Source organism: Ensifer sp. ENS06, from assembly GCF_014852205.1.
In the GTDB taxonomy this organism is placed as follows: domain Bacteria; phylum Pseudomonadota; class Alphaproteobacteria; order Rhizobiales; family Rhizobiaceae; genus Ensifer; species Ensifer adhaerens.
The window spans coordinates 1-56058 of record NZ_JACVBC010000007.1 but is presented as its reverse complement, the minus strand read 5'-3'; the positions used below and the strand labels follow the sequence as shown (position 1 = coordinate 56058).

Annotated in this window: 55 protein-coding genes (1 of these 55 only partly in view); 27 read left to right on the top strand and 28 right to left on the bottom strand. The window is 63.5% G+C overall.

Features of this window, described 5'->3' with window-relative positions; translation table 11 throughout:
• From IB279_RS22945 to IB279_RS22920, 6 genes are all read right to left on the bottom strand, one after another.
• Window positions 1–378: the start of an ATP-binding cassette domain-containing protein gene (locus tag IB279_RS22945; RefSeq protein ID WP_089043787.1), read on the bottom strand. 1353 nt of this gene lie to the left of the window's left edge; the window shows 378 of its 1731 coding nt (coding positions 1–378); it begins with the start codon at window positions 376–378; the stop codon falls past the left edge of the window.
• Complete coding sequence (gene hlyD, locus IB279_RS22940; protein WP_089043788.1) at window positions 375–1382, bottom strand: secretion protein HlyD; 1008 nt, start codon at window positions 1380–1382, stop codon at window positions 375–377. Before hlyD ends, IB279_RS22945 begins: the two co-directional genes overlap by 4 nt.
• A complete protein-coding gene (locus IB279_RS22935; RefSeq protein ID WP_089043789.1) occupies window positions 1379–2080 on the bottom strand; it encodes a CerR family C-terminal domain-containing protein in 702 nt (233 codons plus the stop codon). Before IB279_RS22935 ends, hlyD begins: the two co-directional genes overlap by 4 nt.
• 181 nt (window positions 2081–2261) lie before the next feature.
• A complete protein-coding gene (locus IB279_RS22930; RefSeq protein WP_192339839.1) occupies window positions 2262–3428 on the bottom strand; it encodes an HPP family protein in 1167 nt (388 codons plus the stop codon).
• A gap of 169 nt (window positions 3429–3597) precedes the next feature.
• On the bottom strand, window positions 3598–4956 hold the full coding sequence (locus tag IB279_RS22925) for a HAMP domain-containing sensor histidine kinase (RefSeq protein ID WP_192339837.1): 1359 nt from the start codon (window positions 4954–4956) through the stop codon (window positions 3598–3600).
• Entirely contained in the window at window positions 4953–5627 is a 675-nt protein-coding gene (locus tag IB279_RS22920) for a response regulator transcription factor (protein WP_034799630.1), read from the bottom strand. The genes IB279_RS22925 and IB279_RS22920 overlap by 4 nt, the downstream gene beginning before the upstream one ends.
• Window positions 5628–5897: 270 nt before the next feature.
• Here IB279_RS22920 and IB279_RS22915 point away from each other — a divergent pair, with 270 nt between their 5' ends.
• The 4 genes from IB279_RS22915 (at window position 5898) to IB279_RS22900 (ending at window position 9798) form a co-directional block, all read left to right on the top strand.
• Window positions 5898–7610, top strand: a complete 1713-nt coding sequence (locus IB279_RS22915; RefSeq protein WP_192339835.1) for a phosphoethanolamine transferase — start codon at window positions 5898–5900, stop codon at window positions 7608–7610.
• A 142-nt stretch (window positions 7611–7752) separates the two neighbouring features.
• Window positions 7753–8124 carry a hypothetical protein gene (locus tag IB279_RS22910; protein WP_034799632.1) on the top strand — a complete coding sequence of 124 codons (372 nt, stop codon included), beginning with the start codon at window positions 7753–7755 and terminating at the stop codon, window positions 8122–8124.
• A gap of 214 nt (window positions 8125–8338) precedes the next feature.
• Complete coding sequence (locus tag IB279_RS22905; RefSeq protein WP_034799633.1) at window positions 8339–9010, top strand: metallophosphoesterase family protein; 672 nt, start codon at window positions 8339–8341, stop codon at window positions 9008–9010.
• A gap of 113 nt (window positions 9011–9123) precedes the next feature.
• Complete coding sequence (locus tag IB279_RS22900) at window positions 9124–9798, top strand: HAD family hydrolase (protein ID WP_034799634.1); 675 nt, start codon at window positions 9124–9126, stop codon at window positions 9796–9798.
• Window positions 9799–9857: 59 nt separating this feature from the next.
• Here the strand turns inward: IB279_RS22900 and IB279_RS22895 are convergent, their stop codons facing one another.
• Together IB279_RS22895 and IB279_RS22890 are read right to left on the bottom strand one after the other, a co-directional pair.
• Entirely contained in the window at window positions 9858–11447 is a 1590-nt protein-coding gene (locus IB279_RS22895) for an ABC transporter substrate-binding protein (RefSeq protein WP_060518168.1), read from the bottom strand.
• A gap of 154 nt (window positions 11448–11601) precedes the next feature.
• Complete coding sequence (locus IB279_RS22890) at window positions 11602–12288, bottom strand: GntR family transcriptional regulator (RefSeq protein WP_034799636.1); 687 nt, start codon at window positions 12286–12288, stop codon at window positions 11602–11604.
• Between the two features lie 239 nt (window positions 12289–12527).
• Between IB279_RS22890 and IB279_RS22885 the strand changes: the two genes are divergently transcribed.
• From IB279_RS22885 to IB279_RS22870, 4 genes are all read left to right on the top strand, one after another.
• Window positions 12528–13559: an amino acid ABC transporter substrate-binding protein gene (locus IB279_RS22885; protein WP_051659497.1), complete on the top strand. Its 1032-nt coding sequence runs from the start codon at window positions 12528–12530 to the stop codon at window positions 13557–13559.
• A gap of 171 nt (window positions 13560–13730) precedes the next feature.
• Window positions 13731–14879 (top strand): amino acid ABC transporter permease, encoded by a 1149-nt coding sequence (locus tag IB279_RS22880; RefSeq protein WP_192339833.1) that lies wholly within the window; start codon window positions 13731–13733, stop codon window positions 14877–14879.
• Between the two features lie 3 nt (window positions 14880–14882).
• A complete protein-coding gene (locus tag IB279_RS22875) occupies window positions 14883–15989 on the top strand; it encodes an amino acid ABC transporter permease (protein ID WP_034799638.1) in 1107 nt (368 codons plus the stop codon).
• Complete coding sequence (locus IB279_RS22870) at window positions 15982–17421, top strand: amidohydrolase family protein (protein ID WP_034799639.1); 1440 nt, start codon at window positions 15982–15984, stop codon at window positions 17419–17421. Before IB279_RS22875 ends, IB279_RS22870 begins: the two co-directional genes overlap by 8 nt.
• Window positions 17422–17437: 16 nt before the next feature.
• Here the strand turns inward: IB279_RS22870 and IB279_RS22865 are convergent, their stop codons facing one another.
• Together IB279_RS22865 and IB279_RS22860 are read right to left on the bottom strand one after the other, a co-directional pair.
• On the bottom strand, window positions 17438–18025 hold the full coding sequence (locus tag IB279_RS22865) for a YqaA family protein (protein WP_034799640.1): 588 nt from the start codon (window positions 18023–18025) through the stop codon (window positions 17438–17440).
• Window positions 18026–18154: 129 nt separating this feature from the next.
• Complete coding sequence (locus tag IB279_RS22860; protein WP_090295827.1) at window positions 18155–19060, bottom strand: AraC family transcriptional regulator; 906 nt, start codon at window positions 19058–19060, stop codon at window positions 18155–18157.
• A gap of 97 nt (window positions 19061–19157) precedes the next feature.
• Between IB279_RS22860 and IB279_RS22855 the strand changes: the two genes are divergently transcribed.
• Window positions 19158–19901: an SDR family oxidoreductase gene (locus IB279_RS22855; RefSeq protein ID WP_034799642.1), complete on the top strand. Its 744-nt coding sequence runs from the start codon at window positions 19158–19160 to the stop codon at window positions 19899–19901.
• Between the two features lie 25 nt (window positions 19902–19926).
• Here IB279_RS22855 and IB279_RS22850 read toward each other — a convergent pair whose 3' ends face one another.
• The 3 genes from IB279_RS22850 to IB279_RS22840 all read right to left on the bottom strand — a co-directional run bounded on the left by IB279_RS22850 (window position 19927) and on the right by IB279_RS22840 (window position 23955).
• Window positions 19927–20736 (bottom strand): phosphate/phosphite/phosphonate ABC transporter substrate-binding protein, encoded by an 810-nt coding sequence (locus IB279_RS22850; protein ID WP_034799769.1) that lies wholly within the window; start codon window positions 20734–20736, stop codon window positions 19927–19929.
• A 127-nt stretch (window positions 20737–20863) separates the two neighbouring features.
• The gene (locus IB279_RS22845) at window positions 20864–23143 is read right to left on the bottom strand and encodes a methyl-accepting chemotaxis protein (RefSeq protein ID WP_089043793.1); all 2280 of its coding nucleotides are present in this window, start codon (window positions 23141–23143) and stop codon (window positions 20864–20866) included.
• A 164-nt stretch (window positions 23144–23307) separates the two neighbouring features.
• Complete coding sequence (locus IB279_RS22840) at window positions 23308–23955, bottom strand: TetR/AcrR family transcriptional regulator (RefSeq protein ID WP_034799643.1); 648 nt, start codon at window positions 23953–23955, stop codon at window positions 23308–23310.
• A gap of 133 nt (window positions 23956–24088) precedes the next feature.
• Here IB279_RS22840 and ligD point away from each other — a divergent pair, with 133 nt between their 5' ends.
• The 6 genes from ligD to IB279_RS22810 all read left to right on the top strand — a co-directional run bounded on the left by ligD (window position 24089) and on the right by IB279_RS22810 (window position 30353).
• The gene (gene ligD / locus IB279_RS22835; protein ID WP_090295824.1) at window positions 24089–26560 is read left to right on the top strand and encodes a DNA ligase D; all 2472 of its coding nucleotides are present in this window, start codon (window positions 24089–24091) and stop codon (window positions 26558–26560) included.
• 26 nt (window positions 26561–26586) lie between these two features.
• Window positions 26587–27471, top strand: coding sequence for a Ku protein (locus IB279_RS22830; protein WP_034799645.1), 885 nt, complete (start codon window positions 26587–26589; stop codon window positions 27469–27471).
• Window positions 27471–28553, top strand: a complete 1083-nt coding sequence (locus IB279_RS22825) for a tetratricopeptide repeat protein (RefSeq protein WP_060530339.1) — start codon at window positions 27471–27473, stop codon at window positions 28551–28553. The genes IB279_RS22830 and IB279_RS22825 overlap by 1 nt, the downstream gene beginning before the upstream one ends.
• Before the next feature lies 1 nt (window position 28554).
• Entirely contained in the window at window positions 28555–29196 is a 642-nt protein-coding gene (locus IB279_RS22820) for an alpha/beta family hydrolase (RefSeq protein WP_034799647.1), read from the top strand.
• A gap of 13 nt (window positions 29197–29209) precedes the next feature.
• Window positions 29210–29983: an exodeoxyribonuclease III gene (gene xth, locus IB279_RS22815; protein ID WP_034799648.1), complete on the top strand. Its 774-nt coding sequence runs from the start codon at window positions 29210–29212 to the stop codon at window positions 29981–29983.
• A 163-nt stretch (window positions 29984–30146) separates the two neighbouring features.
• Complete coding sequence (locus IB279_RS22810; protein WP_034799649.1) at window positions 30147–30353, top strand: molybdopterin-binding protein; 207 nt, start codon at window positions 30147–30149, stop codon at window positions 30351–30353.
• A gap of 58 nt (window positions 30354–30411) precedes the next feature.
• Here the strand turns inward: IB279_RS22810 and tsaA are convergent, their stop codons facing one another.
• The 4 genes from tsaA to IB279_RS22790 are packed head-to-tail and all read right to left on the bottom strand — an operon-like array spanning window position 30412 to window position 33797.
• Entirely contained in the window at window positions 30412–30933 is a 522-nt protein-coding gene (gene tsaA, locus IB279_RS22805; RefSeq protein WP_034799650.1) for a tRNA (N6-threonylcarbamoyladenosine(37)-N6)-methyltransferase TrmO, read from the bottom strand.
• Window positions 30908–31732, bottom strand: coding sequence for an ABC transporter ATP-binding protein (locus IB279_RS22800; RefSeq protein WP_051659500.1), 825 nt, complete (start codon window positions 31730–31732; stop codon window positions 30908–30910). The genes tsaA and IB279_RS22800 overlap by 26 nt, the downstream gene beginning before the upstream one ends.
• Window positions 31729–32736 (bottom strand): iron ABC transporter permease, encoded by a 1008-nt coding sequence (locus IB279_RS22795; RefSeq protein WP_034799652.1) that lies wholly within the window; start codon window positions 32734–32736, stop codon window positions 31729–31731. The genes IB279_RS22800 and IB279_RS22795 overlap by 4 nt, the downstream gene beginning before the upstream one ends.
• Before the next feature lie 23 nt (window positions 32737–32759).
• The gene (locus tag IB279_RS22790) at window positions 32760–33797 is read right to left on the bottom strand and encodes an iron ABC transporter substrate-binding protein (protein WP_192339831.1); all 1038 of its coding nucleotides are present in this window, start codon (window positions 33795–33797) and stop codon (window positions 32760–32762) included.
• A gap of 226 nt (window positions 33798–34023) precedes the next feature.
• On the opposite strand from IB279_RS22790, the gene IB279_RS22785 reads away from it, so the two are divergent.
• The 10 genes from IB279_RS22785 to IB279_RS22740 all read left to right on the top strand — a co-directional run bounded on the left by IB279_RS22785 (window position 34024) and on the right by IB279_RS22740 (window position 44529).
• Window positions 34024–35793, top strand: coding sequence for a cytochrome c biogenesis protein DipZ (locus tag IB279_RS22785; protein WP_034799654.1), 1770 nt, complete (start codon window positions 34024–34026; stop codon window positions 35791–35793).
• A 9-nt stretch (window positions 35794–35802) separates the two neighbouring features.
• On the top strand, window positions 35803–36543 hold the full coding sequence (gene msrA / locus IB279_RS22780) for a peptide-methionine (S)-S-oxide reductase MsrA (RefSeq protein ID WP_060586269.1): 741 nt from the start codon (window positions 35803–35805) through the stop codon (window positions 36541–36543).
• A gap of 182 nt (window positions 36544–36725) precedes the next feature.
• Entirely contained in the window at window positions 36726–36920 is a 195-nt protein-coding gene (locus tag IB279_RS22775; RefSeq protein WP_034799659.1) for a hypothetical protein, read from the top strand.
• A 63-nt stretch (window positions 36921–36983) separates the two neighbouring features.
• Window positions 36984–38309, top strand: a complete 1326-nt coding sequence (locus IB279_RS22770) for an acetamidase/formamidase family protein (protein WP_089043799.1) — start codon at window positions 36984–36986, stop codon at window positions 38307–38309.
• 344 nt (window positions 38310–38653) lie between these two features.
• Complete coding sequence (locus tag IB279_RS22765; protein WP_060601325.1) at window positions 38654–39451, top strand: SDR family oxidoreductase; 798 nt, start codon at window positions 38654–38656, stop codon at window positions 39449–39451.
• An 82-nt stretch (window positions 39452–39533) separates the two neighbouring features.
• Entirely contained in the window at window positions 39534–40877 is a 1344-nt protein-coding gene (locus IB279_RS22760) for an epoxide hydrolase family protein (protein ID WP_034799663.1), read from the top strand.
• Window positions 40878–40930: 53 nt separating this feature from the next.
• Window positions 40931–41569, top strand: coding sequence for a VOC family protein (locus IB279_RS22755; RefSeq protein WP_060518124.1), 639 nt, complete (start codon window positions 40931–40933; stop codon window positions 41567–41569).
• Between the two features lie 88 nt (window positions 41570–41657).
• On the top strand, window positions 41658–42599 hold the full coding sequence (locus IB279_RS22750) for a GlxA family transcriptional regulator (protein ID WP_034799667.1): 942 nt from the start codon (window positions 41658–41660) through the stop codon (window positions 42597–42599).
• 154 nt (window positions 42600–42753) lie between these two features.
• Complete coding sequence (locus tag IB279_RS22745) at window positions 42754–43806, top strand: alpha/beta fold hydrolase (RefSeq protein WP_034799669.1); 1053 nt, start codon at window positions 42754–42756, stop codon at window positions 43804–43806.
• Window positions 43807–44112: 306 nt separating this feature from the next.
• Window positions 44113–44529 carry an organic hydroperoxide resistance protein gene (locus IB279_RS22740; protein WP_090302503.1) on the top strand — a complete coding sequence of 139 codons (417 nt, stop codon included), beginning with the start codon at window positions 44113–44115 and terminating at the stop codon, window positions 44527–44529.
• Between the two features lie 188 nt (window positions 44530–44717).
• Here the strand turns inward: IB279_RS22740 and IB279_RS22735 are convergent, their stop codons facing one another.
• From IB279_RS22735 to IB279_RS22710, 6 genes are all read right to left on the bottom strand, one after another.
• Window positions 44718–46046: a HAMP domain-containing sensor histidine kinase gene (locus IB279_RS22735; RefSeq protein ID WP_060518122.1), complete on the bottom strand. Its 1329-nt coding sequence runs from the start codon at window positions 46044–46046 to the stop codon at window positions 44718–44720.
• Window positions 46043–46783: a response regulator gene (locus tag IB279_RS22730; RefSeq protein ID WP_034799675.1), complete on the bottom strand. Its 741-nt coding sequence runs from the start codon at window positions 46781–46783 to the stop codon at window positions 46043–46045. Before IB279_RS22730 ends, IB279_RS22735 begins: the two co-directional genes overlap by 4 nt.
• A gap of 238 nt (window positions 46784–47021) precedes the next feature.
• Window positions 47022–47261, bottom strand: coding sequence for a 4-oxalocrotonate tautomerase family protein (locus tag IB279_RS22725; RefSeq protein WP_034799678.1), 240 nt, complete (start codon window positions 47259–47261; stop codon window positions 47022–47024).
• Between the two features lie 64 nt (window positions 47262–47325).
• Window positions 47326–48039, bottom strand: coding sequence for an SDR family NAD(P)-dependent oxidoreductase (locus IB279_RS22720; RefSeq protein ID WP_034799680.1), 714 nt, complete (start codon window positions 48037–48039; stop codon window positions 47326–47328).
• A 143-nt stretch (window positions 48040–48182) separates the two neighbouring features.
• A complete protein-coding gene (locus IB279_RS22715) occupies window positions 48183–49115 on the bottom strand; it encodes a LysR family transcriptional regulator (RefSeq protein ID WP_060586309.1) in 933 nt (310 codons plus the stop codon).
• A gap of 107 nt (window positions 49116–49222) precedes the next feature.
• Window positions 49223–50251 carry a nitronate monooxygenase family protein gene (locus IB279_RS22710; protein WP_034799685.1) on the bottom strand — a complete coding sequence of 343 codons (1029 nt, stop codon included), beginning with the start codon at window positions 50249–50251 and terminating at the stop codon, window positions 49223–49225.
• 237 nt (window positions 50252–50488) lie between these two features.
• On the opposite strand from IB279_RS22710, the gene IB279_RS22705 reads away from it, so the two are divergent.
• Complete coding sequence (locus IB279_RS22705) at window positions 50489–50683, top strand: hypothetical protein (RefSeq protein ID WP_034799687.1); 195 nt, start codon at window positions 50489–50491, stop codon at window positions 50681–50683.
• A gap of 15 nt (window positions 50684–50698) precedes the next feature.
• Here the strand turns inward: IB279_RS22705 and chrA are convergent, their stop codons facing one another.
• The 4 genes from chrA to IB279_RS22685 form a co-directional block, all read right to left on the bottom strand.
• Window positions 50699–52105, bottom strand: a complete 1407-nt coding sequence (chrA, locus tag IB279_RS22700) for a chromate efflux transporter (RefSeq protein WP_034799690.1) — start codon at window positions 52103–52105, stop codon at window positions 50699–50701.
• A gap of 1 nt (window position 52106) precedes the next feature.
• Window positions 52107–52928: a sulfurtransferase/chromate resistance protein gene (locus IB279_RS22695; protein WP_192339829.1), complete on the bottom strand. Its 822-nt coding sequence runs from the start codon at window positions 52926–52928 to the stop codon at window positions 52107–52109.
• 286 nt (window positions 52929–53214) lie between these two features.
• Window positions 53215–53973 carry an alpha/beta hydrolase gene (locus IB279_RS22690; protein ID WP_192339827.1) on the bottom strand — a complete coding sequence of 253 codons (759 nt, stop codon included), beginning with the start codon at window positions 53971–53973 and terminating at the stop codon, window positions 53215–53217.
• A 190-nt stretch (window positions 53974–54163) separates the two neighbouring features.
• Window positions 54164–54430 carry a hypothetical protein gene (locus IB279_RS22685; RefSeq protein WP_034799696.1) on the bottom strand — a complete coding sequence of 89 codons (267 nt, stop codon included), beginning with the start codon at window positions 54428–54430 and terminating at the stop codon, window positions 54164–54166.
• Window positions 54431–54581: 151 nt separating this feature from the next.
• Here IB279_RS22685 and IB279_RS22680 point away from each other — a divergent pair, with 151 nt between their 5' ends.
• Window positions 54582–54911 carry a YciI family protein gene (locus tag IB279_RS22680; RefSeq protein ID WP_034799698.1) on the top strand — a complete coding sequence of 110 codons (330 nt, stop codon included), beginning with the start codon at window positions 54582–54584 and terminating at the stop codon, window positions 54909–54911.
• Here the strand turns inward: IB279_RS22680 and IB279_RS22675 are convergent.
• Window positions 54908–56056, bottom strand: coding sequence for a sulfate/molybdate ABC transporter ATP-binding protein (locus tag IB279_RS22675; RefSeq protein ID WP_064817028.1), 1149 nt, complete (start codon window positions 56054–56056; stop codon window positions 54908–54910). The two genes, IB279_RS22680 and IB279_RS22675, sit on opposite strands and share 4 nt — an antisense overlap.
• Between the last annotated feature and the right edge of the window lie 2 nt (window positions 56057–56058).

Here is a 56058-nt window from a genome sequence, read left to right as displayed (position 1 = left end):
AAATTCGAGCAGTTCGTCGAAGGTCGCTGCGCGCTCGCCAAGCGGCAGGCCGCGCAGATCGGCGTAGAGATTGAGGTTTTCCTGAACGGAAAGGTCCTCATAGAGGCCGAAGCGTTGCGGCATGTAGCCGATGGCCGCCTGGATATCGGCAGCATTCGCCACCGTATCGAAACCGAGAACCTCGACCTTGCCTTCGTCCGGCACCATCAGCCCGGTCATCAGACGGATCAGCGTGGTCTTTCCGGCGCCATCCGGGCCGACGAGCCCGGTGATCCGCCCGCCCAAGATTTCGCCAGCGATATGGTCGAGCGCCGGCGGGGCATCGCCGAAGCGCTTGACCACATCCGCGATGCGAACGAACGGCACCTCGTCGCTCATTGCGCGGCTCCAGCCTTTTCCGGCAGATGCACGGTCACGGGCATGCCCTGCCGGAGATCGGGGCCCGGCTTGTCGACCACGATGCGCAGGCGGTAAACGAGATCGGTGCGCAGTTCCGGCGTTTCCACCGACTTGGGCGTGAATTCGGCGACCGGTGAAATGAACCCGACCTTCGCCTTGTAGCGGTGGTCCGGGGCGCTGTCGGACGTGACCTCGACGGCCATGCCGGGATGCACCCGGCCAAGGTCCGGTTCCGCCACATAGGCGCGCACCCAGACGGGTTCGTTCAGCGAGACGACGTAGACGGTGTCGGAAGGCGCGACGATGGCACCAGCCTCGCGCACCCGCGACAGGACCGTGCCGGCGCTCGGCGCGAACAGTTGGGTATCGGCAAGCGAGGTGCGGGCGCTTTCGAGCTTGGCTTCGGCGGCAAGCACCTGCGCCTGGGCGGCTTCAATATCCTCGATCCGGCTTCCCTCTTCGATGAGCGCCAAGGCCTCGCGGGCGGAGGTGGCGCGCGCTGCCGCTGCCGCCCTGTTGGCATTCGCCTCGTCGAGATTGGCCTGGGAGATGGTGCCGTTCGGGCGCAATTGCCGGGCGCGTTCATAAGCGAGATTGGCGTTTTCGAGATCGGCCAGACGTTCCTCATGGGTCGCGCGCGCCTGGGCGATCTCGGTCGGGCGTGCCCCCGCCCTCAGTTTTGCAAGGTTGGCCCTGAGCGCACCGAGATCGGCCTGCGCCGCGGCGACCGCCTGCTCGAACGGGACGGCGTCCAGCGTCGCCAGAACGTCCCCGGGCTTGACCACGTCTCCTTCGTCGACGCCAAGGCTTGCGATGCGGCCGCTGACGCGGAAGCCGAGTGAAACCTGCCGAATGTCGACATTGCCGTAGAGCACCGAGGTCTGCTCCGTGCCGATCCAGCCGAGCCGCTGCGGCACGTCGAACCACCAGGCACTGGCCGCGGCGCCGGCAAGCAATACAAGGGCTGCTGCTGGCTTGTTCATGATCGGTCCTCCCGCTTGCTTCCAATGGCCGCGACCAGCTCGGCAGCATGTCGGCGCAAGAGGTCGAGCTCGTCAGGACCGACCGCCTGCCATTTCATCTGCCGAAGCACGGCTGCGTGGGCCATGCGGAAGACCAGGATGCTGCCGACGAAGGACAGGGTTTTCAGCCGGACATGTTCCGATTGAGGAGGCTCGCCAAGGATGGTGGCAACCAGCCTGCCGGCCATGCCGATCATCGGGCCCATGACGTTGGAATAGACGCGCTCAAAGGCTTCCGTCGGCTCCATCTGTTCGCGGATGATGAAGCGCGCCCAGCTTTCGGACTGACGGCTCACGAAGAGGGCGACCATGTGCTGCGCCAGCTGGGTGAGCATGTCGCGGGCTTCCCGGGGTTCCAACGGCTGGCCTTGGCTGTCGAGGTGGGCAAGGCGAGCAAGAACCGCGTTTCGAAGGTCTGCGACGTGGTCGATGATGATCGAGGCAAGGTGCTCCGCAGCGGCGATATGGAGGCCTTCCTTGCCGCCGAAGTAATAGGGGATTGCCTGGAGGTTCACGCCTGCCGTTTCGGCGAGCATGCGAGTGGTTGCGCCGTCAAAGCCGTAGCGGCCAAAGACGTCGATGGAACTGGTCAGCAGTTTCTCGCGGGTGACATCTCCGCGGTCCTGCTTGGTCGGACGGGGCGAGGTTTCTTTTTTCATGGCATACTGAAATTACATCATTCCATTGATTAAGTCAATCGAATGAATTTACGCGACGGATGACGACATGCCTTGGTTCGATGAGGTCGTGTTGCAGAAAGCGAGTCGCGCAAAGGCGCACAGCGGTTTTGCTGTGGCGCTCTATTTTGCGGGCGAGGAACCTCCGGTGAACCTTTTTGGCCTAAGCGACGTCTCGCTCTTCGCCCCGTTCGAGGCGGCGCTGAAAGAGGGCGGCGATGAGATCCGATTGGGTGACGACGCCGAGCAGCCGGTTATCCGGATCGACCACGGGCATATGGTGCAGCCCCATGTCGGACATCGGCGGCACGAGTTTGGCGATCATGGTTTCCGGCAGGGCGGATTGCACCTTGCGGGTCATGATGTCGGATACGAGCCGTGGTGTTTTCGGCCCGAAGCCGATAACGTTTCCGAGCCGCTGGCGGATGCCGCCCTGCGGCGTGAGCATCGCGTGTTTCATGAAATCGGTTTGCGTGACGATACCGACGAGGCCGTCCTTTTCAGTCACGACCGGTAGCGCCTTGATGTGATGCTTGATCAGGGTCTGCCAGGCCTGGCGCAAGGTCGTCTCGGGCGTGGCCGTGGCGACGTCGCGCGACATGATCTCGGCGCAGGTGATTTCGCCGGAGCGGCGGTTGAAGGCGCGGATCTGCGCCTGGTGGATCAACGCGTCGAGCTCTTCGGGACTGACGTCGACCACTTCACCATATTGGGCGAGAACGGCCTGCAGGTCTTCGGGGACGATGCCGAGCCTGTGCGTCGGCGCGGGGTCGCTCGTTCCATGCAGCGTCGGCGCCTGCGCAAGATGCGGGTAGCGGCGACCGGTCAGGTTGTTGAACGCCAGCGCGATCAAGAGGATGACGACCGAATTGATGGCGACCGGAGACAGGACGAACCAGTAGCCCGCCTCGTGGATCGCCGGGCCACCGAGCACGGCGGTCAGCGCAACCGCCCCGCTCGGCGGATGAAGGCAGCCGAGCAGCAGCATGATCGCGATGGCGAGCCCGACGGCGACTGCGGCTGCGACGACCGGATCCGGGATCAGCAACGCCGCGGTCACGCCGATCAGCGAAGAGATGGTGTTGCCGCCGACGATCGACCAGGGCTGGGCGAGCGGGCTCGCCGGGGCGGCAAAGAGAAGGACGGCCGAGGCGCCCATTGGCGCGATCAGCAGCGGCAGGCTGGCGCCCGCCCCGAGGGCATAGCTGCTGATCAAGCCGGTAAGCAGGATGCCAAGAAGAGCGCCCAAAGACGCACGCAGGCGTTCCAGATGGCTGATCGGAACGAGCGATGGGATGAAACGCTTGATGTACGCGCGGGCCTTCGACATGGAGCCTCTCGGGAGGTGAGGTACGGACTTGGGCACGCCATTAGCACATGGCGCAGCATTGGGCATGAAATCCGCATCCAAAAACCGGCGTTGGATTGAAATATATGCATCGCGCCTAAAAAATGTGCGATGCACACGCGGGCGCGTGCTGTCCCTGTCGTCGGGCTCGTCAGCCCGACAGGGCGGCGGAAAAATCGATCGAGAACCGGGTGCCACGGCCAGGCGTCGTATCGACCGCGACGGTTGCCTGGTGCAATTCGCTGATACGCCGCACGATCTTCAGGCCGAGGCCGAGCTGCCCGGAGCTTTTTACATAGCCGAGGTCTTCGTTGTGCTCCGGAAGGTCTATCAGCCCCTTGCCGTCATCCTCGACAGAGACGACCGGGCCGGGGCCACAGGTCAGGACGATCCGGGTTCCCGGCGGGTTGTGCTTGACGGCGTTCTCGATGAGGTTGCGCAGCATGTTTTGGACGAGCGCCGGAATGGCGGTTATCTGTGGCGTGCCTTCGTCTACGAATTCGAGGGACTTGTCGTGGTCGAAGACGAAAGGTGCAATCGCCTCCGCAACGGCGGCGCCGATCTGAGACAGGCTGGTGCGCTGGTAGGCGGAGGGATCGACGGCATCGGCGCGCGCGAGCGAGGTCAACTGCTCCAGAATATGGGTGAGTGCGTCCAGGTCGCGCTCCGCATTGCGCGCCCGCGGGTCGTCGATGCGGCTCAGTTCCATCTTGGCGATCGACACCGGTGTGCGGATTTCATGGGCGATCGACGACGAGAACAGCTTTTGCGACTGGATGAGATCGGCAACCCGGGTCAGCATCCGATTGACTGCGGTGACGAGACGGGCGATTTCCTGCGGCATCCGCGTCAACGGCAGGCGCGCATTGCTGTCGCGCGGGTCGAGGGCGTCGGCGGCCTGCGCGGCCATGGCGACCGGCCGCAAGGCGCTGCGCACCGACCAGATCGTCGCGCCGATCACGAGACAGAACATTAGCGTCATCGGCACGATCATCGAATCGAACATCTCGTGCAGCAAGGCGCCGTACATGAAGCCGTTCGGATCGTTGAGGATCGCGAGTTCGACCAGGACGACCAGGCCGCCCCGTTCGAAAGTCTGGCCGCCGGCAACGCTGAAAGGTTTGCCCGGCGCGATCAGGCGTTTCCAGAATTGCGGCGCGTCGACGTTGAGCGGCAGGAAGTGCTGGGCACATTCGGCCGTGCAGTTCGAATGGATCATCTCGCCGGACGCAGTGCGGATACGCAGGAAAATCGCGCCGTTGTCGTCGGACCGGTCGAGATAGCGTTCGCGCACGTCGCGATTGGGCTCGTAACGCGCCACGCCGTCACGCACCTGGACATACTCGATCAGGTTTTGGGTTTCCTGCTGCAGCATGAGCACGCTCAGCTTGTCGTCGTCGAACCAGTAGTCGGCGAAGACGACGCCGATCTGGATCGCCATGGCCAACAGCGAGAAGGCGATGATGCGGCGGGCTACGATACCGATCAGGGAAGGGTTTCGGCTCCTCATGGAGCTTGCCTGAGGAGGTAGCCGATGCCGCGCACCGTCTCGATCTGAACGCCGCTATCGAGCGGCTGCAGGCGTTTGCGCACCCTTGAAACAGCCAGTTCCAGGGCATTGGGAGTGACTTCCTGGCCATATTCCGAAAGGGCCGTTTCGAGCTTCCGCTTCGGCACGACGCGACCGACCTCGCGCATCAGGATCTCGATCAACGACCGCTCGCGCGGCGGCAAAGGCACCACCGTGCCGTCGCAGGTGAGGTCGGCGGTTGCCGGGTCGTAGCGCAATGTCCCAGCTTCCAGTACCGGCTGTACGGCCTGGGGATTGCGCCGCAGCATCGCGCGACAGCGCGACAGCAGCTCGCGATGGTGGAACGGTTTTACGAGATAGTCGTCGGCCCCGGCGTCGAGCCCGGCGATGCGCTCGTCGACAGAGCCCTTGGCCGTGATGATCAGCACCGGCAGCCCGGGATACTCCAGGCGGACGCGGCGAAGCAGCGACAGGCCGTCGCCATCGGGCAGCCCGAGGTCAAGCAGCACCAGGTCATGCTCGCGCGCCGCGATCGCCGTTTCGGCATCGGCCACGCTTGAAACCGCATCGAGGCGCCAGCCCGCATCCCGCATGGTTTCACCGACCAGTTCAACCAGTCGCGGACTGTCTTCGACCAGGAGCAGGCGCATTGATTCGTCTCGATATTACAGGGCCACCGCCGACCATATGGGCTTTCGCCGGGACTGCCAACTGCCTGCGCGACACCTACCAGCGCGCGTATCGGCGCAACAATGAGCAATCTTGACGGGGTTTGGACAGCTTGTCCGTCGTATCTCAACGGCTGAGGGGGAGGCTGCAACCTAGCAGGTGGCCGCCACGCGGCCTCCATCTCGATTGAATGCCCGTGCCTGCAACGCCCTTCCCAGGCGCTCTTGCAGTCACCGCAGGAGACTACAGTTTTGAGATTTTCAGGTATTCGCCGCCCCGAAATCGGCAGTATTGCGCTCAGCGCTCTTGTCAGTGCCTATCTGCTCCTTGCCACCAACAAATCCTTCTGGACACACACGGTCGCCTATTTCGACGATTCCCTCACGGCGCGTCTGTCTTTCAGCGCGGCTCTGTGTCTGCTGACCTTCGCAGGCCTGACGCTGGCCTCCGTCAAATATGTGATGAAGCCGGTGATGATCTTCCTGATCATGGTATCGGCCGCCGCCTCCTACTTCATCGATACTTTCGGCGTCATCATCGACAAGGACATGATCGGCAACGCGGCGGTGACGACGCAGGCCGAAGCCAGCCACCTCCTGACCGGCAGTCTGGCGACGCATCTGCTGCTTTACGGGGTACTTCCGTCGATGCTGGTGATCTGGTTCAAGCTCCGCTACCGGCCCTTCCTGTCGAATGCTGCGGTCAACCTGGCGGTGATCATTCCCTGCCTCCTCGTCAGCGGGGGTCTGGTCTACGCGAACTTTGCAAACGTCGCCTACGTGATCCGCGAACACAAGGACCTGATGAAGCGGTTCAACCCGACGGGGCCGGTTTCGGCTGCCGTGCGATATGCATCCTCGACCTATAAGCAGCGCAACATCGTCGTGCAGCCACTCGCAACCGATGCCCGACAGGGTGCGCGGATTGAAGCTGCCGGCAAGCCCGTGGTTGTCGTCGTCGTTGCCGGCGAAACCGCGCGCGCGATGAACTTCTCGCTGAACGGCTATGGGCGCGAGACCAATCCGGAACTCAAGGCTCTGGGCGTCGTCAACTACACCGACACCACGAGCTGCGGCACGGCGACGGCAACGTCGCTCCCCTGCATGTTCTCCGTCTACCCGCGTGATGAGTACAGCGACTGGAAGGCTCGCTCGACGGAAAACCTCATGAACGTGCTGACGCGCGCCGGAGTTTCGACCACCTGGTGGGACAACAACACCGGAAGCAAGGGCATTGCCGACCTCATCAACTTCGCCAGCATGACCGACCAGAAGAACAGCCCGCTCTGCAAAAACGGGGAATGCCTGGACGAGATCTTCCTCGGCGAGCTCGACAAGAAGCTCTCGGCGACCAAGAAGAACAGCGTGATCGTACTCCACCAACTCGGCAGCCACGGACCGTCCTATTACCTGCGCTATCCCGAGAAGTTCCGGCGTTTCACGCCCGATTGCCGCACGCCCGAACTGATGAAGTGTTCGGTTGAAGAAATCACGAACGCCTATGACAACACGATCCTCTACACCGACTACGTGGTGGCGAGTGTCGCCCGGTTGCTGGAAAAGCATCAGGACCAGATCGCGGGCGCGATGATCTATATGTCCGATCACGGCGAGTCGCTCGGCGAGAACGGCATCTATCTGCACGGCGCGCCCTATGCCATCGCCCCGCGCGAACAGACGCAGGTGCCGTTTATTGCGTGGTTCTCGAAGCCCTACCAGGCGGCAATGGGTGTCGATACGGCGTGCCTCGCCAAGGATACGGCGCAGCCGAAATCCCACGACAACCTGTTTCATACCGTGCTCGGCATGATGAATGTCGAGACCAAGGTCTACAAGCCGGGCCTTGATGCCTTTGCGAGCTGCACGAAGAAGCCGGGCGGCGGGGCGGCGTTCCAGGCCGCGGATACGACCAACGACTTGCCGGCAAGCCCCGTGCGTTCCTCAGGGTTTCCAGGCGCCCTTTAACGGCCCGTAAATTTGCCCACGGTCGGAACAAAACCCGGCCTCGACGCTTCCTTGAAAACACACCCCGATTTCGTTCCGGCCACGGCCGAGGCGGCCAACGCGGCCTCGGCCCTTCGGGACAGCCCAAGGAAGGAGAGGTCCGATGCGCATCGTCGGCCTGCAGGTCACTGCCGAAAGAGCCGGTCGCTCAGGGTTCACCGTCGAATTCATAGGCGACGGCGATGAGGTGGTGACAGTGATGTGTCCCCAGGACAAGGCCGGATCCCTTAACCGGCTGAACGCGATCGCGAAGGCAAAGGAAATTCTGCATGCGGCCATTGCGGCCGACGAAACGGTCGCGGCCGCCGGCGACCAGGCAGGGGTGCGTCGCGGCACCCTGCCGAACGCGCGCCGGGCGCATGATCGCGATGCGATGGAAGAGCAACTCGACGAAGGACTCGAGGATACTTTTCCGGCAAGCGACCCGGTGTCGATCGCCAGCTCGACCATCGCCAAGGGTCATTCCCGACGCTGACATCAGGACGGCACAATAGTGGCTCCCAAGTGCGGGCATCTCGCCCGTGGCTCCTTACACGGCGGCCCTCATTCTTAATTGTCGCACGGGTCCGCGTCGCGGCCGCCGCATCTTGCATCCTTTCCGCAAAAGGCATGTTATAGCGCCTTGATCTGGCGATATTTTCGGCCTCGAACCGGCCGGCGCCCGCTATCGGAATTTGGAGAGTGAATGCATGGCCGTCCGGCATCTGACGTTCGCCGTCGGCGATATTCACGGCTGCCTCGACCAGCTGCGCGCGCTGCTGGATGAAATCGAAGACTATGCGCCAACGGGGCGGGTGATCTTTCTCGGCGACCTGATCGACCGGGGGCCGGACAGCCGCGCCGTCATTGAACTGATCATGGCTGGTCCGACGAAGCCCGGCTGGACCTGGCTGACCCTCAAGGGCAACCACGAGGAAATGCTTTGGGGTGCCAGCAGTGGTGAAAGCGATGTCGACTGGTGGCTGGTCAACGGTGGCCGCGAGACGCTGATCTCCTATGACGGCACGGTTCCCGGGCGGCACCTGAAATGGATCAAGGAGCTGCCGACGATCCTGGTCGAGCGCTTTCGCATTTTCGTTCATGCGGGCGTCGACGACACGCGGCCGCTGGAACAACAGGACGACGGGGTTTTCCTCTGGATCCGGCCGCCCGACGACTATTCCGGCGAGTACTGGGGCCGGCACCTTTGTCATGGCCACACGCCGAGCACGGCCAATCCGCGCACGGTCGGAAACCGCACCAATGTCGATTCCGGCGCGGTGTTCAGCGGCATCCTCTCCTGCGCCATCTTCGACGACGATCAGGCGGGCGGGCCGATCGACTTCCTGACGGCGAGCAAGGCTGCCTGGCGCGTCGAGTGAGCGTTGGCATCGGTGGCGTAAATGGCATTGTGCGGGCGGCTCTCCGGTAGTAGGTGTGGCTTCTCCGCTGGGCGAAGCCTTTGCCGCCCGTCTCATCATCTCAGGGGATTGCCTTGGACGCCGCGCCTTCATCCGTTTTCACGAAGAATTTTGCTGCCCTCCTGTTCGATATGGATGGCACGTTGCTGAACTCCATGGCCGTGGTCGAGCGTGTCTGGGGCGCATGGGCGGAGCGCAATGGTCTCGACCCAGTCGAGTTTACCAAAACCGTACATGGCGTGCGCGCCGTCGATACGATCCGCAATCTCGAGCTGCCGGACATCGATCCGGAGAAGGAAGCCTACGACCTGGCGCTGGCCGAGATCGCCGACGTTGAAGGTATTGTCGAGATCCCCGGTGCGGTTGATTTCCTGAATTCTCTGCCGCCGGAAAGGTGGGCGATCGTGACGTCCGCGCCGCTGGATCTCGCCGTGCGCCGTCTCGCGGCCGCCGGCATTCCGATGCCCCAACTGATGATCACCGGTGAGGATGTTTCCATCGGCAAGCCCGATCCACAGGGCTACCGGATGGCGGCCGAGCGGCTGGGCGTGCGTGCGGAGGATTGCCTGGTGTTCGAGGACGCGCCGGCCGGAATTCTGGCCGGGCTCGCAGCCGGGGCCGATGTCGTCGTCGTCACCGGTGCGCATGCGGCCGCCGAGGGAACGCCGCACATGACGCTTGCCCGCTACCACGACATCGCGGTGGAGCGCGCAACAGACGGCACGGTATCACTGCGCCGTACCGCTTGAAAACCCGTCGATGAGAACGGGAGGCCGCGTGCGGACCTCCCGTCATTCGCGTCGCTGGTTTAGGCGTTGAGCCAGCATTTCGTCAGCGCGTGCCCGCCCATCAGTTCGCCGTTCGGATCGTCGATCCAACCGCCGACCTTGTCGTTGGTCGCGTCGATATAGTTGTTGAACATCGGTACGATGACGCCGCCTTCGTCGCGCAGCATCATCGCCGCCTGATGATAGAGTGCCTTGCGCTTGGCGTTGTCGAGTTCACCACGCGCCGCAAATATCAGCTTGTCGAAGTCCTCCCGGAGGAAGCGGGTATCGTTCCACTCGGCCTTGGAGAGATAGGCGATCGAATAGACCTGGTCCTGCGTCGGCCGGCCGGTCCAATAGGACATGCTGAAGGGCTGCTTGTTCCAGACGTCCGACCAGTAGCCGTCGCCCGGTTCGCGCTTCAGGTCGATGGTGATCCCGCATTTGGCGGCGCTCATCTGGAAGAGTTGTGCCGCATCGACAGCGCCGGGAAAGGCGACATCGGAGGTCCGAAGCAGAACCGAGCCGCTGTGCCCGGATTTCTTGTAGTGGAACTTCGCCTTGTCCGGATCGAAGACGCGCTGCTCGATATCGTTGTCGAACAGCGGATAGCCCTTGATCATCGGCGTGTCGTTGCCGACGGTGCCATAGCCGGCGAGCACCTTTGCCACCATCTCCTCGCGGTCGACGGCATATTTCAGCGCCAGGCGCAGGTCGTTGTTGTCGAAGGGCGCCGTGTTGCAATGGGCGATGAAGACATAGTGACCCTTGCCCGGCACATTCCGTATGACGACGCCGGGAAGGCGACTGATCAGGGCGACCACCTTGGGCTCGATGCGGTTGATCATGTGGATCTGGCCGCTCTGGAGGGCCGCGGTTCGAGCGGTCGAGTCATTGATGACAGCGATTTCGATCTGATCGGCATGGCCGCGCTCGGCCGAGCCCCAATAACCTTCGTGCCGCTCTGCGATATGTTTGACGCCCGGCTCGTTGGACACGACCTTGTAGGGGCCGGTGCCGATGCCCGCCGTCGGGTCGTCCTTGCCGCCGTTCGGCTGGATCATCAGGTGGTAATCGCTGACGATATAGGGCAGGTCGGCATTGGGCGCGCGCAGCGTGATGACCACGCTGTCGCCATCGACTTTGATCGTCTCGAAGTCCTGAACGAAGGGCAGGGCCGCAGACTTGGAGTCCGCGTCGCCATGACGCTCGAACGTCGCCACCACGTCGGCCGGGGTCAGCTCCTTGCCGTTGTGGAAGGTCACGTCCTTGCGGATCTTGAAGCGCCAGGTCTTGGCGTCCGGCGTCGCCTCGTAGGCTTCCGCAAGCCGGTACTCGATCTCGCCCGTCGGCGAGACTTCGACGAGCTGTTCGCCCCAGCAGCGCCCGAGCGTGTAGGGGACCTGACTTGCCCAGGTTGCCGGGTCCAGGCTGTTCGTCGATTCCCCGCCGACGAGGCCCGCCTTGAGTGTTCCGCCCTTGACCGGCCCTGCGGCGCGGGCCGCTTGGCCAAGCAGCAGGTTCGCCGAGGCGGCGGTTATCCCGAGTGCCGCGGCCCGTCCGAGAAACTCCCGTCGCGACAGCCGGCCCGCGGCAACCTGCTTGCTCATGAATTCCAGTTCAATTGGCATGTCTTACTCCCTCTCTTGCAAGACCCACCCGGTGTAACCGGTATCGTTGCAGATATTGGAGGCAGATGCCGCGCCTGGTGTGTTGCCGCGCGACAGATGGTGGCGCAGATCGGCGAAAGAAAGTCGTATTCTCGACCGAATAGTTGAGGCGCCGTCACCCCTTGCGGGCGTAGCGTTGCAGGATCGCGGAGATATCCGGCTCGGTCTTGTCGGTGTCGAGTTCGGCGCGAAGCTCGACCGCGTCGAGGTGTTCGAGCATGATCCGTTCCGCCGTGGCGGTGTCGCGCGATTGCAGGGCGCGGATGATCTGGACATGCTCGTCGACGGCACATTCCGGCGAATGCAGCCGCGCGAACCGGGCAAGGATCAGCGAACAGCGTGAGACGATCTCGCGGACGAACCGCGTCAGCGCCTGTGAGCCCGTAAGCTCGGCAAGCAGGATGTGAAACTCGCCAGCGAGCCGGATCGAAAGCGGGCCGTGATCTGTAAGCGCCGTCTCCTCCTGCCGGACATGCTGCTGCAGCCGCTTGACGCCGGCGGCGTCGAGATCGGCGACGAGCCGTCGGATCACCTCGGCTTCGAGCATGCGTCTCAGTGCGAAGATGTCGCGGGCTTCCTCCAATGTCGGCTCGGCCACGCAGGCGCCCTTATTGGCGCGTAAATCGACAATGCCTTCTGCGTTGAGCCGGACCAGGGCCGCCCGAACGCTGGTACGGCTGACCTTGAAATGGTCGGCGATCGTATCTTCGGAAAGTTTCGTTCCGGGCCTCAGGGCCTGTTCCAGGATCGCCTGGCGCAAAAGCTTGTAGACCACTTCGCTGCGGCTAGATTTCTCAGACAAGGTTGCCTCCCCAACGGGCCGATCGGGGACCGGCCGAACATGTCCCTTGTCTTCGATAGCGCCCGTCCAAATGGTCGTCAATATTGTATACAATAATGTTGATGTTTGTATTCTCTTGTCGTATGCAATTGCAGGCGCCGACAAACAAGACCGGTGCCGGCCGGTTCGGGAGGAGGCGTGCGGAGAGGACCGCGCGACCTGAGAAGGCCTGAAAGGGAACAGCCAATGGGAGGGAATTCATGAACAGCAGGATTCTGCAGCTCTGTGCGACAGTTGCCGGCATCGCCGTCGGCCTGGTGGCCGCGACCGCTGCCAACGCCGCGACGACGCTCGAAACCGTCAAGGCCCGCGGCAAGCTGATCTGCGGCGTCTCGATGAGCACGCCGGGCTTTGCGACGGCCGATGCCAAGGGTCACATGGAAGGCTTCGACGTCGATGTCTGCCGCGCCGTGGCGGCTGCCGTATTCGGCGATCCGGAAAAGGTCGACTTCGTCCTGACCAACATCAATACGCGCTTCCAGGCGCTTCAGTCCGGCGAGATCGACATGCTGTCGCGCCAGACGACCATGACCTTTTCGCGCGAAACCTCACTCGGGCTCGATTTCGGCCCGACCGTGTTCTACGACGGCCAGGGTCTGATGGTGCCGAAGTCGCTCGGCGTCAGCAGCGCCAAGGAACTGACCGACGCAGCGATCTGCACGCTGCCGGGCACCACGACCGCCCAGAACCTCAGCGACTTCTTCCGTACGATCGGCGGCAAGTTCGAGCTGGTCGTCTTCGAAAGCCCGGACGAAAACCGCAACGCCTTCTTCTCCGGCCGCTGCGAGGCGATCTCGTCCGACCGTTCGGACCTTGCCTCGATCCGCGCCGTTGCCAACAACCCGGACGATTACGTCGTGCTGCCGGAAACGATCTCAAAGGAGCCGCTGGCGCCGGCCGTTCGCCAGAACGATTCCAACTGGCGTGACATCGTCTCCTGGTCTGCCTGGATGCTGATGGCTGCCGAAGAGCGTGGGATCACCCAGGCCAATGTCGACGAGATGACCAAGAGCGAGGATCCGGAGATCCAGCGCATGCTCGGCGTCAGCGAAGAACTCGGCAAGATGCTGAACCTCGACAACAAGTGGGGCTACAACATCATCAAGGGCGTCGGGAACTACGGCGAAGTGTTCGAGCGCAACCTCGGCACCAAGACCGCGCTTGGCCTGACGCGTGGCCCGAACACGCGCTGGAGCGAAGGTGGCCTGCTCTACGCACCGCCGTTCCGTTGAGAATCGACGGGCCCGCGCGTTTCGCTCGGGTCCACGTCTCCACATGGTGCCTAATCGGCCCGTGGAGAGTGCGCGCGGTATGCCGCCGTACTATAAACGATAGAAATCGATCAAGTTATGATCTTGGGTCGCGCCGGCCCGAGATCATTGTGCTCCAAGGGACGGGTGCCGATGCCCCTGTTTTATGACGCGCGCATTCGCGCCTATCTCTATCAAGTGATCACCGTCGGCGTCGTGCTGCTCATCGCCTGGGGGATGTTCAGCACCGCAAGCGCCAATCTTGCCAAGCAGGATATTGCGACCGGTTTCGGCTTCCTGGCGCGCCAGGCCGGATTTGTCATTACCGAATCTGCCATCACCTATGAGCCGACGGATACGATCGGCCGCGCGATCCTCGTCGGCATCACCAACACGGTCAAGGTTTCGCTGCTCGCTGCCCTGTTCGGCACTGTTCTCGGGCTGTTGGTCGGCATCGGGCGGCTGTCGCACAATCCGGTGTTGTCGCGGCTGATGCTTGCCTATGTGGAAGCGCTGCGCAACGTGCCGCTGCTGCTCTATCTTCTGCTCTGGTATTCGCTGATCATCTCCGTGTTTCCGCCAGTCAAGCAGGCGATCGAGATGCTTCCCGGCGTCTTTCTGTCGAACAGCGGTCTGGTCACGCCGGCGCTGCACTGGCAGAGCGGTTTCGCTGCGCTGGTCACGGCCTTTGTTGTCGGCGTCGCTGCCGCCGTCGTTACCGCGCGCATTCTCGGCCGCCGCCGCATCGTAACCGGCAAGGAGCGGCCGATTGCCCTGTTCGCGACGATCGCGTTTCTGCTGCCGCTCGCCGCAACCATCCTCTTCGCAAACATCTCGGTCACCTGGGATGTGCCGGAACTCGGCCGCTTCCGCCTGAGCGGCGGCTATCATTTGCGCCCCGAATTCGTGGCGCTTCTGCTAGGGCTGACGCTCAGCGTGTCGGCCAATGTCGCGGAAATCGTTCGCGCTGGCATCCAGGCAGTCAGCAAGGGGCAGTGGGAAGCGGCGACGGCACTTGGCCTGTCGCGGGCACGCACGCTGAAGCTCGTGATCCTGCCGCAGGCGCTGCGCATCATCATTCCGCCGCTCACGAACACCTATCTGACCGTGTTCAAGAACAGCTCGCTCGCGATCGCCATCGGCTATCCGGATCTGGTGATGGTCTCAAACACGATTATGAACCAGACGGGCCAGGCGATTGAAGCCATTGCCATTTTCATGGGCGTCTATCTCGGCCTGTCGATCCTGATCTCGCTGGTGATGAACTGGTACAATGCGCGGGTCGCGCTGAGGGAGCGCTGAGCCATGACACAGGTCGACACCCTCGCGAGCAATGCGACGCTTGCGCCGAGCCGCGAAGCGCCACCGGCATCGCGCAGCCGCTGGTTCAGCGCCTATTTCGGCACGCCCGGCAATGCGCTGATCACCATCCTCTGCCTCGGCACGGTCTTTGCGCTCGCCAAGCTCGCAATCGGCTGGCTCTTCGTCGACGCCACCTTTGTGGGCACGCCGGCGGAATGCAAGGCGACCAGCGGCGCCTGCTGGCCGTTCCTGTCGGCGAAGATGCGCTACATCTTTTTCGGCTTTTATCCCTTTGAAGAGCAATGGCGTCCGCTGACGGCGATGCTTCTGTTTCTCGGCGCCTGCCTCGTCTCGATGATGCCGAAGGTCTGGGGGCGGGGACTGCTGATCGCCTGGGTCGCCGTCGTCCTGCCGGTGCTCTATGTGCTGATGGCGGGCGGCTATTTCGGCCTCACGGTCGTGCCCACGACGCAATGGGGCGGGCTGCCGCTTTCCTTCATGCTCTCCTTCATCGGGCTTGCCTGCGCGCTCCCGCTTGGCATTGCGCTGGCGCTCGCCCGCGCATCGAGCCTTCCGGCAATCCGCGTCCTCGGCGTCGGCTTCATCGAGATCGTGCGCGGGGTGCCGCTGATCAGCATCCTGTTCATGGCGACGGTCATGCTGCCCCTGTTCATGCCCAATGGCATCACCATCGACAAGCTCGTCCGGGCGCAGGTGGCGATCATCCTCTTTGCCGCCGCCTATATCGCCGAGATCGTGCGCGGCGGCCTGCAGGCGGTTCCCAACGGGCAGGTCGAGGCCGGCCATTCGCTGGGTCTGCATTACTGGCAGATCATGCGTAAAATCGTGCTGCCGCAGGCGCTGAAGAAGGTCATTCCGCCCTTGGTCAGCCTGTTCATCGGCTTCTTCCAGGATACAACGCTGGTGACGATCGTCGGTCTGCTCGACTTCCTCGACACCGTCCGCACCGCCATGCGCGACCCGCAATGGCAGGGCATCGCGGTGCTGGAGGGCTATGTCTTCGCGGCTGTTGTATACTTCGTTTTCAGCGCTCTCATGGGGGCTTACAGCCGTTTCCTTGAGCAATATTTCAGGACCACGCATGACTAAAGAGATCCACGTCATCCGCAAAGCGCATACGCTCGTCGCCTTCGACCGCAAGCTTAATGGCCATGTCTATCTCAACGACGCCGACGTCGCCTATGACGAGAAGGGCTTCGTGCATGTCGGCGGCCACTATGACGGTCCGTTCGTCAGCGAAAGCTCCGGCCGCGACCGGATGATCCTGCCGGGCTTCGTCAACGTGCATTGCCATTCCGGCGAGGAGCCGATCTCCAAGGGCATCTTCGAGGACATGGGGACGGCAGCGCTCTGGGGCAATGCGCTCTACGAATACTCCAACCTTCTGGAAATCGATGACGATGCGATCGAGGCGTCGCTGACGGTCATGGTCGGCGACCTGATGCGTAGTGGCGTCACCACGTTGCTCGATATTGCCGGCCCGCATGCGAGCTGGCTGCCGACGCTTGCCAAGAGTGGTGCACGCACCTTCGTCGCGCCGGGTTTCCGCGAAGCGCAATGGCACGTCGAAGACAGCCATCGTCTTGACTTCCGTTGGGACAGGGCGCGGGGGCGCGATGCCTTTGCGCGAGCGCTTGAGGTCGTCGATACTGCGAATGCACACCCATCGGGCCGCCTTGGCGGCGTCGTCGCACCGTCGCAGATCGAGACCTGCTCGCCGGAACTGCTGCAGGATGCGGTGGCGGCAGCGCGTCAGCGCGGCATGCCGATCACCATTCATGCTGCCCAGACCATGACCGAGCACGAAGAACTCTTGCGCCGGCACGGGCTGACGGCCGTACAATATCTTGAAAAGCTGGGTCTGCTCGGCAAGGACCTGATCCTTGGTCATTGCATCTTCGTCGACAGCCATTCCTGGACGCGACAGCGCACGGAGATCGACTTGCGTCTGCTCGCCGAACGCCAGACGACCGTCGCCCATTGCCCGGTCACCTTCTCGCGCAGCGGCATGGCACTGGAATCGGTCGGCCGCTACCGCCGCGCCGGCGTCAACGTCGCGCTCGGAACCGACAGCTATCCGTTCAACATGCTCGAAGAAATGCGCCAGGCGATGATCTGCGCGCGGCTCTCGGGCAAGTCCGTCTTCGACGTATCCACCGGCGACATCTTCGAGGCGGCGACGACCGCCGGCGCGCGGGCACTTGGCCGGGACGACATCGGCCGGATCGCCGTCGGCTCGAAGGCGGATTTCCTGGTGGTCGATCTCAGGCACCACGCCATGCAGCCGGTCTACGACCCCTTGCGCAATCTCCTGCATTGCGCGGCCGAGCGGGCGATCGAGCGTGTCCACGTGGACGGCACTTGCGTCGTCAGTGATGGCCGCCCGACCTTGATCGATTATGACGGCGCGCTCGCAAAGCTCCAGGAAGCGCAGGACTACGCTTGCCGCAAGGCGGCTGAGAACGACACGAAGGGTCGCGCAATGGGGACGCTTGCGCCGCTCTCACTGCCGCGCAGGTAATTCCGGCCGCGGTCCGTCAGGACAGAAAGCGGTGTGCGGCGAAGAGGCAGATCAGGACTGTCGCCGCCGCGCCCGCCAGCGCGCCAAGACGCCTTTCGAGGAAATCCCGGATCTCTTCGCCGAAACGGCGCAGCAGCCAGGCGAGCAGGAAGAATCGCGCGCCGCGGGCAATGATCGCCGAGACGATGAACAGGCCGAGATTGATGTTGGCGGCGCCTGAAAGGATGGTCACGACCTTGATCGGCGGCAGATGCGCCAGGCCCGAGGTGACGAGCAGCAATGCCAGCATCTCACTGTCGACCGAGGCCTTCAGATGCTCGAAGGTGTCGAGCTTGCCGTAGAACTCGAGCAATGGCCTTGCGATGGTGTCGAAGGCATAATGGCCGAGATACCAGCCGGCGATGCCGCCAAGTACCGAGCAGACCGTCGCCACGAGCGCATAGCGCCAGGCCCGTTCCGGGCGCGCCAGCGCCATCGGGATCAAGAGAAGATCGGCCGGAACCGGGAAGATCGAGCTTTCGACAAAGGCAATGATGCCAAGCCAGACAATGGCGGTTTCCCGTGTCGCGAGCGACATTGTCCAATCGTACAGGCGTCGGAGCATGAGGTGCGGTTCTCTGTTGGCCCGGGGTCCGTTTACGGGCCCCAAGGCTCGTCTATAGGCCAGAGAGCAGGGTGTAAATGTGGCTGACTTCTGTATTTGAGACAATTCTCACGAGAAGCCGTGCCGGTATTATTGGGCAGCCGCCATGCGCGCGTAGCGCCCTGGCGGTTGCCCGACATGGCGGCTGAAGGCCGTGCTGAAGGTGCTTGCCGAGCTGTAGCCGACATGTTCGGCGACGGCGGCAAGATCCAGTTCGCGTTGCCGCAGCAGGTCCTTGGCGATCGCCATGCGCCAGACGAGCAGATACTCCATCGGTGGCACGCCGACGGCGCGCGTGAAGCGCTCGAAGAAGACGGAGCGCGACAGTGCGGCCTCGTGCGCCAGCTCCGTCACGGTCCAGGGATGGGCGGGATCGGCGTGGATCTGGCGAATGGCCACCGCCAGCCGCGCATCTCCCAGCCCGCGCAACAGGCCGGGTGCCGCGCTCTCCCCTTCAATTGATCGAAGCGCCTCGACAAGCATCACTTCCACAAGGCGTGCGAGAACCAGGTCGTGGCCCGGGCGTTCGTCGCGTGCTTCTTCGCCCACAATGCGGACGAGCGTCGAAAGCCGTTCTATCCCGCGCAGATGCATCAATGCCGGCAGCAGCGAAACGAGCAGTCCGGCGTCGGGCGAGTCGAGGACGAAATAGCCGCCGAGCAGGCGCACGTCCGGTTCGCCGTCCTGCCTGCCATGGCGAACTTCGCCGACCGGTGACGGCGCCGCCTTGGGATCGATGAAGGTCGGCTGAACCGGATCGAAGCCCGAGATGGTGAAGCCGGGCGTGCGAGGCAACAACACGAAGTCGCCCGCCTGCAGCGTCACCGGCGCCTCGCCATCGACTGCCAGCCGGCACGATCCCTCGATGGCGGTACAAAAGCTCGGATGACCGAATTTGGAGTAGCGAACCGCCCAGCGGCCGGCACCGCTGATGCCTTTGGTGAACACTGTGCGTGGGCGGAGAAGCTGAATAAGCTGCGAGAGGGGATCGGTCATTTCAGGATGCTAGCAAATAAAATCAGGACTTCAAGCCGTAGAACGTCCGCAGTCCGCGCAGTACTCCGTTTCCATCGCAACCACGAAGGATACCGCTATGAAGACCGTACTGATCACTGGCTGCTCTTCCGGCTACGGGCTGGAGACTGCGCGCCGCTTTCATGCCGAAGGCTGGAGCGTGATTGCCACGATGCGCTCGCCCCGACACGATATTCTGCCGAATTCGAAGCGGCTTCGTTTGCTGGCACTCGATGTCACCGATCCCGACAGCGTCTCAGCCGCCATCGCGGAAAGCGGTCCGATCGATGCGCTCGTCAACAATGCGGGCATCGGCGTGGTGGGTGCCTTCGAGGCAACGCCGATGTCCCATATCCGCAAGGTCTTCGACACCAATACCTTCGGCGTGATGGCGATGACCCAGGCGGTGATCCCGCAGTTCCGTGCTCGCCGGTCCGGCGTCGTCGTCAACGTCACCTCCAGCGTGACGCTTGCTTCCATGCCGCTGGCTGCCGCCTATACCGCCAGCAAGACGGCGATCACTGGCTTCACCGGTTCGCTTGCCCACGAGCTTGCCGCCTTCGATATCCGTGTCAAGCTGGTCGAGCCGGGTTACGCGCCAACCACGCGCTTTGCTCACAACACGACGATGCGGGTCGAGGACCTGATCCCCGAGGCCTATGCCGAATTCGCAGCGCCGATCTTCGCCCAATTTGCAGCACCGTCTCTGGTGACGACCGAGGCCGACGTCGCGGAGGCCGTCTGGCAAGCGGCGAACGATTTGTCCGGCCAGCTCCATTTCCCGGCCGGCGACGATGCGGTGGCGCTGGCACAGGCAGGCTGACGTACCTGAACTCAACTGCGCGTCTTCAGGCGATCTCGGGGTAGCCGAGACGATGCGCGAACCGCGCCAGTTCCGCCACAGGCTCGTAATCGGCATCCGACAGAACCGCGAAGTCTTTTAGGGAAAGCACAGCGCGGGCCTCAGCCAAATTGGGCTCCGTAATCGCCCGTCCGAGTGAACTGCACAGCAGCAAAAGCTCGTCGTCCGAGGCGTCGCCGCGGGTGACGAGAGGCAGGCCCGGCGTGCTGGCAGTGGCGGTCAAGACCCGCAGACCGGCCACGCGTTCCGGATCAAAACGTTGCGTATTGCCATAGGTCACGCAGTCGATGGCGGCCACGTCGGCAGTGTCCGATGCAACCGCATCGATGCTTGCCAAATGGCTGCCGGTTTCGGCAACAGAGGAGAAGAACCGGCCATTGCGGCTGCGGGGCGCGATCGCCGCGCGCAACAGGTTGGTTCCGGAATTGCTGATCGGATCGTTGATGGCAGCCCGTGTCCCCCGGAGATCTTCAAGGGAACGGACCGGTGCGTTTGCTCGCACGATGACGAAGCTGCACATGTCGGGCCCGTCGCAGCCCGGGTGCCCGTAGACCGGCGTAGCGACAAGGCGAACCTTGCCGCGCAAATGCCGCACGTAGGGATAACCGCACGTCTGCGCGAGCAGCAGCGCCGGATGAAGCCAGGCATCGGCATGATGGAGGACGGCGTCCAATCGGTCGGGCACATCCGTCAGGCCCTCGCGCCGCAGGTCGTCGCGCAGGAACGCCCAGAGCGTTGCCGTTGCGGCCGCGAGCGGCTGAGGGCTGACATACATCGCAAGGCTGGCTATCCGCATGATTTCCCCGCGCTCCATGAGCACTCCCGCCATGGCGTAAAATGCGTTCGGCGAAGCGTCAAGGCCGTGGTCGCGGCGCCAAAGCGGTGGCAGCCATGCGTCTGGATGGCGGCGCCGATGTGCGGTGCTAGGCCGTGCGGCGAAGGCCAGCCCGCTCCACCGCGGCCGTTTCAGATCGACGTCCGCTGGATGTCGTGCGGAAGCGCTCGACCAGATCGAACAGGGCGGATGCCTGGCCTGAGAGCCTGTGGGTCATGGCGGTGCTGTCCTCGACCATCGCATTGTTCTGCTGGGTCACGGCGTCCAGCGACAGCATGGTCTGGTTGATGTGCTGCAGGTCGGTTGCCTGGTTGCGCGCGTCGCCCGCGATCTGCAGCGTCTGCTCGTTGATCGCGTGGATCTGACCGGAGATTTCGTCGAGCGCGTCGCCAGCGGCCCTGACGAGAGAAACGCCCTTCGCCACTTCCTCGGCCGACGCGGTGATGATCGCCTTGATCTCCCGGGCGGCCTGCGCCGACTTCTGCGCGAGTTCCCGCACCTCATGGGCAACGACCGCAAAGCCCTTACCCGCTTCGCCGGCACGCGCCGCCTCGACCCCTGCGTTCAGCGCCAGGAGGTTGGTCTGGAAGGCGATATCGTTGATCGTGCCGATGATCTGAGAGATGGCGACCGATCCCTTCTCGATCTGGGCCATGGCGCAGACGGCGTTCATCACCACCTGACCCGAACGATCGGAACTCGCCTTGGCAGCGGCGGCGATCGTGGTTGCGGATGTGGCGTGTTCTGCGGTGCGGCCGATGGTGGCGGTGATTGCGCCGAGCGCCGCGGTCGCTTCCTCCAGCGTCGCCGCCTGATGTTCGGTGCGCTTGGCGAGTTGGCCGATGGCGTCGCGCATCTCGCCGGTTTCGCCGTCGATCTCGGCGCTTCTCGCCTTCACGTCACCGAGCGTGACCGCCAGGCTCTCCAGCGACAGGTTGAAGTCCGAGCGCAGGCGATCGAAGCCGGCGCCGAAGGGGCGGTCGATGCGCGCCGTCAGATCGCCGTGGGACAAGCGTTCGAGCCCCGAGGCCAGCATTTCGACGGCCTCGTTGATCTGGCGCGATACCTCGGCCTGGGTCGTCTCGCGGCCGTGCCGTTCCTCCTCGATCATGGTTCGCGTCTCCGCTGCCTCGGTTTCGAGGCGGGCACGGTCGCGAAGAGCGTCCCGGAAAACAAGGACGGAGCGGGCCATGTCACCGATCTCGTCCTTGCGGGTACCGCCAACACCGCTGATCGTCGTGTCGCCATCGGCGAGCCTGCTCATGTCGCGGACGAGACCGGTAATCGGGTGCGTCAGTCGGCGCGAGTACCAGATGGAGATCGCCAGCGCAGCCGCGAGGACGGCAAGCGCGGTCGCGAGCGTCCAGTTGCGCAAGGCGGTAACCGCGGAAAAGGCCTCCCGCGAGGTCATGACCGCAGCAATGGTCCAGCGCGTGCCGAAAACATCAAGATTGGTGGCCGCCATCTGGGCTTCCTCGCCGCGGAAATCCGCAAGCCTGCTGCTGACGATGCCGTCTTCCGCCGGCTGGTCGGCCACGATCCGGGCGTTCAGCATATCGTTGCCGGGTGTGGCGGCGCTGTCGGCGAGGAAGAACCCGTTACTGTCGAGCAAAATCGTTTCGCCGGTTTCGCCAAGGCCCGTGCGGTTGCCGACGATTTCGCCGATGCGCCCATCCGGCATTTCAAGGATCAGCGTGCCGATCTTGCCGTCAATCGATTCCAGGGGGATGGCGACGAACGCAGCGGGGCTGCCGCCAAGCGGGGCATAGGCTTCGTAGGACGCAAAGGCGAGCTTGCTCTTGTCCGTTCCCTCGGCCGTTTCCCGGAAGACGCGGCCAAGCCCGGTGTCCTTCCAGGCCACGTCCTTGAGGTTGACGCCAAAATCCCCTTTCTTGTTGAGGGCGTATACGACATCGCCGCTGAGATTGGCGAGCAGCACGTCGCGATAGCCGTGGGCTTCGGCGAAGCGCCGGAAGAACGGGTGATAGCGCGCATGCAGCGCGTCGTAGTCGTCGACGCCGGCGGAGCTGTAGAGGGCGCGCTTGTCTTCGGCGTTGGGGTTTTCCGCCAGGTAGCGGCGCTGCAATTCGCTTTCGGTCTTTTCCCCGAACTTGGCGGCTGCGCCATTGAGGTCGGTTAGCGCCTTGGCGACGGACTTCTGTGCTTGCAGATTGCGCAGGTCGTTTTCCACGGTGGTGAGGTAATGGCGTAGCTCGTTGCGGCGGGCATCGGCGAGCGCCTCCAGCTTTTCGATTGCCGCGCGTGACGAGAGATTGCCGCTGACGGTCAGGCTGGCAAGACTGGTGGCAGCAATGGAAAAGGCGGCCAGAGCCGCCGCAGCGAGAGGAAGCTTCGCGGACAAACGCATAACAATCACCGGACGTGCAAGGGGAGGAGGCCATGCCGAAGGCTGGTCGCGACGCCTCATGCGTCCGGCGGAAGGGCTTCCGCGCGGAGAGTTATACTGTCTCACGTTACAGCTTGATGACAGCTGGATGACATCGCCAAAGTTTGCCGTGGAGAGCGACGGCTCTATCTCGGCAAGGCGCCTGTCAGGAAAATGTCGGCGCAGCTTTCTGCTCGCGCCGTGATCGTCGCCTCGTCGATGGTGCCAAGGCAACCCATCATGACGGCGCGTTGCGGCTCCATCGCCATCATGCCGCGCAGCATGCCTGCGGTCAGACGCGGGTCTGCCACCGCGAGCCGGCCGTGGGCCACCTGCGTCCTCAGCCATCGCTCCAAGGTGGCACTTGTCCGCTGGATCGCCTGTTCCCAGAAGGTGGCAGCAACTTCGGGAAAGCGTTCTGCCTCGGCGAGCACCAGGCGGATGATCGCGATCGTGTCGTGCGAGAGCACGAGATGTCCGTAGGCGGCAAGCAGGTGCACCAGGCCACCCCTTACGCCCAGATCTTCCAGGTTCTCTTCATCGGCTTCCAGTACGAACTCGGCGATCCTGAGGGAGATGACGCGCTCGAAGAGATCGGCCTTGGTGGGAAACAGCCGATAGAGCGTCTTGGTGGAAACGCCGGCATTCTGAGCTATGACGTTGATGTTCGCCGCCTCGTAGCCGAGGTCGCAGAATTGCCGTTCGGCGGCGAGGACGATCACCTGGCGCGTCTCGTCGTCCGGTCGGACCTGGGGACGGCCGCGGGAGCGTGGCGGCTTCTGCTTTTCGATCATGGCGGCTTTCCAAATTCTTCGAATTTTTAGGTGAGCCGAGTTGAGAAAGCAATTGTTTTCCGAAATTTCTGTGCCGCGTGTCCTGGCCGTGGCGGATATTGCGACCTTTGCGAACACGTTCTAGCTTTGCTGCATGGCGACGTCGAAACTCACGACCTATCGTGCGAAGCGGGACTTTTCCCGGACGCCGGAGCCTGCCGGAAGAAGTGGCGGGGAGGGCAATCGTTTCGTCGTGCACAAGCACCATGCCACTGCCGATCACTATGATCTCAGATTACAGGTCGGCGACGTGCTGAAAAGCTGGGCGGTCCCCAGGGGGCCGTCGCTCAACCCCGCCGACAAACGGCTGGCTGTCGAGACCGAGGATCATCCGCTCGACTACATCGACTTCGAGGGCGTCATCCCGGAAGGCGAATATGGCGGTGGACCGATGATCGTCTGGGACACCGGCGTCTGGGCACCGATGGACGATATCGAAAAGAGCCTGAGAACCGGCGCGTTCAAGTTCCGTCTAGCCGGCGAGAAGCTCAATGGCGGCTGGATGCTGACGCGGCTGAAGCCGAAACCGGGAGACGACGACACGCGCAACTGGCTGCTGTTCAAAGAGCATGATCCAGCCGCCGATCCTGATGTCGACATTCTGACGGCACGCCCGGAGAGCGTGAAAAGCGGGCGGCGCATCGAAGAGTTGGTCGAGCCGCCAAAGAAGCCGGCTAAAGCGGCGAAGCCGGCCGTCCTCAAGCCTGGTTCGCTGCCGGGCGCTGTGAAAGGTCCGAAGCCGCAGCGGATCGAGCCGCAGCTCGCCAGCCCTATCCCGAAACCGCCCGGGGCCTCACCGGGAGAACAGACTTGGCTGCACGAAATCAAGTTCGATGGCTACCGCACGATGGCGGATCTCTCGGATGGTTCCGTACGGCTGATCACGCGCAGCGGGCTCGACTGGACGAAACGCTACGGCGATCTGCCAGACGCATTCCGAAAGTTGCCTTGTCGGGAAGCGATGATCGATGGCGAGATCGTCGCTCTCGACGACAAGGGCATTAGCCGCTTCTCGCTGTTGCAGGAGGCTCTTTCATCCGGGACCGATGGCAAGCTCGTCTTCTATGCCTTCGACATCCTCCATCTCGACGGCTGGAATCTCGCCGAAGTTCCATTGGAAAAGCGCAAGGGTCTGCTGGCGCAGCTGCTTGAAGGGCAGATATCGAGCCGTTCCGCCATTCAGTTCAGCGACCATGTGGAAGGTGACGGGCGCGGGCTCTACGATCAGGTCGCCGAGCTGGGGCTGGAAGGGATCGTATCAAAGCGTGCCTCCGCACCCTACCGCAGCGGACGCACCCAGACCTGGACCAAGACCAAAGCGCTCAAAAGCGAAGACTTCGTGATCGCAGGCTACACCGTCTCCGAGGCGGCCGAGGGGCTGGCGGCACTGGCGCTCGGGGAGTGGGTGGGCGGCGAGCTGCACTACCGCGGCAAGGTCGGCACCGGCTTCGATGCGGCGACAGCCAAGCAATTACTCGCCCGGCTGCAAGCCTTGCGCGGGGGTGAGACCGCGCTGGACGGTGCGCCCAAGGAAATCCTCTGGGTGCGGCCGGTGCTATCCGCCCGCATCCACTACTCCAACCGCACGACCGACAATGTCTTGCGGCATGCGGTGTTCAAGGGGCTTCGCGATGTCGAGCTTTCGGCCCCGGCGACGGCGCCGCGCAAGCGGCTGATCACGGACGCCGACCTGGCGACGATCCAGGTGACCAACGCCGACCGCCGGGTGTTCGGAAGATCCGGACCGACCAAACTCGACATTGCCGTCTACTATGCGCTCGTCGGCGATTTCATGCTGCCGCATATCCTCGGACGACCGGTGTCGCTTTTCCGCTGCCCGACGGGGAAGCGGGCCGATTGCTTCTTCCAGCGCCATCCCTTCACCGGCATGCCGCCCTCCATCGTCAGCTTCAACGCGACCAATTCCGAGGGCGAGAGCAAGTCCTTCCTCTCGATCGAGGGCACGAAGGGTTATCTGGCGCTCGCTCAGTTCGGCGTGATCGAGCTTCATAGCTGGGGTTCGCGGCGCACGCGCTTGGAGAAGCCCGATCGCGTCGTCTTCGATCTTGATCCCGGCGAGGGGATCTCGTGGCGCGACGTGGTCGAGGCAGCGGTCCATATTCGCGGCGAGCTGGAAGCAATCGACCTCGTTCCTTTCGTCAAGACGTCTGGCGGCAGCGGCATCCACGTCGTGGTGCCGGTCAAACCGAAGCTGGACTGGAAGAAGACACACCAGGCAACGAGCGCGATAGCGACGCGGCTGGCGGCGACTGCACCCCAGACCTTCACCACGACCATGGGCAAGGAAAACCGCAAAAAGCGCATCTTCATCGACTTCCATCGCAATGCGCGCAGCCATACGGCGGCCGCTCCCTATTCGCTGCGGGCACGCACCAATCTGCCGGCTTCGGCCCCGCTTCAGTGGGCGGATCTGGAGACTATCGACGCTCCGGAGGATTTGAACTATTCTTCGCTGCCTGGACTTCTGGATACTTTCGGCGATCCCTGGGCGGATATCGACGACTTTGCCAAGGATCTGCCGCTTCTGTCCGAAACGAGGACGTAATGCGTTTGGCCGCGTAGGAGACATCAATGGCGCCCAGGGCAAGTTGGAAAGGTTATCTCAAACTCAGTCTCGTCAGTTGCCCCGTCAGGCTCTATCCGGCGACCAGTTCGAGCGAGCGCATCAGCTTCAACCAGCTGCACAAGGACACCCACAACCGGATCAACATGAAGCCGGTCGATCCGGAACTCGGGCTCGTCGAGCGCTCGGATCTGGTCAAGGGCTACGAATACGAGGACAAGAAGTACATCATCATCGAGGACAGCGATCTCGACAGCGTCAGGATCGAATCCAATCACACGATGAACATCGAGGCCTTCGTCGATGAAGGCTCCGTCGACGTGATCTACCAGGACGCGCCCTATTATCTCGCGCCCGACGGCGCGATGGCCGAGGAAACCTTCGTCGTCCTGCGCGAAGCGCTGAAAAAGAGCGGCAAGGTGGCGATCGCGCGCCTGGTGCTTTCGAGCCGTGAACGCGTCGTGACCATCGGCGCGCGCGAAACCGGAATGTTCGTCTGTACGCTGAGAAACCCGAGCGAAGTGCGCGGAACCGCTGAATATTTCGGCAATGTACCCGTTGGTCATCCGGACCCTGAAATGCTGCAGCTTGCCGAAGCCTTGATCCAGCAGAAGATGACGGTCTTCGACCCGAAGAACTATGAGGATCGTTATGAGATCGCGCTGATGAAGATGATCCGCGAGAAGCTCAAAGGTCATAAGCCGATCATTGCGGCAGCCCCTGAGCGCGGCAATGTCATCAACCTTATGGATGCGCTGAAGGCGAGCCTGTCGCAGTCGAAGCCGCCTGCAAAGAGCAAGCCCAAGGCCGAGCCGGCAGCCAAGCAAACCACCAAGGCGGCAGCGCCAGCCAAGCGGACGGCGGCAAAGCCGGCCGCGAAGAAGAAAGCCTGATGGCTGTTGCAGGCCAGACATTCGGTATCGTCGGGGCGTTGTCGGCCTTCCCGCGCCGGCTTGTGGCGCGCGAGGTCGAGCGCCAGCACGGCCACGTGCGTCGCGGCGTGACGCGCCAGACGACCTATCTGGTGTTCGGCCGCAGCCTGCTTGCCAAATCGAGCGAGGCGGAGATCGAAGCCCGTTTCGATGCCGAACATTCGTCCGGGCGGTGGCTTATCAGCGAGAACGGCTTTCTTCGCCTTTTGGGGTTGATGTCGGTGCCGGCTGCGTCCGCGCTTAGTCGCCAGTCGCTGATCGATCAGGCGAGGCTCTCGCCGCGCATCTTCGACTTGCTCTCCCTGTTCGACGCTTTCGAGCATGACAGCGAGCCCTACTCGTTCCGCGATCTCATCCTCGCCAGGAAATATGCCGAGCTGATTGCCAGCGGCGCGAGTTGGAGCGCGATCGCCCGGTCCGTTCATCGCTCCGGACCGGTCGCCTCGTTGACGGCGCTTTCGCTGCACCACGGTGGCACCGATGCGATCTATGCCCGCAGCGCCGAGGGCCTGAGCGAGCTGAATGGGCAATTGCTCTTCGATCTCGACACACCCGACGATGCCGCCCTGGAAGATCTCTTCGATCTGGCCGAGGAGGCGGAAGCCAATGGCGACTACCTGGAGGCTGCGGCCTTCTATCAACGCTATCTTGCCATGGACCGGACGGATTCGGTCGCGGCCTTCAACCGCGCCAATTGCCTGAAGGCAGCCGGACGGGAGCTAGATGCGGCCCATGATTACGCCCGCGCCATCAAGCTCGATCCATCCTTCGTCGAGGCCTGGTTCAACCTCGCGGGGCTGATGAACGAACGGGGGCGGATCGACGCCGCGCGCAGGCATCTCGGGAAGGCGATCGAGATTGACGGCGACTATGCCGACGCCGTCTTCAACCTGGCGAAACTCGAATTCGATGCCGGCGATCTCGCGGAGGCGAAGCGTTGGTGGACCCGCTATCTCGAACTCGATAGCGACAGCGAATGGGCGCGAACGGCGGAGCGCGGCGTGCAATATGTCGACCTGCAGAGCCGCCCGAGAACAGGCTGATATGGGCGACAAATTTCTCTTCGACGGACCCGACGATGCCGCGGTCACCATCCTTCTTGCCCATGGCGCCGGCGCGCCGATGGATTCGGCTTCGATGACCGCGACCGCAGGGGCGCTTGCGACGGCAGGCTTTCGCGTTGCACGCTTCGAGTTCGGCTATATGGCGGCAAGGCGCACCGTTGAGGGGCGCAAGCCGCCGCCTCGCGCCGACACGCTCAATCCGGAATATCTCGCCGCCATCGAGGATCTGGACGTCAAAGGCCCACTTATCATCGGCGGCAAGTCGATGGGGGGACGCGTCGCGAGCATGATCGCCGATCCGCTGCATGCGGCCGGCAGGATCACCGGGCTGCTCTGCCTCGGTTATCCCTTCCATCCGCCAGCCAAGCCCGAGCAACTGCGCACCAAGCACCTGGCCGGCCTCAAGACGCCGACGCTGATCTGCCAGGGAACCCGCGACGAATTCGGCACGCGCGAGGAAGTGCAGAACTACGTGCTTTCCGATGCGATCGAAGTCCTGTGGCTCGAGGACGGAGACCATGATCTCAAACCGCGCAAGAGCATTTCCGGCTTTTCGACCGCCGATCATTTAAGGACCTTGGCCGATGCGGTGGCAGCCTGGGCTGCCCGGCTGACACGCTGATCCGATCGCCGGAATGAAGATCGCCACCTTCAATATCAACGGCATCAACAGGCGGCTCGACAACCTGATCGCCTGGCTGGGCGAGGCGGAGCCGGACATCGTCTGTCTGCAAGAGTTGAAGGCGCCCGATCGGCAGTTCCCGCGCTCGGCGATCGAAGCGGCCGGCTACGGCGCCGTGCGGCAGGGACAATCCGCGTGGAACGGTGTGGCGATCCTCGCCCGAGACAGCGAGCCGGTGCTGACCCGTGTCGGGCTCGACGGCGACCCGTCGGATGCCGAGGCGCGCTATATCGAGGCTGCCGTCAGCGGCATCCTGGTCGCCTGTCTCTACGCGCCCAACGGCAACCCACAGCCAGGCCCCAAGTTCGTCTACAAGCTTGCCTGGCACGAGCGTCTGGCCAAACATGCCGCCGAACTCTTCGCCCTAGATCTGCCTGTCGTGCTTGCCGGCGACTACAACATAGTTCCGGAGCCGCGCGACATTTACCCGACAACCTCCTACGACGACAATGCGCTGGTCCAGCCCGAAAGCCGCGCCGCATTCGGCGAACTTCTCGACCAGGGCTGGCTCGATGCGCTGCGCAAGATCCACCCGAAGGACCAGCTTTTCACCTTCTGGGACTATCGCCGGAACCGTTGGCAGCGCAACGCGGGGCTTCGGCTCGATCATATGCTGCTCAGCCGCAAGCTTTCTCGCAAGCTTACCGGTGCCGGCATCGACCGGGAGGTTCGTGGCATGGAGGGTGCGAGCGATCATGCGCCGGTGTGGATCACGCTCCGCGATTGACCTGACAATGCTGCGGGGAGACTGCACGTCCATGCGCGACGGTGATACTGTTTCGCCTCGAACGCCGCTATTCGCAGCCGCGATCCGGGGTAAACCCCGTCCGGCCTAGCGGCTGAATGCGGTGACCGCGACATTCAGCCTGGTCAACACGAAGGAGAACCGCATGAAAATCAGCGCGCGCAACCGCCTCAAGGGCAAGATTGTCGAAGTCATCAAGGGCGCCACCACCGCCCATGTCCGGATCGACGTCGGCGGCTCGATCGTGACTGCAGCGATCACCAACGAGTCGGTCGACGAACTTGGCCTGAAGGTCGGTGGCGAAGCCTATGCGGTCATCAAGGCCTCGGATGTCATGGTCGGCATCGACTGATACGCTTGCGGCAAGGGCGCGTGGATCGACCGTCGCGCCCTGCCAAATCGCGACCGGATCACGCCTTCTGGCAGTAATGCGCTTTGCCGTCGCCGGTCTCGAAGTCGCCGCGTTGCGGCGGCGCAATCGGCTTGAACAGCGTCCGGTCGGGCTTCAGATCGATGAGTGGCGTACCGTCGAGGCAATCAAGGCCGCGCACGAGAAGGCTCGAGCCTTCCACGGCTTCGAGCTTGACGATCGAGGTGCCGATCGGGTTCGGCCGAACCGGCGAGCGCAGTGAAAATGTTCCGTGCACTTCGCCGTTGCTGGCTGGGCTTTGCAACACCAGATCGCGCCGCGAACGGTCGAGCCAGTAGAGGATTTCCAGCCGCTCGAACGCCTCCACGCCTTTCAGCGCCAGGACCCAGGGTTCGAAGATTTCGATACGGCAGACCGGGCCGTCATGCCGACCCTGGCGAGGGGTTTCCATGCGCGAGGTCCAGGGCGTGGAAATGCGGCCGATAAAGACGAGACCGGCGTCGGTTGCCGCGGGCGGTACCACGGCCACCTCGTTCTCACGGATTTCGTTCTGGCGGACCATGGTCAGTTCCTTTCCTTATAGAGGGGGTGGTGAGGCGCGGCGCACAGAGACGGGCGTCGCTGCCGTCGATCGAGCCGATCACCACATCGATGTCGTAGAGTTGTTTGAGAGAGGCGGGCGTCAACACGTCCTTGGGTAAGCCGAGCGCGCTGAGTTTCGAGGCGTGGAGAAGGGCGACGCGGTCCGCGACCAGGAAGGCGTGATCCGGATTGTGCGTCGAAAGCACGACCGAAAGCCCGCGTGCCGCCAGCGCTCGGACATGCGAAAGCACCCGCATCTGGTTGCCATAGTCGAGATTGGCGGTCGGCTCGTCCATGACGAGGATGGCGGGTTCCTGCGTCAGTGCGCGGGCGATCAACGCCATCTGGCGTTCGCCACCGCTGATCTCGGTATAGGGGCGCATGGCAAGGTGGGCCATGCCGAGGCCGCCAAGCGCTTCCATGGCAATCCGACGGTCGCGAGCGCCAGGCGATGAGAACGGCGCGAGGTGAGGGGCTCGCCCCATCAACACCACCTCCAGCACTGTAAACGGGAAAAGTGCCGCATGCGCCTGCGGAACATAGGCGATCTGCCTGGCGCGTTCGCGCCGCGACCAGGCGGAAAGCGGTCGACCGTCCAGGATAATATCGCCGGCCTTGACCGGCAGGAGACCGAGGACGGTCTTGAACAGCGTCGTCTTGCCGGCGCCGTTGGGGCCAAGCAGGGCCAGAACCTCGCCGGACTCAAGCGACAGGGAGGCATTCTCGCCTACCGTGCGTCCGCCATAGCCGAAGGCGAGATTCTTGATGTCCAGCGTCATAGCCAGGCCCTCCGGCCGGAGGCGAGCAGCCACAGGAAGAAGGGCGCGCCAACGGCAGCGGTCAGGATGCCGAGCGGCACTTCGATGAGCGCAATGCTGCGCGCCAGCATGTCGACAACAAGCAGATAGGCAGCACCAGATATCATCGAGGCCGGCAGCAGGCGGCGGAAGTCCGGGCCGACCAGCATGCGCGCAATGTGCGGGATGACGAGGCCGATCCAGCCGATGACGCCGCTGACGGAGACGGCCGCCGCAGTGATCAGCGTTGCCGCCGCGATCAGCAATGCGCGGGTAAGACGCGTGTCGACGCCCAAGGTCTGGGCTTCCTCGTCGCCGAGCGTCATCAGGTTCATGCGCCAGCGAAAAAGCACCAGCGGCACCAGCCCGATCAAAAGCGACGGCAGGATCGAAACGACGTCGAGACGCGTGATCGCAGTGAGGCTGCCGAGCAGCCAATAGGTGATCGCCGGCAACTGGTCATAGGGATCGGCGAGGATCTTGATCAGCGATATGCCGGCACCGACGAGAGCGCCGATGGCGATCCCTGCCAGAACGAGCGTCAGGGCCGGATCGCGTCCGCGGATTGCCATGCCGACGGCATAGACTGCGGCGACGGCGAGCAGCCCGCCTGCGAAGCTGATCGCCTGGATTGCCAGGACCGGCAGCGACAGAAAGATGCCGATGACGGCGCCGAGACTGGCACCGCCGGAAACGCCAAGGATATCCGGCGAGACGAGGGGATTGCGGAAAAGCCCCTGATAGGTGGCGCCGGCTGCGGCAAGTGCTGCGCCGATCAGGATCGCACCCGCCACCCGAGGCAGCCGCACGTTCCAGAGCACGGTTGAAAGAACGGGGTCGCTCGGCTGTCCCGATAGGGCCGCGTGCAGCGCCCCGGCGATCTCCGACGGGCCGGCATATTTGCCGACCGACATCGACACCAGGGCGAGCAGGAGGAGGGGGCCGACGAGGAGCCAGAGATTGCCCTTGCGCCCGTCGGCCAGCATGTCCGATGTTTCCTGCCTCCGATTCATTTCGAAGCCGGCACCGCCCCCTTCAGGAGCGTGGCCACTTGTTCGTCCGTCAGGTCGACCTGGTAGAACAGCTTGTAGAAATCGCGGGTCTCAGCCTTCAGGTCCCCCTTGAAGCGGTCGGGATAAAACAGCTTCTGCAGCCAGACGACGCCGATCACTCGGTTGATCGCAGGCGGCGAATCGAACCAGCCGTAAGGCAGGGACGGCGCGGTGAAGACTCGACCGGTCGTGATTGCCTTCACATCGGCCCAGAGCGGGTCCTTCTTTGCCGAGGCTGCGAACTTTCCGCTTGCCGCGATGATGACGTCCGGGTTCCAGGAGAGAATCTGTTCGAGCGACACCTGGGTCAGGCTGCCCTTGCCGGCTGCCGCCGCGACGTTTTCGGCGCCGACGGCTTCCAGGATCTCGACATTGATCGAGCCGGAAAGCCCCGTTTCCAGCCCTTCCGGGCCGCGGCCATAATAGACGCGCGGCCTTTGATCGGCCGCTATCATGGCGAGACTGTCGTTCAGATCCTTGATCCGCTGGTCGGCATAGGTTGCGAGCGTTTCGGCGCGTGCGGCCGCGCCAAGCAGCGCGCCGACGTCGCGCAGCGTCTTGCCGCTATCAGCGAAGCGTCCATCGATCAGCACGTAGGGAATGCCGGTCTGCGCCTGCACCTTGTCGGCCAGCGAGCGGTAGGTGTCGTTGACGGTTCCAACGTCGAGGATGATGTCCGGCTTGGCGGCAAGCACCGCCTCGACGTTGGCGCTGCCGCCCTTGCCCGTGAGTTGGCCATAGGTCGGCAGGTCGCGGACCGACGGTAGCAGGTACGCCTTTTGCTCCTCCGTCGGCTCGCGCACCCAGCCGGCGAGCTTGTCCGGCGCCAGAACATAGGTGAGCACCGAGGCCGGCGGGCCGGCAGCAAGTACGCGGGTGATGGTATCGGGAACCTCAACCGTCCGCCCTGCGGCATCGGTGATCGTACGCGCCTCGGCGGCGCCTGAGGCAAGGCCGAGCACGGCTGAGAAGATTATCGCAAGAGATTTCAACATGAAGGCCACGATAGCGAGAGGGATCGGTCAGGCCGCACTATGGCATGTCGTTATATTTCATGGAATATATTGATTGCGCGATTTGCGATGTTTGGGGAGCCACCCTGATGCACTGAGATACAAATCCGCTCCTGTCGGAAACATCCGCGATACGTCGCGATGGTCCTCTGCCGCACGTGACAAGCGATCTGTGCCTCGGGCATTGATCCCATGCGGAGAGACGGTGATGATCCTCTTTGTTGTAGCCTATCTTGCCGGCGTGCTGACGATCGTCAGCCCGTGCATCCTGCCGGTGCTGCCATTCGTGTTTGCCCGCGCCGGCCAACCCTTTTCCACCAGCATTCTTCCGATGCTGCTCGCCAAGATCGTGACCTTTGCGGGTATCGCCTCGCTTGCAGCCCTAGGCGGCAACTGGGCGGTGCAGGCGAACGCCTATGGCCGCTACGCGGCGATCGCGATGCTCGCAGTCTTCGGCGTGACGCTGCTCTCGACGCGGGCTGCCGCCTTTGTGACCGGTCCGCTCGTGGAACTCGGCAACCGATTGTCGAGAAAGGCTGCGACCGGGGAGAAGGGCAGCATCGGCGGCTCGATCCTCCTTGGCGTTGCGACCGGATTGCTCTGGGCGCCCTGCGCCGGACCGGTGCTCGGTCTGGTGCTGACCGGGGCGGCGCTGAACGGCGCGAATGCGCAGACCACGCTGCTGCTTGTGGCCTATGCGGCCGGTGCTGCGACCTCGCTGGCGCTCGCCGTCCTGGCCGGTGCCAGAGTATTCGCGGCGATGAAGCGCTTCCTCGGCCTTGGCGACCGCATCCGCCAGGGTCTCGGCGTCGCGGTGCTCGCCGGTGTTGGCGCGATCGCACTGGGGCTCGACACCGGTCTTTTGGCGCAGCTTTCCTATGCCAGCACGTCGGGCGTCGAACAGTCGATCCTCGATCGCCTGCGCAGCGGTGCTTCGCCCGTGGACGTCGCAAGCACCCGCATGACCCTTGCCGCAAAGGATACGCGACAGGCGGCCTATCGCAGCGACCTTCCGGTGGAAGGGCAATTTCCGTCGCTCGACGGCGCGGTTCAGTGGCTGAATTCGAAGCCGCTGACGCCGGCCGAGCTTCGCGGCAAGGTCATTCTCGTCGATTTCTGGACCTATTCCTGCATCAACTGCATCCGCACCATCCCTTACGTTCGGGCCTGGGCGGAGAAGTACCGGGACCAAGGTTTGGTCGTCATTGGCGTGCACGCCCCCGAATTCGCCTTCGAAAAGCAGATCGGCAACGTCGAGAAGGCGGTGCGCGATTTCAAGATCACCTATCCGGTGGCGATCGACAACAACTTCGCCATCTGGCGCGCCTTCTCCAACAGCTACTGGCCGGCCCACTACTTCATCGATGCAGAGGGGCAGATCCGCTACACCCATTTCGGCGAGGGCGACTATGAAGGGTCCGAGCGGGTGATCCAGGATCTGCTGGCGGAAGCCGCCGGCAAGAAGAAGGCCGAAGACGATCTGGTGAAGCCGAATGCTGGGGGTGCCGAGGCCTCGCCGGACCTGGCACGCCTCGGATCCGGCGAGACCTATGTCGGTTATGCGCGTGCCGCAAACTTCGTCTCGCCCGAGGGCGTCTCGGCCAATACGTCCGCGCGGTACACGGTCGGCAACCCGGGGCTCAATGAATGGGGGCTGACCGGCAACTGGACGGTCGGCGCCGAAGAGGCACGCCTCAACGAGGCCGGCGGCGGCATCACCTACCGGTTCCGCGCGCGGGACCTGCACCTGGTGCTCGGCCCTGGCGCCGGCGGCAGGCCGGTCCCGTTTCAGATAACCATCGATGGGGTGGCGCCGGGCGCGGACCATGGCGCGGATATCGATGCGGCCGGCAAAGGTACCGTTACGGCGACCCGCCTTTATCAACTCGTCCGCCAGTCCGGAGCAGCCCGGGAGCGGACCTTCGAGATCCGCTTTCTCGCACCCGGCGCAGAAGCCTTCGTTTTCACCTTTGGATGAGAGTTTGCCATGAGCGACAATGAAAAACGGCGCGGGCGCACCTGGTCCGCCTTCACGCGACGCCTTCTCGTCGCCGCAACCATGGTCGGTGGCGGATTGATCTTCGTTCTCAACGGGCCGCCGTCGGCGGCACAGGAGACCAGGCCTGTGCCGATGGCGCTCCACGATATCGCGCCGACGGACGGCCGCCAGACGGCGGTCTTTGCCGGCGGTTGCTTCTGGGGCGTGCAGGCGGTGTTCCAGCACGTGGCCGGCGTCGCGAGTGTCACGTCAGGATACGCGGGCGGCAGCGCCGCGACGGCGACCTACGAAAAGACGGAGACCGGCGCCACAGGGCATGCCGAAGCGGTGGAGATCACGTTCGACCCGAAGCAGGTGAGCTACGGCAAGCTGCTCGAGATCTACTTCTCCGTCGCTCATGATCCGACGCAGCTTGGTGGGCAGGGACCCGATAGCGGACCGCAATATCGATCGGCGATTTTTCCGCGCGATGAAAAGCAGGCGAAGGTTGCCACCGACTATATCGCGCAACTGGATGCGAGCGGCGTTTTCAGCCGCCCGATTGCGACGACCATCGAGGACGGCAAGACCTTTTACCCGGCCGAGGCGTATCACCAGGATTACGTCTACAACAATCCCGGCCAGCCCTATGTGGTCATCTACGAGAAACCGAAGATCGGCGCGCTGCATCGTCTGTTTCCGGGCCTCTATCGGCAGAAGCCGGTGCTTGTGTCAGACAGCGCTTCTTAGCTGACGAGGTGCCGTGAGGCCTCCCGAAGGGGCGCGCCGGTTCGGGCCTTTACACAAGGATACAGTTTCGCGGCCTGCTGCACGCACCCGCGATACGTCCAAGAGACACTCTGGCCGCGAGCACGTTTCGAGCCTTCGGCGACGAAACGCCGCTGCTGACATCAATAACGGAAGGAGCCATCATGCGTATCTTCGCGACAGTTTTCGCCATCGCCGCGCTCGCGGCGGCACCATGCGCCTGGGATAGCGACCCGAGAGAACCCTCGCTTCTTGCCGCACTCGTCTCCGGATCCGGATCCGCAACGGTTGCTGAGAAGGGAGCAGGATTGCTGCAAGGGGCGCCGCACGAGGAGCTTGCCGATCCGTTCTTCGACTGACGATAGTACCGCCGAGACGGGCGGCCCGAACCTTTGATGCCAATCAACCTGGAGGAAAGTGACATGCTGGAGAAAACGAGAGAGCGCCAGACGACCGGGGCTCGGACAGTATTTGTCAACGAGTTGACCAACGGGATACTCGACCCCGCCGAGCCGATGCTGGGGCCTGTCGCCGATGGCGGTGTCATCATCGCGAACACGGCGCCCGGATGTTGGGGGCCGATGATCACGCCGGAGATCCGCGGCGGACATGAGGTGACGCGCCCTGTGGCGGTCGCGGGCGCTGAAGTCGGCGACGCCGTTGCCATTCGGATCCGATCGCTGATCGTCACGTCCGCGGCGACGGCCTCGGGCAACGACGAGGTGGTGGCTGGTCGCTTCAACGGTGATCCCTTCTGCGCGGCCGTTTGCCCGGGCTGCGGCACGGAATGGCCGCGCACGCGCGTGGAGGGCACCGGCCAGACTGCGATCCGCTGCGAGAAGTGCGGCGCGGACGCGACGCCCTTTATCTTCACCAACGGCTACACGATCGCCTTCGACGATGAGCGCCAGGTGGGGCTGACCGTCGGCAAAGCGACTGCCGAGACCTTTGCCACGGATGCGGAACGGCTGCTGGCCCTGCCGGACGGCTCGATCCAGCATCCGATCCTGACCTTCGCGCCAGCGGACCTCATCGGTGTTGCCACAAGGCTTCGGCCATTCCTCGGCCAATTGGGCACGACGCCGTCGAAGGCGATGCCGGACTCGCACAATGCCGGCGATTTCGGCCAGTTTCTGACCGACGCACCACATGCTTATTCCCTGACCGCGGACGAACTCGTCCAGCATAAGACTGACGGCCACATGGACGTGAATACCGTGCGGGAAGGCGCGATCCTGATCTGCCCGGTCAAGGTACCGGGTGGTGGCATCTATATGGGGGACATGCATGCCCTGCAGGGCGACGGCGAAATTGCCGGCCATACCTGCGACGTCGCCGGCACGGTGACGCTGGAGGTCCATGTCATCAAGGGGCTCAATATCGACGGGCCGATCCTTCTGCCGGTGCTGGAAGATGTACCGTTCCTTGCACGTCCGCTTGACGAGGCGGAACGAACGCGGGTGGCGGCACTTGCCCGCAAGCACGGTGTCCGAGAGGTCGAAGCTGACGCCCCGGTCACCTTCATCGGCACGGGCGCGAACCTCAACGATGCGACCACGAACGGGCTGGAGCGGGCGGCGGACCTGCTCGGTCTCAGCGTTCCCGAAGTGATGAACCGGGCAACGATCGCAGGTGCAATCGAGATCGGCCGCCATCCGGGCGTGGCGCGGGTAACGTTTCGTGCCCCGCTCAACCTGCTCGACGCAAAGGGCATCGGCGCGTTCGCGCGCAGTCTCTACAATCTCTGAGCCTCCTGTATTTTCAAGGACCTGTATTTTCAAGGAGTTGCTTGCAGACGATAGCGGGGCCGACGTCATGTCGGCCCCGTTTCGCTTTCTGACGCTAAGGCGCAGCGGCAGAAGTCCCAGGGCATTTCGTATCGGTTTGCCGCCGTCCGCGGCCGTTCAAACATTGCGATACACAGACGCCGCTTCCGAACACATCGCGGATACACAGCACACGCATGGTCACGGCGAAATTTGGTTCGCGTCCGCCCAGGCGGGCTATGTCCTGAAAAGACGGAATTACGACATTTGAGACGCGATCTTTCGGCCGTACCATCGAGGCTCCAACCCAAGCAAAGGAGCTTGAAATGAGCAAATCAAAAGGCACTGCACTGATCACCGGTGCTTCGTCCGGTATCGGCGCGATCTATGCTGACCGCCTGGCACATCGCGGATATGACCTCATTCTCGTCGCGCGCAACCGCGTACGCCTCGACGATCTAGCCCGCCGGCTGGCGGACGAAACCGGCCGCGCCATCGAAGTCGTCGCCGCGGACCTCGGCAACAGGGATGATGTCAGGCGGGTCGAGAAGATCCTCGAAAGCGATGCGAGCATCACGATGCTGGTCAACAATGCCGGGGTCGGCGCGACGGCGCCGCTGCTCGCCTCCGATGTCGACAAGATGGACGAGATGATCACGCTCAACGTCAGCGCGCTGACGCGGCTGACCTATGCGGTGGCACCCGGATTTGCGGCGCGCAGCACTGGCACGATCATCAACATCGCCTCGATCGTCGGCGTGGCGCCGGAAGTTCTGAACGGCGTCTATGGCGGCACCAAGGCCTTCGTCCTGGCCTTCACCCTGTCGTTGCAAAAGGAACTTGCCGAGAAGAATATCCGCATCCAGGCCGTGTTGCCGGGTGCGACCGCCACCGATTTCTGGGGCATTGCCGGCACCCCCATCGAACACGTGCCGAGCGAGATCGTCATGCGCGCCGAGGACATGGTGGACGCGGCACTTGCCGGCCTCGACCAGGGCGAAGTGATCACTATCCCAGCGCTGCCGGATGCCGCTGACTGGGCAGCCTATGAGGCCGCACGGCAGAAGCTGATGCCGAACCTTTCCAGGAAAACGCCGGCCGCTCGCTACCGTATCGGGAGCTAGCGCCCGCTCACCTTCCGGCAACCTCCCAACCCGGACTTTCGAGGCGGTTCCTCGCCTCGCCAATCGAACCAGGAGAATGATGATGTTCAGACGTTCCATGCCCATTGTCCAAAACCGCCGACTGGCCGCCTTGGCATTGTCGGGCGCGATCGCGATCCTGCTTCCTCCGCTCGCCGCTCAAGCGGCGGGCGTCTCCGCCGGCGGCGACGTCCAAATCACGTCGGCTGCCAAACCGGCCACGGACGAATCCATCCGCCCTTTCCAATTCCACGCCAGTGATGCCGCACTTGCCGACCTCAAGCAGCGCATCGCGGCGACCAAGTGGCCGGATCGCGAACTGGTGGCGGACGGCACCCAGGGCGTGCGGCTTGCCACCATGCAGAAGCTCGCCGACTATTGGGCAACAAACTACGATTGGCGCCGCGTGGAGAAGACACTCAACGACCTGCCGCAGTTCGTGACCAACATCGACGGCGTTGACATCCACTTCATTCACGTGCGCTCCAAGCATAAGAACGCGATGCCACTCATCGTCACCCACGGCTGGCCGGGCTCGATCATCGAGCAGTTGAAGATCATCGATCCCCTGACCAATCCGAACGCGCATGGAGGCACGGAAGCCGATGCTTTCGACGTGGTCATCCCCTCGCTTCCCGGCTACGGCTTCTCCGGCAAACCGACGGAGCGCGGCTGGGACCCTGTCCGGATCGCGCGCGCCTGGGCAGTGCTGATGCAGCGTCTCGGCTATTCCCATTACGTCGCGCAGGGTGGCGACTGGGGCGACGCTGTTACCGAGCAGATGGCGCTGCAGCAGCCGGCGGGCTTGCTCGGGATCCACACCAACATGCCGGCGACCGTGCCTGACGAGATCCAGAAGAGCCTCGATGCCGGCCAGCCGGCACCAGCGAACCTTTCGGCCGACGAGCGCCGCGCCTATGAGCAGCTCGACTTCTTCTACCGGAACGGGCTGTCCTATGCGCAGGAGATGAGCAAACGTCCGCAAACGCTTTATGCGATTGAGGATTCGCCGATCGGGCTTGCGAGCTGGATGCTCGACCACGATGCCCGCAGCTACGAGTTGATCGCCCGCGTCTTCGATGGCAAGCCGGAAGGGCTGACGCGCGATGACGTGCTCGACAATGTCACGCTCTACTGGCTGACCAATACCGCCGTGTCGTCGGCACGGCTCTATTGGGAAAACAAGCTTGCCTTCTTCCAGCCGAAGGGCGTGCAGATCCCGGTGGCCGTCAGCGCCTTCCCGGACGAGCTTTATCAGGCACCAAAATCCTGGGCGGAGAAGGCATTCCCCAAGCTCATCCATTATAATCGTCTCGCCAAGGGCGGGCACTTTGCAGCCTGGGAACAGCCGCAAGCCCTAGTCGACGAGTTGAGGGCTTCATTCAAGTCACTGCGTCAACCGAGCTGACAGGAAGAGGCGTGCGAAAGCGCGCCCCACCGTCGCAACAAAGGAGAAGTGTCATGACAGGTGCAGATAGCAACAACAGAGCACCATCGGTCGATCTGAAGTTCGAGGTCGCCGTCATTCCGGTCGCGGATGTCGATCGCGCCAAAAATTTCTACGGTCGCCTCGGTTGGCGGCTCGATGCCGACTTTCCCGTCGGCGATGCGTTTCGCGTTGTGCAGTTCACTCCCCCGGGCTCGCCGGCATCGATCCACTTCGGCACCGGGCTGACCTCGGCTACGCCCGGTTCGGCGAGCGGCCTCTATCTGGTCGTTTCGGATATCGAAGCCGCGCGTGCGGAACTCGTCGAACGGGGCGCCGAGGTCAGCGACATCTTCCACCGCGAGGGCCCCGGAAAGCCAGCGATCAGCGGACGCGATCCCGCGCGCCGCAGCTACCGCTCCTATGCCACCTTCAGCGACCCCGACGGCAACGGCTGGCTGCTGCAAGAGGTGACCGAACGTCTGCCCGGGCGTGTGGATACCGAGGTGACGGACTTTGCTTCCGTCGGTGACCTTGCGGGGGCCCTGCGTCGCGCTGCCGCCGCCCATGGCGAGCACGAGAAGCGCAACGGTGGTGAGCACGACCATAACTGGCCGGATTGGTATGCGGCCTACATGGTGGCCGAACATGCGGGCAAGCCGCTTCCCGAATGAGCGCCGGCCATGACCGTCGCGTTTCCTCCATGGCGTAAATCTGCTATAAGCGGCCATTCCAGACAGAGTCGGACAGGGGTGGTGTGAGATGCACAGGATCGGCTACGTCGTCTTTCCGGGATTTCAGCTCATGGGGTTCGCGGCGGTCACCGCCTTCGAGATCGCCAACCTGACGCTTGGCGAACCAGCCTATGCGATCGAATTGCTGTCGGAGGCCGGCGGCGAGATCAAGGCGTCCGCCGGCTTCGGCGTGCTCACGAAGGCCTTCGACGACGCGGTCTATGACACCGTCATGTTCGGCGCGGGCACCGTGATCGAGCCGGTAACGCCGGGACTCGCCGCCTTCGCGCGCCATGCCTTGGAGGTCTCGCGCCGGGTGGCAGCCCCTTGCACAGGCGCCTTCATCCTCGCCGAGTCCGGACTGCTCGACGGTCGTCGCGCCACGACCCATTGGGTGTTCGCCCGTCAACTGCGCGAGCGATTTCCCGAGGTCAAGGTCGAGGAGGATCGTATCTTCATCGTCGATGGCAGCGTGTGGACCTCGGCCGGCATGACGGCAAGCATTGATCTCGCGCTGGCGATGATCGAGAAGGACCATGGCGAGGATGTCGCCCGTCAGGTGGCACGCAAGCTCGTCGTCTATCACCGGCGCGCCGGCGGCCAGTCGCAGTTTTCCGCCCTGCTGGAACTCGATCCGAAGTCGGACCGCATTCAGAAGTCGGTCAATTACGCCAAGGCCAACCTGCGAAACGTCCTCTCGGTAGACGAACTCGCGGACGCCGCGGGCTTAAGTGCGCGCCAGTTCAGTCGCGCCTTCCGTTCGGAGACCGGCCAGTCGCCGGCAAAAGCGGTCGAGCATCTGCGGGTGGAAGCCGCGCGGCTCTTGATGGAGCAGGGGCGTCACTCGATGGACGTGATTGCCGAGCAGACCGGTTTTTCCGATAGCGACCGCATGCGCCGGGCCTTCCTGCGCACGCTCGGGCAGCCGCCCCAGACGATCCGACGCAATGCGCGCGAAGGCGTTGCCTGACGGTAATAACCTGCCTTGAAAATGCGATTGTATCGCCGTGTATCCAGCCCCTGCGGTTTCTACACGTGCTTTCAATAGGACGCCGCCAAGCACACGCCCCAGATACACCAGCACTCCATTCGTGATGCCAGTTCAGTTCCCCGGAGGGTAGTCAATGTCGGACGAAATCAACCACCCGCGCCGTCGTTTCATCGGCGCAATCGCACTCTCGCTGGCGGCAACGCAGTTCGCATCGGCTGGCGCGGTCAGAGCGCAAGCGGGAGCCGGTGAGGCGCCGCGCCTACCCGCCGTCGCCCCGGGCACGAACAAGTCCTTCCCCGTCCTCAAGCAGATCGATGCGGGCGTGCTCAACGTCGGCTACGCCGAACTTGGCGCCAGCGATGCTCCTGCCGTGATCCTGCTGCACGGCTGGCCCTATGACGTTCACACCTATGTGGACGTGGCGCCGGTGCTCGCCAATGCCGGCTATCGCGTCATCGTTCCCTATCTGCGCGGCTATGGCACGACTCGGTTCCTGTCCGCCGAGACTCCAAGGAACGGCCAGCAGGCTGTGATCGCAACGGATATCATTGCCCTGATGGACGCGCTCAAGATCGAGAAGGCGGTCATCGGCGGCTGCGACTGGGGTGCGCGAACCGCCAACATCATCGCGGCCCTGTGGCCCGAGCGCTGCAAGGCGCTGGTCTCCGTCAGCGGCTATCTCATCGGCAGCCAGGAGGTGAACAGGAAGCCACTTTCGCCGCAGGGCGAGCTTGCCTGGTGGTACCAGTTCTACTTCGCCACCGAGCGGGGCTATGAGGGCTACAAGCAGAACCGAAAGGAATTCGCCCGGCTGATCTGGAAGCTTGCCTCGCCCAAGTGGAACTTCGACGACGCCACTTTCGACAGGAGTGCCGAGGCGCTTGAAAACCCCGATCATGTCGATATCTCGATCCACAACTACCGTTGGCGGCTCAGCCTGGCCGAGGGGGAAGCACAGTACGACGACCTCGAAAAGCGGCTGGCGCAGTTCCCTACCATTACCGTCCCGACCATCACGCTTGAGGGCGACGCCAATGGCGCGCCGCATCCCGATCCCGCCGCCTACGCCAAGCGTTTTTCCGGCAGATACGAGCATCGGCTGCTTGCCGGCGGCATCGGCCATAACCTGCCGCAGGAGGCGCCGCTCGCTTTTGCCGAGGCAATTGTCGCCGTCGATCGTTTCTAGTTTTTCTCCCGCAGATTGCGTGGAGGCGCGGGGATCCGGTTCGCCGGCCCCGCGTTTTTTTGTGCGCGGTGATTGGAGACAGGGCCCGCCGGATGCGGCGCCGCGTCATGCTGGTGTGGCGCAATGGGCGACAACCACTTTCGGATGGACTTCGTATCAGCGTGTATCGGCGCCGGCACCTGGGCAGGTTTCCATACATTTTCGGGCGTCGATGAAACATCCGATACATTTTGAGGGCGCCAGATGCGTCTCGACAGTCGCAGGGCAATCGGGCCCGGACGGCAAACCTGTTGAAAGGAAAACACCATGAGCGCAGCTGAAAAGGTACTCTACACCGGCAAGACCCACACGACCGGCGGCCGCGACGGCGCTGCCCGCAGCGACGACGGACGCCTGGACACCAAGCTTTCCACGCCCGGCAGTTCCCGGCCGGGGACGAACCCGGAGCAACTTTTTGCCGCCGGTTGGTCCGCGTGTTTCATCGGCGCGATCGGTCTGGCGGCTGGCCAGTCGAAGGTCGCGCTTCCCGCCGACGTCGCCGTTGATGCCGAAGTGGATCTGCTGAACCGCGACGGCGGCTACTTCCTGAAGGCACGGCTGAATGTCAGCCTACCGGGGATCGACGCCGACGTCGCGCGTCGGCTCGTCGATGCCGCGCACCAGACCTGCCCCTATTCCAAGGCGACCCGGGGCCACATTGACGTGACGATCAATCTCGTCTGATCAGCACTACCTCTTGTCACCTCCGGAGCGGCGACCATCAGGGTCGCCGCTCTTTTGCATCGGCCATGGGCGTGGCCGAGCCCGGCAAGCCTATTCTTCTTGAGCTTTTGATCTCAATCGTGACATTAGGAAAATAATATATGCGATTGTTTTATATCGCATTATACGGCGTTTTATGAAACTCCTCTCTACTGAGGGCGGATCACCAGCTCGCCCAAAAGGCCGCCGCCGTCACGATTGCGCAAGGTCAGAGACGCGTTGATGGAGACTGCCAACTGCTGGGCGATGGCGAGACCAAGTCCGGTCCCGCCGGTCTCGCGATTGCGGGAATCCTCCAGCCGGACGAAGGGTTTCAAAACGGCGCCCAGTTGATCATCCGGGATGCCCGGCCCGCGGTCGAGCACGCTGATAACCACCGTATCGTCAGCAAGCCGCCGTGCCTCGATCTCGGCGCTGCCTGCGAATTTGAGCGCGTTGTCGACGAGGTTGGTGAGAATGCGCCTGAGCGCCTGCGGCCGGGTTGTGACCGTGCCGCCATCGATATCGCTGGCGCTGACGGACTTGCCGGTGTCCTGATAATCGTAGACGAGGCTTTCAATAAATGAGGCGAGGTCGACGCGCGTCGATTTCTCGACATTGCCGTGGGCGCTGCGGGCATAGGCAACGCCTTCTTTCACCAGGCTTTCGATCTGGCCGAGGTCTTGGATCAGCTTCTCCCGATCGGCGAAATCCTCGGCCATTTCCGCGCGCAGCTTCATGCGGGTGATCGGCGTCTGCAGGTCGTGGGAAATGGCTGCAAGGATCTGGACACGTTCTTCAAGATACTGGGCGATGCGGTCGCGCATGGCATTGAAAGCGGTTGCCGCATAGGCGACCTCCGTCGGGCCGGTCTCACTGAGCCGCGGCGTGTTGCGGTTTGGGTCGAGCGTGTCGGCCGCTGCGGCAAGGTTGACGAGCGGGCGGACGGCCTGCCGCATGGCAAACCAGCTGCAGAAAAGCAGAAGCGCGAGTTGCGCCAGCAGCACGTAAGGCAGCCAGTCGGCGAGCGGCATTACCCCCTTGGGATAGACGTCGATCGTCAGCGGCGAGCCGTCGCTCAATGTCAGATGCGCCTGCACGTGGCGGCGATCGCCGGGGATCGTCTCGATGGTGACCGGATATTTCGGGCCAGTCGCGCGCTGGATGTTGGCGGAGAGCTCCGCGGTGGCCGGATCGACCGACGCGTTGCCGGGCACGCCCGGTCCGAGAATGAAGCCGTAGTTGTCGCGGCTGAGGCGATTGAGCCAGGAGGCACGCTCGTTAGCGGGCAGGCGGTCGAGGATTGCGATCGAGGTCGCTATGTCGTTTTCGAGCGTGTTGAACATGACAGACTTGGCTGACATGTAGCGCTCGAAGAACAGAACTGTGAACGACATCACATGTGCGATGGCGAGGCCGGCCAGCAGAATAACAAAGAGCCGCGCCCTGAGCGTGCGCGGCCATAGTCGAAAGCCTCTTTCAGCAGCGTTCGCGGTCATTCGCGCGCCTCCACGATCTCGATCGGCACCGAGAAGACATAGCCTTCGCTGCGCACCGTCTTGATGTAGGCCGGCTCGCGGGCGTCGTCGCCGAGTCGCTGGCGGACCCGGCTGACGAGCAGGTCGATCGAGCGGTCGAAGAGATCGGCCTCGCGGCCTTGCGTGAGATTAAGCAACTGGTCGCGGTTGAGCACGCGCTGGGGGTGGTCGATGAACACCTTCAGCAGCCGATACTCCGCTCCGCTCAGCGCGATCACGGTGCCATCAGCATCGATCAGGTGCCGCGCCGTCGTGTCGAGCTTCCAACGGCCGAAGCGCAGCAACTGCCCGGCCTCCGAAATCTGCAGGTTGGGCGGCAGCATGCGCGCGCGCCGAAGCACGGCCTTGATGCGGGCCAGCAGTTCGCGCGCGGAGAATGGCTTGGAGAGATAATCGTCGGCACCCATTTCGAGCCCGAGAATGCGATCCATCTCGTCCGAGCGGGCGGTCAGCATGATGATCGGGATCGCTTTATGCTTGCCGGCGCGCAGCTCGCGGCTGAGCACCAACCCGTCGTCGCCCGGCATCATCACGTCGAGGACGATCAGATCGACGGTATCGCCTTCGAGGAAGCTGCGCATCTGTCGCCCGTCGGCGACCGCGGTCGCGCGCAGGCCGTTTTTCTTCAGGTAGCTCGACACGAGTTCCCGGATCTCTCGGTCGTCGTCGACAATCAGCACATGGTCGATATGCTCCATCGAGCAAACTCCTCAAGTCGGTTTGGCCTTCGCATGGTGCCGCCGCTTCTGGGCGAGGGGGCTGTGCCACTTGCTCTGTCTGGTTGACGCTCTGGATATGTCGTCGGTGTGTTCGCAACATCCAGACTTGCATGCGAATGTAATGCAAGCGCCTGCAGATACATTTCGACACAATTTCACAAAGGAAACCCGCCGCTTGCTGTCAAGCGGCGGGTCGTGGGAACTGTGGCTGATCGCGTCAGGCTTTAGCTTTTGCAGCAAGCTGCGCGCGATACTGGGCGGTGGGCAGGCCGCCCCAGCCCCAATTGTCGAGGTCGACTTCCTCGATGACCACATAGGTCGATTCCAGCGGCTTGTTGAGCACGTCGAGCAGCACTTGGCTGACGCCTTTGATGATCTCGGCCTTTTCCTCCGCCGTCACCGTTTGACGCTCCGGCGTGGTGCCCTCGCGGGTCACCTGAACTGTTACGATCGGCATTGCCGTCTCCTTTCTGGAACTTGATGGCACCCAAGCTGCCGCGTTTGTTTGGAGAGTTACGGGCCTACCAGCGTCCGGCGTTCTGGCCGCCGTCCACATGCAGGATCTCGCCCGTTACGAAGCCGGCACCCTCCAGGTAGAGAACTGCGTCGACGATATCGCGGATCTCGCCCATTCGTCCGACCGGGTGAAGTGTCGAAAGCGCCGCATGCGTTTCCGGCGCGTGCATCGGCGTCTTGATGATGCCGGGCGAAACCGCGTTGACGCGAACGCCTGAAGTCGCGAATTCGATCGCGAGCGCCTGGGTTACCGAATTCAGGCCGCCCTTGGTGATGGAGGCGAGCGCGGCGGGCACGCCGGCGATCGGCTGGTTGACGAGGCTGGTGGTGATGCTGACGATGTGGCCGGAGCCCTGCTTCAGCATCTCGCGGGCGGCGTGCTGGGTAATATGGAAGAAGCCGGCGACATTGACGCTCATGTTCAGGTCGTAGTCTTCCTGGGTGAAGTCCGTGAACGGCTTGGCGGTGAAGACGCCGGCATTGTTGACCAGGGTGTCGATGCGGCCGAACCGTTCGAGGCCCTGGCGCACGACGCGCTCGGCGGTCTCGGGATTTCCGATATCGCCTGCAACGGCGAGGATGCCCGCATCCGCGCTCTCCCTAATCGAGCGCGACGTGGCGATGACACGGTAGTTGCGATCGCGGTAGGCCTGCACCAGGGCGGCGCCGATACCCTGCGATGCACCGGTGATGATGGCGACCTTCTGTTCGTTGCTCATGGATGTGATCCTTCTTCGATTGCAACGGGCGTTCGTGCAGCCCGTCCCTTCGCCCTCGGCGTTGGTGCAATCAGATTTAGACCCATCCGATCTGTGCGAGAATTGACGACAATCGGCAGTCAATAAACCGAAATGCGGCATAATCAGTCAAGCGTGCCAGCTTCCATCGCCATGCGTGCGAACTCGGTCCTGAGACGCGGCAAGGCGAAATCCGCGAAGGCGCGAACTTTGGGAACCGACATGCGGCCCTGCGGTGCAAGAAGATGAACCGGCATCGGCGGATGCTCGGCATCGGCCAGCACGATCTTCAACTGTCCGTCGTGGACATGGCGCGCGACATGGTAGGAGTAGAGCCGGGTAAGGCCGGTGCCCGCAACGGCGGAATCGACCGCTGCGCGCACGCTGTTGACGATGTAGCGCGGCGTGAACTGTACCGTGCGCGGGATCAGCGAACCTTCGGCCGGCGTAAAGGTCCAGGAATCAAGGCCGAAATTGGTGAAGGCGACGATCTGGTGCTTGGCGAGGTCTGCCGGCTCGTCGATGCGGGGATGACTGGCGAGATAGCGTGGGGAAGCGACGACGACGCGCCTGATATCGCCGCCGATGCGTGTTGAGATCAGCGAAGAATCCGCGAGGTGCCCTATGCGCAGCGCGATATCGACGCCTTCGTCGACAAGGTTCACGAAGCGGTCGAGCAGCAGCAACCTGGCCGAAACCGCCGGGTAGAGATTGAGGAAGTCGTCGAGGATCGGGCGCAGCATCTCTTCACCGAGGATCGGCGGCGATGAGATCGTTACCGTGCCGCGCGGAGCCGCGCGCTCGCCGCCTGCGAGCATATCGGCCTCTTCGAGATCGACCAGCACCCGCCGGCAGGCGGCTGCATAGCGCTGGCCCGCTTCACTGAGTTTCAGCGAGCGGGTCGTCCGGTGCAGCAGTTCGACACCGACATGGGCTTCGAGCAGGTTCAGCGCGCGGCTGACGGCCGTTGGCGATCGCTTCAGCCGACGGGCCGCACCCGCAAGGCTGCCTTCGTCAATCGCCGTGACGAAGACCTTCATCGCATCGATACGATCCATTCTGCCGACTTTCGCAAGAGATGACGTCAATCAGCAAGAATTCGTCTGCAAGACGGCGGAAGTAAAGGGCCGACAGCACTGCATAGGAGAGTGCTGTAACTTCTGAGCTACGCCGGAAAGAGGCGAGCGATCAAATCGGACGCGGAGCCCTGCCAAAGCTCGCCCTTGCCGGTTCCCGACCACAAGGACAGAAAGTCTGGCGACCCCTTCGCGGTGGACGCCGCTCTGATGTCACGCGTGAACTTGTTCTGGGCCGGAAAGGGCATTACGGCGGCGGCATCCACCTCGTTCATGAAACGGTTTTCGACGCCGCGCGCAAACCGGCCGGAAAAGGCCCGCGTCGTTCGCGTCTTCCGCTCCGTGCCCTCTAGCGCCGCGCGATAGGGGGCCGACGTCCCAGCTTCGGCGGTCTTGAGGAAGGCCGTACCCATCTGCACGGCGCTGGCGCCTTTTGCGAGAACGGCTTGGATGTCGGAACCCGTCATGATCCCCCCCGCGGCGATGAGCGGTACCTTGACCTTTCCCAGGCTCCAGGCGAGCAGGTCTTCAAGGCCGATTTCGCTGTCCTCGGCGGACGGGTCGAAGATACCTCGATGCCCGCCGGCCTCGTATCCCTGCAGCGTGATGGCATCGACGCCGCTCTCTTCGAGTGCCAGGGCTTCCTCGGGCGTCGTTGCCGTGCCGATGATCAGCATTCCTGCGTCACGAGCAGCGCGCATGTGCTCGGCGGGCAGAACGCCAAAGACGAAGCTCAGCGCCGCAGGCTTTGCCCGCAGCACCGCCTCGAACTGCGCGTCGAAATCCTCTTCGTAGGGCGCTGCAAATTCCGGCGTGGGCAGGCCGAGTTCGACGCGGTATCCCGCCGTCGCGCGCCGGGCGCGCTCGAGCGCCGCGGCGTCGATCTTCGGCTGCGGATGCTGGATGAAGAGGTTTATGGCGAAGGGACAATCTGTCCGGGCACGCACGGCCTGGGCGAACTCTACGATCGCCGGCGGGCTCGAATAGGCCGCGCCGATCGAGCCGAGCGCGCCGGCGGCGGAAGAGGCTGCCACGAGCGCCGGCGACGAAGGACCTCCGGCCATCGGCGCGACGATCAGGGGATGTCTCAGGCCGAGTTTCGAAAGGGTGCCCTGCATAGTCGTGTCCTCGCTGCGTGTTGCCTGCCATCTGGCAGCGCTGCAGAGGTAGGGTGAGCGGTTACGGACGCAAGGGCAGGCGCCACAGTTTACCCGAATATCTTGTGGGTCGCTCGCGGCAGGTATGGCGGAGGCGATGGCCCCCTCGGGACCGTCGATCGCGCGGCAACTGTTGCAACACAGTCGGTTGACTGGCACTGTCGCTCGGTGGCGAGAGACCTTTCCAAGGAGCCCGCGATGTCGCGACAGACGGACAAGCAAGAGACACTTCCGAGCCTTGTCGAACACTACCGGCCCGTGCAGCTGAAGGCCGTGCTTGCGGCTTGCGCAATAAAGCACCGCGAGCCTCCGCCGCCATTACCGGAGGAGCGCCACTACGGATCGCAATTGCCGGAGGGATTTCACCTGCCGCAATCTGTCTACGACGACTGAGCGCCGGCTCCGCCCTCAGTTCGTTGCCAGCGTCCAGGCCATGCCGGCGAGCGCGCAGGCAAGCAGCGTGGTTATGACCGACACATTGAAGCGGAAGATCGCCACGCCGGCCGCGAGCGTCAGCAGCAGTGACGGCAACACCAGCGACCCTAGGACCGGAATATCGAGCGCCAACGGCCCGAGCGTCCAGGGGGCGACTTCGGCAAACAGCGTGTGCAGGCCAAACCAGACCGCAAGGTTGAGGATGACCCCGACGACGGCGGCGGTGATCGCCGACATGGCGCCGGTCAGCGCGACGTTGTTGCGCAACCGCTCGATGAAGGGCGCGCCCAGGAAGATCCAGAGAAAGCAGGGAACGAAGGTGACCCAGGTCGTCAGCATCGCTCCGAGGGTCGCAGCCGCCATGGGCGAAAGCGTGCCGGGATCGCGATAGGCACCCATGAAGCCGACGAACTGGACGACCATGATCAGCGGCCCAGGCGTCGTCTCGGCCATGCCGAGCCCGTCAAGCATCTCGCCCGGCTTCAGCCAGCCGTAGTGCTGCACCGCTTCTTGGGCGACATAGGCAAGTACGGCATAGGCGCCACCGAAGGTGACCACCGCCATCTGGCTGAAGAAGAGGCCAATCTGGCTGAAGACGTTGCCCGTGCCGAGAATGGCGACGAGCAACGCCAGCGGCACCAGCCACAGGGCAAGCAGGATCGCCGAGATCCGCAGCGACCAGGCGAGGTTCGGGCGCGCATGCGCGGGAATTTCGTCGCCGAGCACGGAGTCTTCGTCCTTGAGCACCGGACCCGTGCTGGCCTTGTGGCCTCCGCCGATGCGAAAGAAATCCGAGCCGGAACGTGCACCGATGTAGCCAAGCACCCCGGCTGCAAGAATGATGAGCGGGAAGGGGACCCGGAAAACGAAGATGGCGATGAAGGCGGCTGCGGCAATGCCGATCATCACCTTGTTCTTCAGTGCTCGCCCGCCGATGCGGAAGACGGCCTGAACGACGACCGCGAGCACCGCGGCCTTCAGACCGAAGAAAAGGCCCTCGACGACCGTGACATTGCCGAAGGCGGCGTAGATGTAGCTCAGGCCCAGGATCGCGAGGAACCCCGGAAGCACGAAGAGGATGCCGGCGACAAGGCCGCCGGCGGTGCGATGCAGGAGCCAGCCGATATAGACGGCAAGCTGTTGCGCCTCGGGTCCCGGCAGAAGCATGCAGTAGTTGAGCGCGTGCAGGAAACGGTGTTCGCCGATCCAGCGCTTTTCATCGACCAGGATGCGGTGCATGACGGCGATCTGTCCAGCCGGCCCGCCGAAGCTCAGCGCCGCAATCCGCGCCCAGACCCGGACCGCTTCGCCGAAGGAGATGCCGTGGCTTTCCCGTTGCCGCGCCGGTCCCGGCGCGGCCCTGTCCGCAATGTCGGTCATCTCAGGCGTCCTTCTTGGCCGAGGGCCAGTTGTGGGTCTCGTTGGTAGCATCCCGGCACCAGCGATAGAAGGCGTCGTAGAGCAGCATACCGGCGTCCAGTTGTTCCAGATCGTCCGCATACATGCGCGAGAGCCCGAGCGAGGCGGCAAGCAGGCCCGATGCCTCCGGCGCGAGTTCCAGGCGGGCGGTATCGGCAGCCCGCACGATCGTGGCGAGCCGCAGCAACGGGGCCGTGGCAAGCCCGAATTCCTCGACCATGACGTCGAAGGTGCAGCGCTCGCCGCGGTGGCTCCAGCGCACGGGCACGTCGATGTCGAACGGTGTCGCCCGGAAGCGCTCGCCGACCATCTCCACTTCCGACGGCGCTACGTAAAGGAAAGCGGCATGCGGATCGACGAAGCGCCGGATCAGCCAGGGGCAGGCGATGCGGTCGATCTTCGGCCGCGCCCGGGTGACCCAGACCGTGTGCCCTTGGGCGTTCCGTTCCGGTAGAGCCGAAGACGGCACGGCGGGGCTGCCGCCTTCGACCCACGCCTCGAACCCGCCTTCGAGCACATCGGCGGAGATGCCGGCATTGCGCAGCCAGGCGGCAACGCCGTGGCTGAGCTTCTTGCCCTGCTGGCAGATGACGATCGCCGACGCTTTGTCGACGTCGTGTGTCCAGTCCTGCACAGTGCGATAGTCGCGCCGGACGGATCCCGGGACGAGACGTGGATCGGCGTCGAAGTCCTCGTCGACGCGAACGTCGATCAGCGCGGGACAGTTCGGCGTGCCGATGAGGCGAGCGAGTTTTTCCGATGATATTTCGAGATACGACGACATGACGCGTCCTCCGGATGAGCGGTTCTATGGACGCGATGCTTCGGCTGGCGCCTCATGGGGTGATCGCACCCCCATCAGCAAAGTTTGCCGCCGTTGGCCGCACGCTGTCAAGCCGCGCTTCGGCGGCGACTTACGGGACATGGCGAAAGCGCTTCGCGCTGAGGCGTGATCCGAGGCAAACTACCGAAGGATTGTTACAGGTCTTTGGCGGCAGATCTCGGTTACCGTCAAGGAAGCGACCTGAGTGCCGAAGGTCACACTCAGGTCGCGGAGGACGGCATTCGGGCTATTTGCCGGCCTCGTTGGCTGCGGCCTCCATGACGCCCGCAACCTTCTCCGGTTGCGACGCAAAGACAACGTGACTGGCCTTGATTTCGGTCACCTGGCTGCCGGCGCGCTTGGCCATGCTTCTCTCCAGGTCCGGGTTGATGGCGCGGTCATCGGTCGCGACGATCGACCAGCTTTTCTTGGTGCGCCAGGCGGGGTCGCCGACCTTGGCGGCGAAGACCTCCTTGGCGGCAAGGACCTGCGATTTCGCCGCAAAGGCCGCCTCCGCCGCAGGCAAATCGGCGGCGAAGTCGGCCGGAAACGCCTTTGGGTCGAGATAGAGATACTTGCCGTCCGGGGTTTCGCGCACGCTCATGGCGGCCGCAGGTTTCGATCCGGCGAGCGCTGCAAGGTTTTCGCCCTTGTCGGGCTGAAAGGCGGCCACATAGACCAGGCCTTCGACCTTGCTATGGTGTCCGGCCTCGGTGATGACCATGCCGCCATAGCTGTGGCCGACGAGCAGGGTCGGGCCATCCTGGAGATCGAGGATGCGGTTCGTCGCCTCGATGTCCGCGCCGAGCGACGTCAGCGGCTCCTGGACGACGGTCACGTTGAAGCCGCGGCGCCCGAGGATTTCGGAGGCTTCTCTCCAGCCGGAACCGTCGGCAAAAGCGCCGTGGACGATGACGATGTTCTTGATCTCGGCTGCTTGCGCTGCGAAAGCGACGACGCTTGTCGCCAAGGCAAGCGCGATGGTCGGGAGGATGCGGTGGTTCATGCGATCGTTCCTTCTTCTGTTCGTGAGGCAACGATCGCAATCTGTTCAGGCGAGGTATCCCGGATGTGTCGGTCTTCGCCGCAATATGTACCGCATTGTAGCGGCTCAATCTCGACGCCATGGCGAGAGGCCGAAGCGCGGTCTTTCACCCTGCGTGGCAAGGTACAGAGGCACACCGCGCGAAGGCGCGCTACGATTCAACCAGGATCACAAGCGATGACGGCACAACCCCGTCATAGGCCATGGCGTCCACCGCAGCCTGGCTTTGCATCGCCTGCGAGAGGGCGCCAATATCGGGAACATCCATCATGACGGCCACGCGCGTCGGGTCCTTTGGGTCGACGAAGGTCCGGATGTTGGTGATGCCGAGCGCGCCGAAGAGTTCCTTGCGTCTCGGCGATTTCAGCCAGTGATCGGCGCCTTTGGTAATGTTGTGATGGGCGATGATGGTCGGCATCGGATCCTCCCTCTTTTGACGCTGTGCACCGGCGTCGCAACTTTCCCGGCGCATCCGCGTTCCTTCAACGGAACGGCCTGAAGGCCGGGCTGTCAATTAGCCCGTCAGAGGTAGGCGCGTTTTTTCTCTGGCAACTTGAAGGAAGAGGTTCATGCCGAAATTCATCACCATCGGATACGGCGATCGCGCCGGCTACGATCGCACGGCGGCAGTGGTGCGCGATGCGGCGCATGCGCATGACGCGCGACTTCAGGCCGATGGCGTGTTGATGGGGATTGCCGGCGCCCCCGTGCAGGTGCGCAATGCGGATGCGGCGCGGGTCGAAACCAAGAATGGTCCGTTCCTGTCATCCCCGTTGCCGGTGGCCGGTTTCGCGGTGATCGAAGCGGCCGATCTCGACGAAGCCATCGCCCTGGTTTCGCAGACACCCTGCGCCGTTGCTCACGGCGTGGTCGAAATCTGGCCGCTTAAACTTCCTTAGGGAGTCGCCCAGGAGACCTGAGCGGCGAGCATGGATTCGGCCTCATCGGCCGTCTGGCGCTGGGATTCCGTGGCTCCGGCCGGAGCGATCTTCATCTCCGGTCGGCCTTCCCTGAAGATCTTCCACTTTGTCGGTCGGAAGGCGATGCGGCTGTGGTCGCCGGCAGCGGCGCGTTCGGGCGAGAGTTCGATCTCGACATGCGGATGGTTGCGGCCAAGGTCAAGTTCGAGATGACGGGTGCCGGCAACCCGGCGGCTGGCGGCAACGAGGCCGGCAAGGCAACCGCCGGAGCCGTCGACCAGCTCGATGTCGTGCGGGCGGAAGTGCAGTTTCGCGGGGCCGTCGGGCTCGGACGGGGCGCGCAGCCCGATCGGCCGATCCTCGAACCAGATCTCGCCGTTCTGCAGCGTAACATTGAGGCAGTTCGACTGGCCGATGAAGCCGTAGACGAAGGGCGAGACCGGATGGTCGTAGATCTCGTCGGGGGTGCCGACCTGTTCGATCACGCCCTTGCTCATGACGACGACGCGGTCGGCGAGCTCCAGCGCCTCGTCCTGGTCATGGGTGACGAAGATCGTCGTGTGGCCGGTGCGGTCGTGAATGTCGCGCAGCCACTTGCGCAGTTCTTTCCGGACCTGCGCGTCGAGCGCGCCGAAGGGCTCGTCGAGCAGAAGCACGTTCGGTTCCACCGCCATGGCGCGGGCGAGCGCCACACGCTGGCGCTGGCCACCCGAGAGCTGCGCCGGATAGCGCTTGTCGAGGCCGGAGAGCTGGACGAGGTCGAGCAGATCGAGGGCGCGCTTGCGGATCTCGGCCGACGGCGGTCTGCGGTTCGACGGGCGGACCTTGAGGCCGAAGGCGACGTTGTCGAGCACGGTCATGTGGCGGAACAGGGCATAGTGCTGGAAGACAAAGCCGATGTTGCGCTCCTGCACGGTCTTTTGCGAGGCATCCTCGTCGCCGAAGAAGATCGTGCCTTCGGTCGGGCTTTCGAGCCCGGCAACGAGACGCAGAAGTGTGGTCTTGCCGGAGCCGGAGGGGCCGAGCAGCGCGATCAGCTCGCCGGAGCGGATGTCGAGCGAGACGTCGTCGAGCGCCGGGAAGCGGCCGAATTCCTTGCGGATGTTGTGAACGCGCACGTCCATGA

What these genes read in the sequence shown, in the direction of transcription:
- hlyD (WP_089043788.1), bottom strand. Translation starts at nt 1,382, where the DNA reads ATGAACAAGCCAGCAGCAGCCCTTGTATTGCTTGCCGGCGCCGCGGCC.
- IB279_RS22935 (WP_089043789.1), bottom strand. Translation starts at nt 2,080, where the DNA reads ATGAAAAAAGAAACCTCGCCCCGTCCGACCAAGCAGGACCGCGGAGAT.
- IB279_RS22930 (WP_192339839.1), bottom strand. Translation starts at nt 3,428, where the DNA reads ATGTCGAAGGCCCGCGCGTACATCAAGCGTTTCATCCCATCGCTCGTT.
- IB279_RS22925 (WP_192339837.1), bottom strand. Translation starts at nt 4,956, where the DNA reads ATGAGGAGCCGAAACCCTTCCCTGATCGGTATCGTAGCCCGCCGCATC.
- IB279_RS22920 (WP_034799630.1), bottom strand. Translation starts at nt 5,627, where the DNA reads ATGCGCCTGCTCCTGGTCGAAGACAGTCCGCGACTGGTTGAACTGGTC.
- IB279_RS22910 (WP_034799632.1), top strand. Translation starts at nt 7,753, where the DNA reads ATGCGCATCGTCGGCCTGCAGGTCACTGCCGAAAGAGCCGGTCGCTCA.
- IB279_RS22905 (WP_034799633.1), top strand. Translation starts at nt 8,339, where the DNA reads ATGGCCGTCCGGCATCTGACGTTCGCCGTCGGCGATATTCACGGCTGC.
- IB279_RS22895 (WP_060518168.1), bottom strand. Translation starts at nt 11,447, where the DNA reads ATGCCAATTGAACTGGAATTCATGAGCAAGCAGGTTGCCGCGGGCCGG.
- IB279_RS22885 (WP_051659497.1), top strand. Translation starts at nt 12,528, where the DNA reads ATGAACAGCAGGATTCTGCAGCTCTGTGCGACAGTTGCCGGCATCGCC.
- IB279_RS22880 (WP_192339833.1), top strand. Translation starts at nt 13,731, where the DNA reads ATGCCCCTGTTTTATGACGCGCGCATTCGCGCCTATCTCTATCAAGTG.
- IB279_RS22875 (WP_034799638.1), top strand. Translation starts at nt 14,883, where the DNA reads ATGACACAGGTCGACACCCTCGCGAGCAATGCGACGCTTGCGCCGAGC.
- IB279_RS22870 (WP_034799639.1), top strand. Translation starts at nt 15,982, where the DNA reads ATGACTAAAGAGATCCACGTCATCCGCAAAGCGCATACGCTCGTCGCC.
- IB279_RS22865 (WP_034799640.1), bottom strand. Translation starts at nt 18,025, where the DNA reads ATGCTCCGACGCCTGTACGATTGGACAATGTCGCTCGCGACACGGGAA.
- IB279_RS22860 (WP_090295827.1), bottom strand. Translation starts at nt 19,060, where the DNA reads ATGACCGATCCCCTCTCGCAGCTTATTCAGCTTCTCCGCCCACGCACA.
- IB279_RS22855 (WP_034799642.1), top strand. Translation starts at nt 19,158, where the DNA reads ATGAAGACCGTACTGATCACTGGCTGCTCTTCCGGCTACGGGCTGGAG.
- IB279_RS22850 (WP_034799769.1), bottom strand. Translation starts at nt 20,736, where the DNA reads ATGCGGATAGCCAGCCTTGCGATGTATGTCAGCCCTCAGCCGCTCGCG.
- IB279_RS22845 (WP_089043793.1), bottom strand. Translation starts at nt 23,143, where the DNA reads ATGCGTTTGTCCGCGAAGCTTCCTCTCGCTGCGGCGGCTCTGGCCGCC.
- IB279_RS22840 (WP_034799643.1), bottom strand. Translation starts at nt 23,955, where the DNA reads ATGATCGAAAAGCAGAAGCCGCCACGCTCCCGCGGCCGTCCCCAGGTC.
- ligD (WP_090295824.1), top strand. Translation starts at nt 24,089, where the DNA reads ATGGCGACGTCGAAACTCACGACCTATCGTGCGAAGCGGGACTTTTCC.
- IB279_RS22830 (WP_034799645.1), top strand. Translation starts at nt 26,587, where the DNA reads ATGGCGCCCAGGGCAAGTTGGAAAGGTTATCTCAAACTCAGTCTCGTC.
- IB279_RS22825 (WP_060530339.1), top strand. Translation starts at nt 27,471, where the DNA reads ATGGCTGTTGCAGGCCAGACATTCGGTATCGTCGGGGCGTTGTCGGCC.
- IB279_RS22820 (WP_034799647.1), top strand. Translation starts at nt 28,555, where the DNA reads ATGGGCGACAAATTTCTCTTCGACGGACCCGACGATGCCGCGGTCACC.
- xth (WP_034799648.1), top strand. Translation starts at nt 29,210, where the DNA reads ATGAAGATCGCCACCTTCAATATCAACGGCATCAACAGGCGGCTCGAC.
- IB279_RS22810 (WP_034799649.1), top strand. Translation starts at nt 30,147, where the DNA reads ATGAAAATCAGCGCGCGCAACCGCCTCAAGGGCAAGATTGTCGAAGTC.
- tsaA (WP_034799650.1), bottom strand. Translation starts at nt 30,933, where the DNA reads ATGGTCCGCCAGAACGAAATCCGTGAGAACGAGGTGGCCGTGGTACCG.
- IB279_RS22800 (WP_051659500.1), bottom strand. Translation starts at nt 31,732, where the DNA reads ATGACGCTGGACATCAAGAATCTCGCCTTCGGCTATGGCGGACGCACG.
- IB279_RS22795 (WP_034799652.1), bottom strand. Translation starts at nt 32,736, where the DNA reads ATGCTGGCCGACGGGCGCAAGGGCAATCTCTGGCTCCTCGTCGGCCCC.
- IB279_RS22790 (WP_192339831.1), bottom strand. Translation starts at nt 33,797, where the DNA reads ATGTTGAAATCTCTTGCGATAATCTTCTCAGCCGTGCTCGGCCTTGCC.
- IB279_RS22785 (WP_034799654.1), top strand. Translation starts at nt 34,024, where the DNA reads ATGATCCTCTTTGTTGTAGCCTATCTTGCCGGCGTGCTGACGATCGTC.
- msrA (WP_060586269.1), top strand. Translation starts at nt 35,803, where the DNA reads ATGAGCGACAATGAAAAACGGCGCGGGCGCACCTGGTCCGCCTTCACG.
- IB279_RS22775 (WP_034799659.1), top strand. Translation starts at nt 36,726, where the DNA reads ATGCGTATCTTCGCGACAGTTTTCGCCATCGCCGCGCTCGCGGCGGCA.
- IB279_RS22770 (WP_089043799.1), top strand. Translation starts at nt 36,984, where the DNA reads ATGCTGGAGAAAACGAGAGAGCGCCAGACGACCGGGGCTCGGACAGTA.
- IB279_RS22765 (WP_060601325.1), top strand. Translation starts at nt 38,654, where the DNA reads ATGAGCAAATCAAAAGGCACTGCACTGATCACCGGTGCTTCGTCCGGT.
- IB279_RS22760 (WP_034799663.1), top strand. Translation starts at nt 39,534, where the DNA reads ATGTTCAGACGTTCCATGCCCATTGTCCAAAACCGCCGACTGGCCGCC.
- IB279_RS22755 (WP_060518124.1), top strand. Translation starts at nt 40,931, where the DNA reads ATGACAGGTGCAGATAGCAACAACAGAGCACCATCGGTCGATCTGAAG.
- IB279_RS22750 (WP_034799667.1), top strand. Translation starts at nt 41,658, where the DNA reads ATGCACAGGATCGGCTACGTCGTCTTTCCGGGATTTCAGCTCATGGGG.
- IB279_RS22745 (WP_034799669.1), top strand. Translation starts at nt 42,754, where the DNA reads ATGTCGGACGAAATCAACCACCCGCGCCGTCGTTTCATCGGCGCAATC.
- IB279_RS22740 (WP_090302503.1), top strand. Translation starts at nt 44,113, where the DNA reads ATGAGCGCAGCTGAAAAGGTACTCTACACCGGCAAGACCCACACGACC.
- IB279_RS22735 (WP_060518122.1), bottom strand. Translation starts at nt 46,046, where the DNA reads ATGACCGCGAACGCTGCTGAAAGAGGCTTTCGACTATGGCCGCGCACG.
- IB279_RS22730 (WP_034799675.1), bottom strand. Translation starts at nt 46,783, where the DNA reads ATGGAGCATATCGACCATGTGCTGATTGTCGACGACGACCGAGAGATC.
- IB279_RS22725 (WP_034799678.1), bottom strand. Translation starts at nt 47,261, where the DNA reads ATGCCGATCGTAACAGTTCAGGTGACCCGCGAGGGCACCACGCCGGAG.
- IB279_RS22720 (WP_034799680.1), bottom strand. Translation starts at nt 48,039, where the DNA reads ATGAGCAACGAACAGAAGGTCGCCATCATCACCGGTGCATCGCAGGGT.
- IB279_RS22715 (WP_060586309.1), bottom strand. Translation starts at nt 49,115, where the DNA reads ATGGATCGTATCGATGCGATGAAGGTCTTCGTCACGGCGATTGACGAA.
- IB279_RS22710 (WP_034799685.1), bottom strand. Translation starts at nt 50,251, where the DNA reads ATGCAGGGCACCCTTTCGAAACTCGGCCTGAGACATCCCCTGATCGTC.
- IB279_RS22705 (WP_034799687.1), top strand. Translation starts at nt 50,489, where the DNA reads ATGTCGCGACAGACGGACAAGCAAGAGACACTTCCGAGCCTTGTCGAA.
- chrA (WP_034799690.1), bottom strand. Translation starts at nt 52,105, where the DNA reads ATGACCGACATTGCGGACAGGGCCGCGCCGGGACCGGCGCGGCAACGG.
- IB279_RS22695 (WP_192339829.1), bottom strand. Translation starts at nt 52,928, where the DNA reads ATGTCGTCGTATCTCGAAATATCATCGGAAAAACTCGCTCGCCTCATC.
- IB279_RS22690 (WP_192339827.1), bottom strand. Translation starts at nt 53,973, where the DNA reads ATGAACCACCGCATCCTCCCGACCATCGCGCTTGCCTTGGCGACAAGC.
- IB279_RS22685 (WP_034799696.1), bottom strand. Translation starts at nt 54,430, where the DNA reads ATGCCGACCATCATCGCCCATCACAACATTACCAAAGGCGCCGATCAC.
- IB279_RS22680 (WP_034799698.1), top strand. Translation starts at nt 54,582, where the DNA reads ATGCCGAAATTCATCACCATCGGATACGGCGATCGCGCCGGCTACGAT.
- IB279_RS22675 (WP_064817028.1), bottom strand. Translation starts at nt 56,056, where the DNA reads ATGGACGTGCGCGTTCACAACATCCGCAAGGAATTCGGCCGCTTCCCG.